Source organism: Massilia genomosp. 1, assembly GCF_011682185.1.
GTDB lineage: Bacteria > Pseudomonadota > Gammaproteobacteria > Burkholderiales > Burkholderiaceae_D > Telluria_A > Telluria_A rubra.
In genome coordinates this window covers 1-56,262 of the sequence record NZ_WHJF01000006.1, presented here as the reverse complement: position 1 = coordinate 56,262, position 56,262 = coordinate 1, and the positions used below count along the sequence as shown (strand labels likewise).

The following is a 56,262-nucleotide window of genomic DNA, read 5'->3' as shown; positions in this document are numbered from 1 at the left end:
AAATCTCTTTAATGCTGTAAGTCACGTGATTATCCTAATCCTTAACCCTCCATTATAGCAAGGTCGGGTCGAGCAACTGGAAATCACCAAAAATGATGCCGTTACGACAGATACGTTCCCAATTGTAATAGAGTTGATCGGAGACAATATCGATGGTGATGACGGAGAGTAACTTGATCAGAGTCAGCTTGGACTTGCCAGCTTGTCTTATCAGATTTCTCGGAAGGTAATTATGCACATCACGCCCACCGCCCTCCTCGCCCTGTTCTGGATCTTGCTCATCGGCTGGGGCTTTTACGCCTTGCTGCAACGCCACCTGCGCCTGGACGACCAATTGACCGACATCGAAGCGCAACTGATCATCGAACGTCACGCGCGCGCCGTGGCCGAACTGGCGCTCGCCAACACCCATTTGTCGCTGTGCCAGGCGACCAAGCAGCAGGAAAGCGTGCGCGAAAGCGAACGCCAGCGCATCGCGCGCGACATCCATGACGACCTTGGCCAGAATCTGCTGGCGCTCAAGATCGACCTGCAACTGATGCATGTCAGTACCACCGGCGCTCATCCGCTGATGACGCAAAAGATCGATGGCATGATCGGCAACCTCGACAACACGATCAAGTCGCTGCGCGCCATCATTTACGACCTGCGCCCGATCGTGCTGGAAGCGGGTTTCCAGAGCGCGATGGAGTGGCAACTGAGCGAATTCACGCGCATGCACGGCATCCGCCATGCCTTCACGGCCGACGCCGACGCGCTCCATGCGCCCGAGGACGCCGAGCGCGACGCCATGCTGTACCGCATTGCACAGGAGGCGTTGTCGAACGTGGCGCGCCACGCGCATGCCACCGAGGTCGACATCAAGCTGCAGCGCTTCGGCGACATGCTCACCTTGCGCGTACAGGACAACGGGGTCGGCATGGTGCAGCATGGCAACGGGCGCGGCTGCGGCCTGCCGGGCATGCGGGAACGGGTGCGCGCCATCGGCGGCTGCTTTGCCATCGACAGCCTGCCCGGCAGCGGCGTGGTGCTGTCGGTGTCGATTCCCTTGACGGTTGCGTTTGCCGCACACTGACGCACGATCCTCCTCACCCTTGTGCTTTATCAATAGAAACGCCGTGCGCGACAGGCAAAATCAAGTCTTGTCGGCAGTCAACACTTTGCCGTCAAGAGTTTGTCACGAACAATTTCACGGGGGCGGCACATGATGAGCACGACGACAGTCCAGAGCGCGACGGCGCAGGCCGCACCGGAACAGGGCCGCGCGTTTGCCTACAAGCTCATGGAGATGCTGGCCGTTCCCGCATTTGTACTGGACAACGAGCGGCGGGTGATCATCTGGAACCGAGCCTGCGAGCGCCTGACCGGGGTGGCGGCGCAGGAAGTGCTGGGCACCCGCGATCACTGGCGCAGTTTTTATCAGGAAGCGCGCCCGACCCTGGCCGACCTGGTGGCGCAAGGCCGAGGCGAGGAACTCGACTCGCTGTATCCGCAGGCGGCCAAAAGCGGCCACGCGGACGGCCAGTTGGCGGCGCAAAGCTGGTGCGACATGCCGCGCTTCGGCGAGCGGCGCTACCTGGCCGTCGACGCCATCCCGATCTTTGGCGAGCACGGCAAGCTCGAAGCGGTGGTGCAGACCCTGCGCGACATCACCGACGAAAAAGCGGCCCAGGTTGCGCTCGAACAATTGGCCACGCTCGACGGACTGACCGGCCTGGCCAACCGGCGTTGCTTCGACAATACCCTCAGCGCCGAGTGGTCGCGCGCCCTGCGCCAGCAGCAGCCGCTATCGTTGTTGATGGTCGATGTCGACAATTTCAAGGCTTACAACGATGCCAACGGGCATCTGGGCGGCGATGAATGCCTCAAGCGCATCGCCGCAGCCGTGTCGCGGGAAATGCGGGCCAACGATCTGGTGGCGCGCTACGGCGGCGAGGAGTTTGCGGTGATCTTGCCGAACCAGTCGCTCAAGGGTGCGGCCATCGTTGCCGAGCGCATCCGCTGCCGGGTCGAGCAGCTCAAGGTGCCGAACGGACGCGGCGCCGATGAACACGTCACGGTGAGCATTGGCGCGGCCACCGCGATTGCCTCGCTGGACAGCACCGCCTGCCAGCTGGTGGCGACGGCCGACGCGGCGCTGTACCGCGCCAAGCACATGGGCCGCAACCGGATCAGCCTGCCAGCGAGCGAGCCCGACATCATCGCTGGGGCGCGGCCGGACGGCCAGGCCGCGCTAAGCGTGCGCTGAGTTGGCGTCCACGGCGGTGCCTGCCGCCGTGCCTACCGCGGTGCCTGCCGCCGTGCCTACCGCCGTGCCTACCGCCGTGGACATGGCCGCACTGGTGTATGCACAAATTTCCGCTGTTCTTTCCGTCCTGATTCTTTTATCCTGCGGCTACTATTTTTAGCCTCAGGAGACAATGTGTCCAAACTCATCCCGATCAGCCTGCTTGCACTGCCCGCGTTCGCCATGAACGCGCTGGCGGCCGCACCAGCCACGCCAGCCGGCAAAGCCGATGTTCTACCCTTCAAAGCCACCGAAAAAACCCTGGCCAACGGCCTGAAAATCATCGTCGTCCCGACCGGCTTCCCCAACCTGGTGTCGGTACAGATCCCTGTACAGACCGGTTCGCGCAACGAGATCGAGCCGGGCAAGTCGGGCTTCGCGCACTTTTTTGAACACATGATGTTTCGCGGCACCAAAGCCTATCCGCCTGAAAAATACCAGGACGTGATCACCAAGTCGGGCGCCCGCCAGAACGCCTACACCAGCGACGACCTGACCAATTATCACACCACCTTCGCCAAGGAAGACCTCGAAACCATCCTCAAGGTCGAGGCCGACCGCTTCCAGAGCCTGTCGTACGGCGAAGATGCATTCAAGACCGAATCGCGCGCCGTGCTGGGCGAATACAACAAGAACAGCGCCAATCCGATGTCCAAGCTGTTCGAAGTGCAGCGCGACGCCGCCTACACCACGCATACCTACAAGCACACCACGATGGGCTTCATCAAGGACATCGAGGACATGCCGAACCAGTATGCCTACTCGAAAGTGTTTTTCGACCGCTGGTATCGCCCGGAGCGCACCACCGTGATCATCGCCGGCGACGTCGAGCCGCAAAAGGCCATCGCCCTGGTCGAAAAATACTGGAGCAAATGGCAAAAAGGCAGCTACAAGAGCGAGGTACCGGCCGAGCCGGCGCCGACCGGGGCACTCTACAAGCATGTCGCATGGCCGACCCAGACCTTGCCTTTCGTCACGGTGGGTTTCCGCGCACCGGCGTTTTCCGCCACCGCCAAGGACCACGCCGCGCTGTCGATGCTGCTCTCGCTCTCGTTCGGCCGCACCTCCCCGCTCTACAAGCGGCTGGTACAGGATGAACAGAAGGTCGACCAGTTCAGCGATTACACGCCTGGCCGGATCGACCCGGGCCTGGCGACCATCATCGCCCGCGTGAAAAAGCTGGACGACACCGTCTATGTGCGCGACCAGATCATGCAGGTCATCGCGCAATTGCGCAACGTGCCGGTCACAGCGCAGGCGCTGGCCGATGCCAAGTCGGCCCAGAAATACGGCCTGATCCGCTCGCTCGACAATACCGAGCAGATCGCCGGCACCCTGGCCTCCTACGTGCATTACAACCGTTCCTACGGCACGCTGAACCAGTTCTACCGCGTCACCGACAGCCTGACCCCGGCCGACCTGCTGGCGGCAGCGCGTAAATACCTGGTCGATGACGGCATGATCGTCACCACCCTGTCGAACCAGGCCCTGCCCGAAGCGATGGCGAGCCTGCCCAAGCTGACGGCGCTGGCCGCGAACGGCGCGAGCAATCCGGCGCTTGACGCCACGTCAGCCCAGGCCTTGCCGGCGGCCGCGCTTGCCTCCGGCCCGCAAGCCAAGGTAGACGTCCTGGTGCAAAAATCGACGCTGCCCCAGATCCGCTTCAAGCTGCTGTTCGCCGCCGGTTCGGCCCACGATCCAAAAGGCAAGGAAGGCTTGGCGGCGCTGACCGCGATGATGGTGGCCTCGGCCGGATCGAGCGAGCGCAAGATCGACGAAGTGAGCAAGGCCCTGTTCCCGCTGGCCGGCTCGTTCACCGAACAGACCGACAAGGAAATGACCACCTTCACCGGATCGGTTCACAAGGATAACTGGAACAAGTACATGACCGTGGCCATGCCGCAACTGGTCGCGCCGGGGTTTCGCGAGGAAGATTTCCGCCGCCTCAAGGATTCGCTCAAAAACGCCCTGCTGGTCGACCTGAAGGACAATAACGAGGAAGAACTGGGCAAGGAACGCCTGCAAACGAATGTGTTTGCCGGCACGCCGTACGACCATCCGGTCCTCGGCACGGCCAAAGGGATCGATGCGATCACCCTGGACGACGTCAAGGATTTCTACAAGAAGGCCTACACCCAGGGATCGGTGCGGGTGGGCATCTCGGGCGATGTGTCGGACGCGATGACGGTCGCGCTCAAGCAGGCACTGGCCAGGCTGCCGGCCGGCCCGGGCTTGCCGGTCACCACGGCGCCGTTGGCAAAGATGCCGAACGGCCTGGAAGTGGAGATCGTCGAGAAAAACACGCGCGCGACCGCCCTGTCGTTCGGTTTGCCGATCGAGGTGCGCCGTGGCCATCCGGATTTCCCGGCGCTGTGGTTGGCTAAAACCTTCCTTGGTGAACACCGCGCCTCGAATGCCTATCTGTACCAGCGCATCCGCGAACTGCGCGGCATGAATTATGGCGACTACACCTACATCGAAGCCTTCCCGCGTGGCATGTTCCAGTTCTTCCCGAACCCGAACGTCGGCCGCAAGGGCCAGTTGTTCGAAGTGTGGATCCGCCCGGTCGCGCCGGAGAATGCCCACCTCGCGCTGCGCATCGCCTTGACCGAGCTCGAGAAGGTGATCCAGCAGGGCCTGACCGAGGAACAGTTCCAGATTACACGCGGCTACCTGATGAAAAACGTGTTCGTGATGACCGCCACCCAGGATCAGTATCTCGGTTACGCACTCGACTCGCAATGGTACGGCACGCCCGAGTTCACCAACATGATGCGCGATGGCCTGGCCAAGCTGACCCTGGCCGACCTGAACGCGGCCATCAAGAAGCACCTGTCGACCAAGAACCTGTCGCTCGTGTTCATCACCAAGGATGCCGCTGGACTGAAAGAGAAACTGGTGAGCGATGCGGTGTCGACGATCAAGTACGACGGCAACAAGCCGCAGAGCTTGCTCGATGAAGACAAGGTCATCGGCAGCATGAAGCTCAACATCAAGCCGGAAGCAGTCAGGATCACGCCGGCCAGTGCCGTGTTTGCCGAGTAGCCGCAGTAAGAAAGCGTGCGCTGACAAGGCGTGCGCTGACGCGGATCGCTAGCCGGGATCGCTGGCGCGTCGTTCCCGCGTAGGCGGGAACCCAAGTTCGTTCCGTAGCCATGAGGGACTCAAATGACTTGGGTTCCCACCTGCGCGGGAACGACGACGTAGATGCGGCGCTTGTTCCTACGACGTAGCTGCGGCTATTGCTCCTACGACGTCATGCGCTCCCAGCCATGCCTGATCGCGGCCTTCATCTTCTCCCAGGTCGAGCCAGGATGACGCGCCTCCCAATCGCTGCGCAACCCGGGTTCGATTTCTTCCCACGGACGCCCCCGATACAGCGCGCTGCCGGCCATGCTGGTGCCATAGCGGTACGCCGGCGCATAATCGTCGTAACTGCCGCCCTCGCGCGCGAAATTGCTGGTCCAGTGACCGCGGAAGTAAGCGTCGTCGTCCGGTGCCAGCCGCTCGATGTCCACTTCGGTATGGCGCAGCGTGTCCTTGATCTGCTCCTGGCGCTGCGTCACTTCCTTGCCGACGATAACTTCCTCCACCATGCGGGCGGATTTTTCGACGACCGCTTCTTCCGCCGTTTCGCGCAGTTCGATGGTGTTTTCCTGGAAGGCGGCAATGTCGGCCGGATCGACCAGTTTGTCCACCGCGCGCCGCTGCACATTGAGGTGCTCTTCGCGCAGGCCGATGCTCTCGCTGACCGGGGTGTCGACGATGCGCTGGTAAATCCGCACCCCGCCGCGCTGCACTTCGCGCTTGCCAACCTTCAGTTCTTCCTGGATCACGGGAATGGCCGTGGTGTCGGCCGCACGTTGCTGCGATGCGCCCATGACCGAGCCTTGCGCGCTGCCGCCGCCGCCCGCACTGCCGCCCTGCGACGCGCCGGGCGTCGACTGCCGCGACAGCGCCTCCCCGCGCATGGCGTCGCCGCCCTGCATCGCGCCCCGCCACTGGCCGGCATGCTCGTCGATATCGACCGGACCATGGCGTTCGACGATGTCGGCGGCGCGTTCGACCTCGTGCTCGGTTGCGGTGGTCACGGTCAGCACGTAGTGGCCGCGCTCGATCGCCTCGGAATACATCTGCGCATGCTCACTCCGCTCCCCGCCGAACAGATCGGTGAAAAAATGCTTGATGCTCGACCCGAGCGATTCGTCGCCGGCGCCTTCCGGCCGGGCGCCGGGCGTATCCACGCCGGACGTATCCACGCGGGACGTATCCACGCGGGCCGCATCCGGATCGCCATCGCTCAAACGCACGTCCTGGCGTGAATACCCCGACCCGACCAGGTCGTCGAGCGCCTGCACGGCATCGCCGCGATTGTCAAATACCGCTACCAGTGTGTGTTCCATGATGACTACCTCCATGTTGTTGAACTCGCTTGAACCCGCTTACTTGTGGGGGCCTTCGTCGAACCGTTCGACGACGATGTCTTCTTCGCGCAGCATGACGGTCGCGGCGTGGGTACGGGTGCGCGCGATGCGCGTGATGTGGACTTCTTCCTTGATGCGCAGGCGCCGTTCGGTCACCAGCACTTCTTCGAGCACCGGCACGATCAGCGTGTCGCCCTCCTGGCGCGCCAGCGGCGCCTCGGACAGGAGTACGATCTTGTCGACGATCACATGCCTGACGTCGAGCTCGTCGTACAGCAGCGTTTCGTCGACCTGATGGGGATGTTCGCTGACCGTTTTGTGAATCCGCACGCCGCGCCCGGTGTCGACGACGCGCTTTCCCACCCGCAGTTCCTCGCGGTGCAGCGGCACGTCGAGCGTGTCGCCGCCTGGCTCGACATACGATTCGGCACTGTCTGTTGCCATGAAGTTCGCTCCCCAAAAAAACCTGCAGCAGGAGCCGTTGAGAGTACCGCAAAGTGCGCCGACCCTGCACACCATTGACCTTCCTCAAGTTTTGATCGCCTGCGGCGTCGATGCTGGAGTCTCGCCCCTCGTCTCGCCCTTCACCGGGCCCGGAGGACCCGCACAAGCCGCCGCTGTGCGCCACGCGGTAAGGAAACATGATCAGGCCAACGTTCCGCATGCCGCCAGGTCCGGCATCACACCACGGCCCGGGTCGACTAAGATGGCCCGGCGCGTACTCTTCCCGGCGCGGTCCGGCGATCAGACCGCGTTTAGTTGAAGGGATTGTCCACGTCGCCCACCGCCGGCGGCGGCAATGTGGCCGGCAGCGTCATCCCTTCCAGCTTGGCGACGATGTCACCGAGCAGCGCATGCAGCTTGCGCGCGTGCTCCAGGCCGACCTCGTCGGCGGTCAGGTCGACATCGCCACTAATGGTGATCCGGTCGAGCCGGTTTTCGATCATCAGCTTGCCAACCGCGAGCACGTCGGCCTCGTTCGCGTACGGTACAAAACCCTGTTTCTTGCCACTCATTGCATCTCCTTGAAATATCAAAACGGCCAACGGCGCGATTTCTTCTGCTTCGGCTGCGGCAGGTCCAGCATGGCCGATTTTTGCCGCGCGCTCAGCGACGGCATCAGGTTGATGCCAATCTTCTCTTCGAGCTCGGCGATTGTCATCACGTCCAGTTCGTCGGTGGCACGGTTTTCCACGATCCACGCCGCGCCCGCCTTCTGGCCCGGACTATACACCGCCTTGTATAAATGACTCGGCACGAGCACATTGCCCACTTTCTGCAAGCGGTTGCCGATGAACGCCGGCCCGGTGATCACATACAAGGTGCCTTCTTTCCTGACCAGGTCGCGCACGCGCCCTTCCAGCCCGGCCCACAGATGACGGTTGTTGTCGGCATCCTGCGGCACCATGTTCGCCAGCGTAAAACTTTCGTGCTGGGTCTGGCGATCCGGCATGTTGCCGTTGGGCGCCATGTGGCCACGGTCGAAGCCGCTGCGGGCGTAGTCGGACAGTTCGGCGCGCTGCGACGGCGACAGGCGTTCCTCGGCGTGGAAGGAATCGTCGCGCGAGAGTTTCTTGGCCAGCTTCAGGTTTGCCGGAAGCAGGCGCTCGGCCGACCACAGCGGCGTGCGCGTGATCCCGGAGTGCATCACGCCGAATACGCCGTAACATAATTCGGTCGTCGCCTTGGCCAGCTTGGCATTGCGGATCTCGGGCAGGCGCCCATCCATGTAGTGTGCGGGACAGCCACCGGCAAACGCGCTGCCGGCTGCCAGCAAGGTCCATCCGAGGACGATGCCGGCCAGTGTTTTCTGAATCATGTTTTCCAAAATCAAAATAGTCGAGCGACGCATTCTAGCGGAGCGTACCCGCCATGCGAAGCAGTCGTTCAGCTAATTTTGCAAGACTGGTGCGCAGTTGCTCGGGCGCGCGCACCGCGAAGTCGAACGGCAGGCCCGCGAGGTGGCCGGCGAACCAGTCGAGGTCGTCGGTGGTGCAGCGCAGCAGCACCCCATCGGGGGCCTGATCGAACACCCCGAGCGCGCCATGGAAATGCGCGCTGGCTGTTTTCAGGTCGGTGTGCAGCAGCACGTCCACCGCATGTTCGCGTTGCATCACAGCCAGCGACTGATTGAGGTAGCCGAGCGCGTCGAAGCCGGCCGGGCGCGCGAACGAGACCGGGCGCGGCTCGACTTTGACGACGCGGTCGATCCTGAACGAGCGCATCCCGGCGCGCAGGTGGCACAGGCCGGTCACGTACCAGCAGCCGCCGCGAAACGCCAGGCCGTAGGCGTCGAAGTCACGCTCGGTTTCGCCGCCATCGGGCGCGCGGTAGCGCAGGCACACGCGCTGCTGCGCCAGCGCCGCCGAACTGAGCGTGACGAGGGCGTCGTTGTCCCTCGGCGCCACCGCGCGGATCATGTCGAGCCGCACGGTCTCGTCGATGGCGCGCACGCGCCGCTTGAGGTTGGCCGGCATGATGCGTTCGAGCTTGGCCTGGGCGCTGGCCACGGCCGGCGCGGCTTCGGCAAAGCCCAGGCTGCGCGCGGCGAGCAGGCCGATCGCCAGGGCCAGCGCTTCGTCGTTGGTAAACATCATCGGCGGCAACTTGAAGCCGGCCATCAGCGCATAGCCGCCGTGGCGCCCGCGCTCGGTCGTGATGGGAATACCCATCTCTTCGAGCGTGACGATGTAGCGGCGCAAGGTGCGCGGATCGACCGCCAGCCGCGCCGACATCTCGACGCCGCTCAGGCGGCCATGGGTTTGCAGCAGTTCCAGCACTGCCAGCACGCGGGTGGTTGGATGGTACATGACGCCACGATAGCAGTTTAACAGGGCGCAATCTGCCCTGATGCAGCGCTAAGCTGCGTCCTGTCGATATTGCACCGCCCACCGAAAGCGAGCCCGCCATGCCCTTCCCCACCCTGAACGATGCAATTGCGCTGCCGGCGCCCCCGCCATGAGCGTACACGCCAAGCTGTGGCTGTACTTTGTGGTCGTGTTCGGCATCGTCGCCCTGCCCGGCCTCGATATGGCGTTTGTCATGGGCAGCGCCATGCTGGGCGGACGGCGCGCCGGCCTGGCGGCGGTGGCCGGCATCGTCAGTGGCGGCGTTTGCCACCTGGCGATGAGTGCGCTGGGCGTGGCCGCTCTGCTGCGGCTGTGGCCGGCCCTGTTCAATGCGATGCTGGGCGCCGGCGCGCTGTACACGGCGTGGATCGGCTGGCGCATCCTGCGCGCCGGCGCCGGCTTTGCGCAACACCTGCCGGGCAAGGCCTGCGGCATGGGCGCCACCTTCCGGCGCGCGCTCGTCACCAGCCTGCTCAACCCCAAAGCCTACCTGTTCATGCTGGCCATTTTTCCGCAATTTCTCAGGCCCGGACCCGAGCCGCTGTGGACCCAGGCCGCGCTGCTGGGCGCCATCACCGCCTTGACCCAGGCCGGCATCTATGGCGCGCTGGCCTGGCTGGGCGGCCGCGCCGGGCGCTCGCTGGAAGGGCGGCCGGGCGCGGCCACCCTGCTCGCGCGCGCCATGGGCGTGCTGCTGATCGTGCTGGGGTCGCTGAGCGCGGCGCAACTGGTACGCAAGCTGTTGTGAGCTGGCGCGGCGCATGGGATGTTGCTGTGTTGATACGTAAGTACAACACAATGATGCATGCTTGATAAGCAAAGTCGACTAGAATACGGGTTTTGGACCGCGTTGGCTTAGCTTGGCGCAATGGATTCTTGTACATCATGTTGCCCCAACCGATACCCGAAGAATTGCGTCGCTTCCTGCTAACCAGTATTGCCTCGGTTCCCCACCTGGAGGCGCTGCTGCTGTTGCGCAACAGCGCGCCTCAGGACTGGTCCGTACACACAGTGGCCGAGCGGCTCTACATCGGCGACAAGCTGGCCGCCAGCGTGCTGGCGGACCTGTCGCGCGCGGGCATGACGGTGACCTTGCGCCACGAAGGCAGCGCGCCGGTGTTCCGCTACCAGCCGGCCACGGCGGCGCTGGGCCAGGTGATCGATGCGCTGGCCGACCTGTACGCGCGGCGCCTGGTCGAGGTGACCCATCTGATCCATTCGAAGCTTGAGCGCAAGGCCCAGCAGTTTGCCGATGCGTTCACCTGGCGAAAGGAGTCGTAATGGCGGCGGCGATGTATGGCCTTTGCATGCTCACCGCGCTGGCCTGCGCCTGGCTGTTGCTGGCCAGCTATGCACGTACCGGGCATCGCCTGCTGTTCTGGAGCGGCCTGTGCTTTTGCGGCATGACCCTGAACAATCTGATCCTGATCCTCGACAAGCTCGTGTTCCCCGCCATGGACTTGCTGACCCTGCGCCTGGTGACGGCGCTGATCTCGGTATCCCTGCTGCTGTACGGGCTGATTGACGAGAAGGAGTGACAGATGGGTAAAACACGGAGCGCGCCATGGATCTGATGCTGGCCGGCGCCGGCGCCATGGGTTCGGTGCTGATCGGCCTGTTTTTCCTGCGCTTCTGGCGCACCTCGGGCGACCGCTTTTTTGTGTATTTCGCGCTCTCGTTCCTGATCGAAGGCGCGCACCGCGTGTATGCCAGCCTGACGCCCGGCATGAGCGAAGATTCGCCCTTCCACTTCCTGCTGCGCCTGCTGTCGTATTGCCTGATCCTGTGGGCGATCGCTTGCAAGAACTGGCCCCGCAAAAAGGCGGTTGAAGAAGGCGGGAGAGACTGAACTTCCGGCCGGACCAGGTCTCTAACTGACGTTAGCGCGAGCCAAAGCAGCCATCAGGCGAGCCCGCCCGTTGCTGTCATGCCTCCACACAGGGAGGTGTTCGATTGACTTTCGGAGAATGACCGGCCAATACTGACAACTGTCTTCCACCACCGAAAAGCACGCAATGCCGATATCCTCCGTTCCCGACACAACCATCGCCACGGAGCGGATTGCACGATGAGGGCAGGCAATTGTGCGAGCATTTTGCTGGTCGACCAGCAAAAGCTGCGCCAGCGACGCACTGGCGCAGCTTTTTGCGCGAGCTGGGCCATGTGCCAGTACGGCTCGACGCGCACGCGGCGACCTCCCATGCCGCCAGCGCCGAGCTGGCCCTGATCATCGTGGACGCCGGCGCTGCCGCCAGCGCACACGCCACCGCAGTGATCGACCTGGTGCAGCGCTTGCGCGCCGCGCCCGGCCTGGCCGGCATTGCCCTGATCGTCATTGCGCCGGAAGGCGATCCATCCTTCCCCTTTGCGCAAGCGTACGCGGCTGGCGCGATCGATGTGCTGCCCAGCCCGGTGCTGGCGGCGGCGCTCAAGGCCAAGCTCGCCTTCCTGATCGGCGTACACCACACCGCCACGCGCCAGCGCCGTAGCGACAGCGACCTGCGCGACGCCCGCGCCCGCCTCGAAATCACCCTGGCCGCCGCCGAACTGGCCACCTGGACCTGGGACATCGCGGCCGACCGCGTGACCGCCGACGCCGCCATGGCGCGCCTGTTCAATATCTCGCCCGAGGTCGCCGCCGGCGGGCCGGTGCAGAACTACCTGGACGCGCTCCATCCTGACGACCTGGCGCACGCCACGGCGCGCATCGAAGCGGCCCTCGCCAGCGGCGAACCGTACGATCTCGCGTACCGGGTGCGCGCCAGCGACGGCCTGTACCACCACGTGATCGCGCGCGGCCAGGTGGTCGCCGACCCGTCCGGCGCCGGCCGGCTGCTGCGCGGCGTGGTGCTCGACATGACGCGCCAGAAGCAGGCCGAAGCGCAACTCGGCGCCAGCGAAGAGCGCTACCGCACCCTGTTCGATTCGATCGACACCGGCGTGTGCATCATCGACGTCCTGTTCGAGGGCGACACGGCGCTCGACTACCGCTTCATCGAAATCAACCCGGCCTTCGTCAAGCACGCCGGCCTGACGGACGCCGTCGGCAAGACCGTGCGCGAGCTGGTGCCCGGGCACGAGCGCCACTGGTTCACCATGTACGGCCAGGTCGCCACCACCGGCGTGCCGGTGCGCTTCGTCGACGAAGCGCACGCCATGCATCGCTGGTTCGATGTGTACGCCACGCGCGTGGGCGGGCCGGCCAGCCGCCCGGTGGCGGTGTTGTTTACCGATATCAGCGAACGGGGCGCGGCCGACACCGAACTGCGCCGCCAGGCGGCCGACCTGTCCGAAGCCGACCGCCGCAAGACCGAATTCCTGGCGACGCTGGCGCACGAACTGCGCAATCCGCTGGCGCCGATCCGCAGCGGCCTGCAGGTGCTGCGCCGGAACGCCGGCAACGCCAAGGTGGGCGCGCGCGTGCAGGACATACCGGGTGCGCCAGATCCTCAACAAGCTGCTCAACAACGCCGCCAGGTACACGCCGCATGGCGGGCCGCATCACCTTGTCCGCGCGCCAGGAAGGCGACGACGTGCTCCTGGCGGTGAGCGACAACGGGATCGGCATCGCGCCGGATCAGCTTGTCGCCGTGTTCGACATGTTCACCCAGATTGGGCGCACGGCCCATCATGCGGGCGGACTGGGAATCGGCTTGTCGCTGGTGCGCAGCCTGACCGAGCAGCATGGCGGCCAGGCCGCCCGCCCGCGCCGATGTGGCCCTGCGTGTCATGGTGGTCGACGACAATGTCGCCGCCGCCACCCTGGCCGAGCTGTTGACGCTGATCGGGCATGTGGTCGACGTCGCCAACGACGGCCCGACCGCGCTGCACATGGCGGCCCGGCGCCATCCGCAGCTGATGTTCCTGGACATCGGCATGCCTTGCATGGATGGCTGCCAGCTGGCGCAGGCGCGGCGCCAGGATGCGCGCCACGCCGGCGTGCTGCTGGTGGCGCTGACCGGCTGGGGCAGCGCCGACGATCGCGCGCGTACCCGCGCCGCGGGCTTCGATGTGCATCCGACCAAGCCGGTCGAGCCCGGCTACCAGTCCAGGGTCACCAGCAATTTCCCCATGCGCGGCCAGCACAGCCGGGTCAGCTCGCTGCGCGCGGCCCAGCGGAAGCCATCCGTTTCCGGGGTCGGCGCGCCGCTCACCGGATGCGGAAAGAAACTCGTGCATACCAGGTGCGCCAGGCTGCCCAGGTCGGCGCCGGCTTGTACCCGGTACAGGTGCAGCCGCTTGTCGCTGCGATAAGCAAACCCGCCCAGGTCCTCGAAGCGTTCCGCCGCAAAGGCGATGCCCGCTTCCTCGCGCAGTTCGCGCATGGCCGACGCCAGGGTGGTCTCGCCCGGGTCCTGCATGCCTTTGGGAATGTCCCAACTCGGCGTATTCGTCACGTGGCACAGCAGCAACTGACCGGCCGGATTGAGCACCAGGGTGCCGCACGACACCGTCTGGATTCTTTTTGGCGCGCTCATGCGGCCAGCCCGCGCCAGCCGGCAATGCCGCTATTCATGGCTGCTCCTCGGCAGGCGCTGAAGCGGGGCGCGCGGCCGCCGCCAGCACGCTGCTCAGGGCGGTGATGTCGACCGGCTTGGTCAGGTGGCGGTCGAACCCGGCCTGCTGCGACATGACGACGTCGGCGCGCGCGCCCCAGCCGGTCAGGGCCACCAGCAGCATGCCTTCGAGCCCGCTGGTGGCGCGGATCGCGCGCGCCAGCTGGTGCCCGCTCATGCCGGGCAGACCGATATCGAGAAAGGCCAGGTGCGGGCGGAACGCGGCCGCCAGCACCAGGCCCTGTTCGCCATCGAGCGCCACCCGGGTGCTGTGGCCGAGCGCTTCGAGCAAGGTCGACAGGCTGGCGCCGGCGTCGACGTTATCGTCCACCACCAGCACCCGCAGCGCGCCGGGGACGACGGCGCACGGCGCCAGCGACGCCACCGCTGCCGCATTGCCCAGGTGCAGCGGCAGGCGCACGGTGAAGGTGCTGCCCTGGTCGCGCCCGGCGCTGGTGGCGCTGACGCTGCCGCCGTGCAGCTCGACCAGGCGGCGCACCAGCGACAGCCCGATCCCCAGCCCTCCCTGCGAACGGTCGAGGTTGCGCCCGACCTGGGTGAACATGTCGAACAGGGTGCCGAGGTCTTCCTGCGCGATGCCGACCCCGTTGTCATGCACCGACAGCAGCGCGTCGTCGCCGTCGCGCAGCGCGCGCAGCACGATGCGCCCGCCGGCCGGGGTGTACTTGGCGGCGTTGTTGAGCAGGTTGCTGAGCACCTGGACGATGCGGGTCACATCGACCTCGAGCGGCAGCGCGTCGGGCGTCACCTCGATACTGAGCGTGTGTCCCCCGGCGTTGAGCGCCGCCATGCTCGTTTCGACCGCCATCGCGGCCAGGGTGGCGACGTCGCTCGTTTCGCGCTTGAGCTCGATCTTGCCGCGCGTGATGCGCGCCACGTCCAGCAAGTCGTTGACCAGGTGAATCAAATGACCGAGCTGGCGGTCCATCATGTCGTGTACCTTGGCCATGTTGGCGGCGCCGGGAGCGGCCATGCGGATCAGGTCGAGCCCGGTGCGGATGGGCGCCAGCGGGTTGCGCAACTCGTGCGCCAGGGTCGCCAGGAACTCGGACTTGCGGCGGTCGGCCTCGGCCAGGTCGGCCGCCACCCGGCGCAATTCATCTTCGGCCTGCTTTTGCGCCGTAATGTCGCGCATGATCGAAGCCAGGCCGATATTCTGGCCTTCGTCGTCGAACACGGCAAAGCCCTTGTAATAGATGGGCAGGATCGCGCCGCTTTGAAAGTTGCGCATGCGCAGCTCACCTTCCCAGCGCGCCTGCCTGCCGCGCACGGCCGGCAACACCACCGCCTCGACAAAGGCCTGGCAGTCGGGCGCGAAAAAGTCGCCGATGCGGTACGCGTCCAGGGCGGCATCGGGGGCCAGCCCCGCCAGCCGGCGCCCGGCCGGGTTGACGTAGCTGGTGCGCGCCTCCGAACTGGCGATGCCGATGAAGTCGGACGACTGCGCCGCCACCGCCGCCAGGCGCCGCATGCCTTCCTCGGCGCGCTGGGAGCGCTGGCGCGACTCGCCCAGTTGCAGTTCGGACATTTCCAGCTGCTCGGCGGCAAGGCGCTCGGCGGTGGCGTCGCGGAAAATCTTGGCGTAGCCGCGCAGCCTGTCGGCCTCGTCGCGCAGCGGCACCATCACGCCATCGGCGAAAAAGCGGGTGCCGTCGCGCCGCACGTGCCAGCGCTTGTCGTCGGCGCGCCCGGTCTCGCGCGCCGTGCGCATTTCGTGCCCGGGTACGCCGGCGGCGCGGTCTTCCGGGGTAAAGATGATGGCGCTCGGCTCGCCGCAGGCCTTGGCCGCGAACCAGCCCGTGATGGTTTCGGCGCCGCCCTCCCATTCGGTGACGATGCCGTCGGTATCGGTGCCGATGAAGGCATAATCGCGGGTGTTGTCGAGAATGAGGCGGATCCGTTCGTCGCGCGTGCGGAGCGCTTCGAGGTGGGTCGCCTGCGCATGCAGGGCGATCTCGGCGGTTTTGCGGTAGAGGTCGATGAAAACCGCCACCTTGGCGCGCAGGATCACCGGGCTGATCGGCTTGGTCAGGTAATCGACCGCGCCCAGCGCGTAGGCTTGCTCCATGTGCGCGTAGTCGTCGCCGACGGCGGTCAGGAAAATGATCGGCAGCGTGCGCGAACGCGGATGGCTGCGGATCAGCCCGGCGGCTTCGAAGCCGCTCATGGTCGGCATCTGCACGTCCATCAGCACCACGGCGAATTCGCGCACCAGCAGTTCGCGCAGCGCCTGTTCGCCGGAGGAAACACTGACCAGCACCTCGTCGAGTTCGGCCAGCACGGCTTCGAGCACGTGCAGGTTGGCGCGCTGGTCGTCCACCAGCAGGATATTGATTCTGCCTTTGTTCGCGGCCTTGGGCGTGCTGTTCTCGTTGAGCATTGGGTGTCCGATGTGCCTCGTGGCGATCGCCCAGGTCAAGAGCGCAATGTAGGCCGAGGATGAAAAAAAGTCAATTGTGCAAGAACCAAAAAATATTTTTGAAATTCTGGAACTTACGGTGATTGCCCCATCTCCAACGGTATTTACATCTTTATAAGGTGGGGGTATTGCATGCCTGAACGATTCCTGGCGTCCGCCTTGCCGCAGCACGAAGCCTGGCGCAAGCGCAAGGATGGCGGCCTGCGCGCACCGGGACGGCGCCGATCGGTATATAGTTGGTAGACTGATGCTCCGTCCTTCCCGCCTGCGCGGGAAGGACGGAGCATCAGTCAATGGAATGAAGGCACACGGCGCAGCGCCAGTGTCGGTACCGTCCAGCAAAGGCCCCACCATGCCAGATACGCCCACCTCCGAGCATGGCGCCGGCGGCGAACTCCCCTTCCTCACGCTGTGGTATCGCTTCCTGTTCTTCGACTGGCTGTTCGCCGACCTGGGCGCGGCGCGCAATGTGTACGAGCGGCACGCAGCGCTGCGGCACAACCGCGCCATGTGCCGCCACTTCCCGACTTACCTGCGGCGCTGGTCGGCGCTGACCCTGTTCGGCTTCGGCATGGGCTGCCTGTTCGAGCGCGCGCCGCAGGCCAGCCTGTGGCCGGCCTGGTTTTTCACCTGCGCCTGCCTGAGCATGAGCGGCATGGTGGTGATGCTGGTCGCCTGGGCTTGCCTGGCCAATGCCAGGATGCAGTAAACTCAGGCTTGCCAGGCGCGCGCTTCGATCGGCTGGCCATCTTCACCGAAGCGCAGCGCCACCGATGTCGAGGTGATCCCCAGCGAGGCCAGCGCATCGCACAGGTCGTCCACCTCGCCGCGCAGGTCGGCGGCCACGTCGAGCGGCTTTTCGAGCGAGGCCAGCAACACCCCGGCCGCATCGCTCAGGTTGACCCGCATCACCATCTCATCTTCCACCGCGGCCGGCCCGACCATGGCGCGCACCTCGGCCCCGGCCACCCCGCCCTCTTCCAGCGCCGCGTTGACGTCGCTGATCATCTGCAGCATGGCCAGTTCGGCCACGCCCTGCTCCTTGGCGCCGTAGAACAGGTCCTGGTACAGGAAGTGCAGCTCGACCGAGGCCGGGTCAAGCGCCAGGCAGCGCTTGACCAGCGGCCCGGCCGCCACGGTCCAGGCGCGGTAACGCGCCATGCGCGCCTCGAACCAGGCCTCGGCCGCTTCTTCGCCTTCCGGCGCGGCGTAAAACGGGTCGTCGGCGCGCTTCATCGCAAAACCGAGCAGGAAGCGCAGTTCGACCGCCGTGTCGGCGGGGCCGAAGTGGGTATCGGCCCAGCCGGTCATGCTGCGTTCGAGCGCCGGGCGCGCCACCAGTTTTTTCTCGGTCATCGAGCCGGCCGCGTCGCGCACCATGTCGTTCAGGTGGCTGTAGGTGATGGCATCGACTTCGTCCAGGTCGTAGGCGTGGCTGATCATCACCACCGTGGCCTGGGGACTTTCCAGGCCGCCCTGCTTGATGCTCTCGACCAACTGGTCGAAGGCATCGCCATCGTTGAAGCCTTCCGCTTCCTTCAGCCCGCCCGTGCTGTGTACGAATACCGGCAGGGCAAAGGCGTTGATTTCCATCTCCGGGCCATTCTCGCGCCGCAGGGTGACGGTGCCGGCCGCTTCTTCGACCCGCTCGCGCAGCAACTGGTAAGCCACCGCGTCGGTGTAGCGCGCGCGCTCGATGGCGCCGTACAGGACGTCGTCATTCTTCTTGCGCAAGGCGTTGCGCACCAGCCGCGCGAGCTCGACGTCGCGCAGGGCGATCGCGGCGGCATCGCCTTCTTCACTGGCGACGGCCAGCGCAAGGTCGGCCAGTTGCTGGGCCAGCACATCGTCATCCTCCTGCGGCGGGATAGCGGACTTGCGGGGGACGGGGCGCTTGTTTTTGGGCATGGGAAGACGGATCGGTGGCTAATGAGGCGTCATGGTAACAAATTGGCGGCGCCAGTGCTAAGCGCTTTTGCCGACGGCGCGCCGCTTGCCGCTCTTGCGCGGCGTGCGCAGCAGTTCCAGCACGTACTGCGGATCGGCCGGCTTGGCCAGATGATGGTCGAAACCGGCGTCGCGCGCCAGTTGCTGGTCCTGCGGCTGGCCATACCCGGTCAGGGCGATGAACAGGCAATCGCGAAAGCGCGCCATGGCCCGCAGGCGGCGCGCCAGTTCGTAGCCGGTGATGTCGGGCAGGCCGATGTCGAGGATGAAGGCGTCCGGCGCTTCCGACTCGGCCCAGGCCAGCGCGGCGCTGGCGTCGTAATAGGTACACACATTGTGCCCGCCGGCGGCCTCCAGGAACAGCGACAGGCTGATCGCGCCGTCGACATTGTCGTCCACGATCATCACGCGCAGCGCCGGGCCGCGGGCGTCGCTGCGGCGGCGCTTGGGGCTCGCTGTTGCCAGCGCTGTCGCCTGGCACGGCAGGGTCACGGTGAAGCTGCTGCCCTGCCCCGGCCCCGGACTGGCCGCCGTCACCGTGCCGCCGTGCAGCTCGACCAGGCTGCGCACCAGGGCCAGCCCCAGGCCGAGCCCGCCCTGGGCGCGGTCCGGCTTGCGCTCGCCCTGCGAAAACAGGTCGAACACGCGCGGCGCCAGTTCGGGCGCGAGCCCTTCGCCGGTATCGCTGACCACCACCACCACGTGCTCGCCTTCGACGCGCGCCTCGATGCCGATGCGGCCGTTGGGCGGGGTGTACTTGGCGGCATTGCCCAGCAGGTTGGCGAAGATCTGCACCAGGCGCGTCTGGTCGCCGCGCATCCGGATCGGGGTCGGCGGAAACGTGAGCTCGACCCGGTGGTGCGCGGACTCCACCAGGCTGTGGGTCTGCTCCAGGGCGCGGTCGATGACGGCGTCGAGCTCGATCTCCTCAAGGCTCAGGGTGACCAGGCCACGCGTCAGGCGCGAGACGTCGAGCATGTCGCCCAGCAAGCTGTTCATGTGCTCGACCTGACGCGAGATCACATCGCTGGCGTAGCGCACCCGGCGTGCGTCGCCCGGTTGCAGGCGCAGCAACTGGGCGGCGGTGCTGATCGGCGCCAGCGGGTTGCGCAGCTCGTGGCCGAGCATGGCCAGGAACTGGTCCTTGGCGCTGTTTTGCTGCTCGGCCATCTGGCGCGCCTTCTTTTCGCCGTCGAGCAAGGCCTGGCGGTCGGCCTCGGCATGGCGCCGGTAGGCCTGCGCCTGCAGCATCTGCTCGCCGGCCGCGTGCAGGGCCGCGTGCAATTCGTTCATTTCCACCACCCGCGAACGGACCGGCTTGGGCGAGACGCCGGCGCCGAGGTCGGTGGCGGCCCTGACCGCACGCGCGATCGAGCGCACGTGCTGGCGCCCGAAATACACGGCCAGCGCCGCCGCGCACAGCATGGCCGCCAGCATCCCCATGGCGGCGACGAACGAGGCGTGCCGCGCCGAGCGCTCGATCAGGTCGACCGGCGCGGCCACGGCCAGGGTCCAGCCGGACAGGGTGGAATGGGTGAAGATGTCGTAGGCCGCGGTGCCTTCCAAGGTGTTGTGGCGGATTTGCCCGCTGTGTACCCTGGCCGCCGCCGCCACCAGTTCCGGGCGCGCCTGCTTGCCGATCAGCGCACCGGGATTCTGGCTGCGCGCGATGAAGCGCCCCTGGCTGTCGATAATGCCCACCACCCAGCCCGGCGGCACATCGACGCTGGCGATCAGGCGCGTGAAATGGTCGGTCGAAAACGCCACCGTCAGCACATAGCGCTTGCCATCGTCGATCGGCACCGGCACGGTCACCGTGGTGACCAGGCCCTTGACCAGCGGGCCGGAAATCACGTCGGACACATAGGTTTTCTGGGTGGCGATCACTTGCCGCACCAGGCTGCCGGCGTGCGGCTTGGGCAGCTCGCTGCCATAGGGAAGGAAGGTATTGATCAGTTGCTGGCCCTGCGCATCGAGCAGGACGGTCCAGCCGGTGCTGCCGCGGTTGGCGCGCCGCGCCTGGGCATAAAACGCTTTCAGGTCGCCCTCGGCCAGCGAGGGCGAGCCGCCCAGCACGCGCAAGCCCGCTTCGGCGCTGTAGAGCTCGCGGTCGACCAGCAAGGCGATGCTGTTCGCGGTTTCCCGCAGTCCGCGCAGGGCCGCGTCTCGCTCGGCGTTTTGCAGCATGACCAGGGCCAGGCTGGCGAACACGATCACCGGCACCAGAATGCCGGCGGCCATCAGGAACAGGTAAGCGCGAATATGCATGCGAATTGCCGCCTGTAATGAGTGCGGTAGCCGAGTCCGCCTATATAAAACATTGTACTTTCCTTATCAGGCTCCTTGTCTCCACACTCAACCGTGCGCAACGGTTTACGTCAGAATAATAATTTCATCGGTGAAAGTTCAATGTAAAAACAACAGCGTGTGGTAACGAACAGATAGGGATCGACGAACTGCGCAAAATGGACTCATTCGCAAACAGGAGCACTACCATGATTCACCGAGCCCTCACCCGCAGCATGTTCTTCGCCGGCCTGATGTTGTCGTCAGCTGTTTTCGCCGACGCCGAGATCGTCAAATGCATCGACGGCGACGGCAAGGTGACCCTGACCGACGCGCGCTGCCCGGCGGCGGAGCAGACCGTGGCGGTGGTGGCGGGCAGCGCCGAGCTGGCCGCGCCCGACGCGGAGGATGACAACGAGATGGCGCTCATCAGCGCAGAAGCGGCGGCCGCGCCCGCAGCGGCCGCCGCGCCCACGATCGAGCGCCACAACAGCGCGGCGGCGTGGAACAAGCGCGAACTGCCGGGCCTGCGCAAGTTTGCCGAGGGCGCGCTGGCGCGCGACGTGGCCACGCTCAAGGCGGCCCGCCATAGCCTGATGCTGCAAGACAGCGCCGCCCAGAGCGCGCGTTCGCAACGCATCGCCGCCTTGCAGTAAGCGGCCCGGTCGCGCAACAGGCCAGGCGCGGCCGCAGTTCGGGGCGTACGGGCGGACAAAGCCGAGCTCGGTTACAATGCGGGCAATCTTTCACCCGCACCAAGCTCATGAAACTCCTACCGCTCATCGCACTGGCCGTGGCCTGCGGCCCTGCCCTTGCCAGCGACCGCATCGACGACAGCTGGCATACCTCCGCCGAACTGGGCGCCATCAGCACCTCCGGCAACACCGCCGGCACCTCCGTCTCCGGCAAGATCGATGCGCGCCAGGAACTCGATGACTGGAGCAACCAGTACATCGTGGCCGGCCACTTCAAGGAAGACGAAGTCAACGACAGCGAGGGTAAGCGCAGCTCGACCCGCTCGGCCGAACGCTATTCGCTCTCGGCCAAGGCGGCCTACAAACTGGTCAAGGACAATGAAAAACTGTTCGTGCTGGCGGCCCACGTGGGCGACAAATTCGGCGCTTACAGCAGCTACACCACCATGGCGGTCGGGCGCAGCACGCGCTGGTACAGCTCGCCTGCGGCCAGCGTCGATGTCGAAATCGGCCCGGGCTACTTCAGCGGCGAGCGCGCCACCGGCGAGCCGGAAAGCGGCTTCACGGTGCGCGGCGCGGCCGCCATGCGCTGGCAGGTCAGCCAGAGCGCGCAGTTCTCGCAAGTGCTCAGCGTCGAGCGCGGCACCTCGAATATCCACTCGATCGCCGAGGCGGCCCTGAGCACCAAGATCAACGGCACCATGCAGATGAAGGCGGCCTTTAGCGCCCGCAACGATACCAATGTGCCGGCAGACAAAAAGAACACCGATACCCAGACCTCGCTGACCCTGGTTTACTCGTTTTAAGCGAGTCCGTTTTAGGCGAGTCGTATCAGCTCATTCTTCGCGCAGGCGCGGGTACTGCGCCATGCCCTCGCCGATGTGGTCCCAGTCGAGCCGATACGCGGTGAAGGTATGGTCGCGCGGGGCCACCGGTTCCGGGTCGTCCAGGCTGCAGGTGGTCACGTCGATCTGGTCCGCACTGTCGCTGCGGGCATAGGTCAGCTGTGTGCCGCAGGCCGCGCAAAAGCTGCGCGTGACGCCCGGGCGCGATTGAAACTGCGCCGGCGTGCCGGCCGTGACCCGGTAAGCGGCGCGCGCCACGCTGAACCAGGCCACATGCGGCGCGCCGCTGAGGCGCCGGCAGCTGGGGCAGTGGCAAATGGTTTGATGGAACATCGGTTCCGACGTTTCGTAGCGCACCGCAATAACATCCTCCCTGCAAACCCATCTTCTCCTCCACCGGCACAGTCATCGTGTGTCGTAGTCTAGCGCCAGGCTGCGATGCAAGCGTGCCCGATTGCGCGGATAATTGCACGTTTGAAACAGACTTGTCACGCCGATGACCCAAGCCTCCCCCATTCCCGCCAGCGCCGTGCCGCTGCTGTCGCTGGCCGCCTTCGCCAGCGGCATCTCGATGCGCGCGGCCGACCCGCTGCTGCCGCTGTTGGCGCGCCAGTTCGGGGTGCCGCTGGGCGAGGCGTCGCTGGTGATCACCGTGTTCTCGATCGCCTACGGCCTGTCGCAGCTGGGTTTCGGCCCGCTCGGCGACCGCCATGGTAAATACCTGGCGATCGCGCTAGCCGCGCTGGCCAGTGCCGGCACCGCCCTGCTGTGCGCCGCCGCCAGCAGCCTGCCCGCATTGCTGGCGATGCGCGTGCTGGCCGGCGCCACGGCCGCCGCCATCATTCCCCTGTCGATGGCCTGGATCGGCGACGTGATCGACTACGAACACCGCCAGCCGGTGCTGGCGCGCTTTTTGATCGGGCAAATCCTGGGCGTCTCGGCCGGCGTGCTGGTGGGCGGCTTGGCGGCCGACGCCTGGCAGTGGCGCCTGCCCTTCCTGCTGGCGGCCGCGATCTTCCTGCTGGTCGGGCTGGGCTTGCTGGCGCTGAACCGGCGCCTGCCGCCGCACGCCAAGACCGTGTACCCGGTCGCCGGCAACGCCGTGCGCCACATGCTCGCCGGGTTCGGCCAGGTCGCCGCCCTGCCCTGGGCCAGGCTGGTGCTGCTGAGCGCCTTCCTGGAAGGCGGTTTGCTGTACGGGCCGTTTGCCTTCATCGCCAGCCACCTGCACCAGCGGCACGGCCTGTCGCTGGCCCTGGCCGGGGCGGTGATCATGTTGTTCGGCTTCGGCGGCTTTGCCTTTGCGATGGGCTCGAAAGCGCTGCTCGCGCGCCTCGGCGAAGCCGGCCTGCCGCGCTGGGGCGGCCTGGTGCTGGCCGTGTCGCTGGCCGCCATCGGCTTCGCGCCCGTGTGGTGGCTGGCCATGCCCGCCACGTTTTGCGCGGGGCTGGGCTTTTACATGCTGCACAATACCTTGCAGACGCATGCGACCCAGATGGCGCCCGAGCGGCGCGGGGCGGCCGTGTCGGCCTTCGCATCCTGCTTTTTCATGGGCCAGGCCAGCGGCGTGGGGGTGGCCGGGCTGCTGCTGGCGCACGTGGGGACGGCGGCGCTGCTGGTGGGCGGCGCGCTCGGCTTGCTGGCGGTGGCGCTCAATTTTTCGCGCCGCGTGCGGATCAAATGAGCGGCCCGGACGTGCATAGCCGGTTACGGCGACGTGCGCGACGGCTGCAAGCGGAGCCGGGGCCGGGGCCGGGAAGCCTGGCCCAGGGTGCGCACCGACGCCGGCTGGAAAATCAATTCGGTGATCTGGTCGATGGCATTTAACCCGCCGCAGCCGCCGCCACGGCCGCAATAGGCGCGCTTGCCAAAGCGACCGGCACGCACCCGCATAACTGCGCGTAGCGCTCGTCGGACACGCCGAGCCGGCGCAGCCAGTTGGCGAAATACAGCTGCAAGGTGGCGCTATTGTGATGGGTGCCGAGGTGAAAACGCTCGAAATCCTTGCGGTTCTGGACTTTATCGGCGATCAGCATCTGGTTCACCTCGTCCACGCAACTCAATCCGATCGCGTCGTCCGCGCTCTCGCAATGGTGCGACAGATAGTCGTTGGCCACGCGCCGGTATTCCATCGCCAGCAGCACCACCAGCGGGTCGGGCCGGGCCTGCGCGAACATCGAGTCCATCTCCAGCGCGCCAAGCAGCGCAGCGTCGTCCTGCAGCAGCGGATGCAGGCAAAACGCTTCCTTGGCCCGTTCCGGCGCGCCGATTTCATCGAGCAGCGCCAGGCCTTCGTCGATATGCGCGATCAGCGGCACGCCCGAGCGCTCGGCGCGTTTATCCCCATAAAACCGGCAAATCGCCACGTAGTGTTTATTGTCTTTCATTGCGTTGGCTTTCTACAAAAGTGATTAATTCGGGGAAGAACACGTCAAAGCCGTCGGCAATCGTCGCGGCATGCCGTTCCAGGTCGTCCAGCGCCGCGCGCATGACATCGCCGTTTTTCGACAGGCGCGTTGAAATGCGCCGCACCGCCCGGTCGACGCCGGCATAGCGTAGATATGAGCCGAGCCAGTCCTGTTCGATCATGTATGGCGCCAGTTCGGCCAGCTTGGGCGGCAGCACGGCGGCCTGCCGGGTCAATACCCCATAAAAACCGGCGATAAACTCGGCCAGCGGCACCCCGGAATAACGCGCCCAGCGCACGGCCAGCACATGGTCGTAAAACACGTCGAGCAAAATGCCGGAATAGCGCCGGCCCGGACCGTCGAACAGGCTTTTGGCGGCCAACACCACAGAGTGACTGTCGGTAAAGGTATCGACCTTGCGGTGAATCAGGATTTCGGCTTGCGTAACGGCGCTGAACTGCCCGTCCGCGCTCGGTTTGACAAAGTCGCCCAGCAAGGCGCCGAGCATGGCCTCGTCGCTGTAGCGGGCCAGGTAAATATGGGCGAGGTAATTCATGTGGAGCCTGGAAACCGGTGATCAGGATTCCAGCATGCCTGAATATCCAATTTCTTGCAGAAAACATCAGAAATCATTCCGGTTGGATAATCGCGATGGCGTACGGGCGGCATTTACTTGACCGACGTCATGGCGTAGCGCTTGCGCCCGGAATCCTTGGCGCGGTACAGGGCGTCGTCGGCATGCTTGAGCAAGGTGTCGACCCCGGCCAGGCCGTTTTCGGCGGTGGCCACGCCGATGCTGGTGCTGACGATGCGCGCCACGCCGTCGATATCGAAGGGTTTTTCCATGACCTTGATGATCTTGCGCGCCACCACCGCGCATTCGGCCACGGTTTGCAAGCCTTCGAGCAAGATCACGAATTCGTCGCCGGCCAGGCGGCCCACCGTGTCGCTCTGGCGCACGCAGGCGCTGAGGCGGCGCCCGAATTCGATCAGCACGATGTCGCCGCCGCTATGGCCGAAGCTGTCGTTGATCGACTTGAATTTGTCGAGGTCGAGGTACATCACGGCCATCACGTTGCCGTTGCGGGCGCTGCGGGTCTGGGCGCGGCCGATGCGCTCGGTCAGCTGGGTGCGGTTCGGCAAACCGGTGAGCGCGTCGAAGCGGGCCAGTGCGCTCAATTGCTCTTCGAGCCGCTTGGCGTCGGTAACGTCGTTGACCAGGCCGGTGACGCCGACCGCGTGGCCGGCGCAATCGACCTGCGGGATGTAGGTGGCGTGGTAGTGGCGCTTGTCGCCGCCCTGCATGCGGGCAAAGTCGAACTTGACGGTGCGTCCGGTGATCGCTTCGTCGAAGGCGCGCTGGTGGATCTCGGCTTCCGCTTCGCTGAACAGGCTGCTCACCAGGCTGCCGTGAATGCGCGCCAGGGGCAACCCGAACCAGCTTTCGTGATGGCGGTTGACGAAGCCGAAGCGCCCGTCCCGGTCCATGAAGTTGACCAGCGCCGGCAGGTTGTCGGTCACCGTGTGCAGCAGGCGCTGCTGCGCGGCCAGGGCCAGCTCGGCCGCCTTGCGCTCGGTGATGTCCATCACCATCGTGTAGAAACCAGCCACCTTGCCATCTTGCCCAACGTCGGGAATGTACTCGGTTTGCAGGTAGCGGTTGCCCTTGAGCCCGGCGGCGGGCCGCTCGAACGAGACGCGCCGGCCGGCCAGCGCCGCCGCCATCTGCGCCGCCACCGCCGCGAACACCTTGGGGCCGAACACCTCGCTGACGGTGCGTCCGACGATCTGCTCCGGGGCGATCTCGGTGATGGTGCTGTAGGCGCGGTTGCAAAAGGCGTAGCGGTATTCGGTGTCGACATAGCCGATCAGCGCCGGCATGTTATCGGCAATGGTGCGGATGCGCTTTTCGCTGGCCGCCAGCACTTGCTGGGTTGCCTTGAGCTCGGTGATGTCGTCGACCAGCACGAAGTAGCCCTGCACCACGCCGTGCGCGTCGATGTCGGGATTGTAGGCGACCCGGTCCCACTCGATGGCGCCGTGGCGCCGCACCTGGCGCTCGAAGCGCACCGCGCGTCCGCTCAGGGCCGCGTCCAGGTAGGGTTTGCTGACCGTGTAGGTCGCCTCGCCGAGCACGTCGCGCACGTTCTTGCCGGGCAACTGGCGCGCCGAGATGCCGAAATAGGCGCTGTAGCGCTCGTTGCCGAAGACGAAACGCTCGTGCTTGTCGACATAGCCGACCAGCGCCGGCACGTTGTCGGCCACCATGCGCAGCTTGCGCTCGCTGTCGGCGACGGCGCGCTCGGCCTGGTCGCGCTCGGCCATCAGGGTATCGAAAGCGCGCCGCAGCTCGCCGATTTCATCGTCCGCGTAGGGCGCGCCGGGCGCCGGCCCAGCGCGCCCGGCCGCCATTTGCCGGCCCAGGTGCTTGAGCGGCTGCAACTGGCGCTCGATCAACAGCCAGGCCAGCGGCCCGATCACCAGCAGCAGCAAGGCAGCGATGATGGCCGCGTTCCAGCCGATCTTGCCGGCAAAGGCGAACGCTTCGGCGGTCGGGTACACGCCGCACAGCAGCCAGCCGGTGCTGGCCAGGCGCTTGTACGAGACCAGCGCGTCGGCGCCATTCTCGGCCGTCGCGCGCAGCGTGCCTTCGAAGCCGGCCAGGGCCTGCTCTACCGAGGCCGCGCGCTTGCCGCCATTGCCGCTGCGCTGCAGGATGCGGCGCTCGTCCGGGTGCGAGACGAACTCGCCTTCGCGGCTGAGGATATAGAAGTAACCGGTTTTGCCGACTTGCCCGATCGACAGTTCCTTGATGAAGCTGTTCTTGGCCAGGTCGATGGCGCCGATCAGGATGTGGCTGATCTGGCCATTCTTGTCATGGATGGGCGCGGTCATGATGACCACCGGGCGGCCGCTGATCTGGCTGCGCAGGGGGCGCGAGATGACCGGGCCGTCGCTTCGGAGGGTGTCGAGGAAATAGTCGCGCGTGGAAAAGTTGCCCTGGCCGCGCATATGCGGATAGTTCATGTTGGCCACATGCTCGCCCTGGGCGTCGAGCACCGATATATTGGTGAAAAAGCCATCCATGCTGTGGTATTGCTCGAGCTTGTCCTGGAAAGCGGCTGTCGCGCGCGGGAGCCGTTCCAGGTCGTGCGCCAGGCGCACCAGGGCTTGCTGGCGGATCATGAATTTGTTGTCGAGGTCGCGCGCTACCTGGCTGATCAGCGACGTTTCGCGCTCGCCGGCCACCGTTTCGACGCCGCGCTGCACGAGCAGCACCGTCGCGACCGTCAACACCGTCGCCGTCAGGACGATCAGCATGCCGACGGCCAGCGAAAAACGCGCTTTCAGCGAGACGGGACCAGGAAGCCAGCGGGGATTGTTGAACATGAGCTTGGCGATTGTCGGACGAGTTGGGGTGGACGACGAATCGGCGGGGCTGGGCCGGGGAAATCGGGTCGCCGCCACGATTGCGCGCGCCACCCCGTGTACTGCCGGCGCGGGTGTGGCGCTGGGGTAGCGATGCTTTTGAGTGTACATTATTTCCCCATGAAAATATCAGCATGGGGCGCAACAACAACAGTTTCGGCGAAGGATGTTGCGCTGGTGCAATTGGCCAGCATCAGCGCCTGGCGGCGCTGGCCTCGACGAAGTCGCGCACGCGCATGGGAATGCTCAGCACGTCCTGATAATCGTGCGCAATGAACAAGCTTGACGCGGGAAGCAGGCGGTGCAGTTCCTGGGCCGAGGCCAGCGGATGGGTCGCGTCGCCCGACCATCCGATGATCAGCGCCGGCGTGGCCGACAGGGCGGCCAGGGCCGCGCGCGGCGGCAGGTCGGACCAGGCCGCCCCTTGGTACAGCGCCAGCATGGCCGCCGGGTCGGGCGCGGGCGCGCGCGGCGCGGCCAGGTGCGGCGCGGCCGCGCGCAGCCAGGGCGGCAGCCCGGCGCCCTGGCTGGCGACCAGGCTGGCGAAGCGCGCCATGCCCGCCGTGTGCGCCAGGGCGATGGCGCGCCGGTACAGGGCGGCCTGGGCGACGCGCGCCTCCCACAAGGTGGGCGGCAGGAGCAGCACCAGGCCATGGATGCGCGCCGGCTGTTGCAGGGCCGCGTGCAGCGCGCCAGCACCGCCCATCGACCAGCCGCCGGCGATGAAGCGCTCTTCGCCGAGGGCGTCGGCCAGGGCCAGCATGTCTTGCCCGAGATCGCGCCATGTCGGCGGCGCGCCTGCCGGACTGCCGCCGTGGCCACGCGCGTCGTAGCGCACCAGCCGCAGGGAGGCGGGAAAATGGCGCCACTGGAGCAGGTCGAGCGCGTCTTCCGCTTCCATGGAAGACAGCATGCCGTGCCCCCAGAGGAAAGGGGCGCCGCTGCCCGCCGGACGGACATTCAGGTCAAGGTCGCCTACACGCATGCCAACACGTCACAAAAAAGGTGGGGAGGCAATGTAGCACACGGCGCGGCCTGCGCCTGTCTTCAAGCGCGGGTCAAGCGAAGCGCGTGTCCGGCACGGCCGCGTGTAGTATTTGGCATGCTGCCGACAGCAGTTATGCATATTTCCACTACGACCGAGTCAACGATGAAAAGAGACGAACCCAGCGCCGCGAGCCCGGCGCCATCCGGCGAGGTGCTCGCCGCCGCCAAGTCCGCCGGACTGCGTTATGTCAGCGACAACTCGCCCGGCATCACGCGCAAGGCGCACGGCAAGCACTTTATCTACCTCGACGCCGGCAGCGAGAAGGTGAGCGATGACGCTACGCTGGCGCGGATCCGCGCGCTCGCCATTGGATCTGCAAGCTGGCCAGCGGCCACCTGCAAGCGACCGGGCGCGACGCCAGGAAGCGCAAGCAATACCGCTACCACGCGAAGTGGCGCAAGCTGCGCGACGAAGTCAAGTATGAGCGCATGATCAGCTTCGGCAAGGCCCTGCCCGCCATCCGCCGCACCGTTGACGCCGACCTCAAGCGCCCTGGCCTGCCGCGCGAAAAGGTGCTCGCCACCATCGTGTATCTGCTGGAAGCGACCATGATGCGGATCGGTAACGAAGAATATGCGCGCACGAACAAGTCGTTCGGGCTCACTACCCTGCGCGACCGTCATGTGCGCATCGACGGCAAGGCGGTCGAATTCCGTTTCCGGGGCAAGAGCGGCGTGTTCCATAACGTCAAGGTGGAGGACAAGCGCCTGGCGCGCATCATCGCCCGCATCCGCGACCTGCCGGGGCAGGAACTGTTTCATTACGAGGACGATGACGGCAATGCGCACACGGTCGATTCGTCGGATGTGAACGATTACCTGCGCGAGATAAGCGGCGAGGAATACACCGCCAAGGATTTCCGCACCTGGTCGGGTACGGTGCTGGCCGCGCTGGCGCTGCAGGAATTCGAAAAGTTCGATTCGGAGGCGCAGGCCAAGAAGAACATCGTGCGGGCGATCGAGTCGGTGGCGGAAAAGCTGGGCAACACGCCGTCGATCTGCCGCAAGTGCTATGTGCATCCGGCGATCCTGGAAGCGTATCTGGACGGTACCGTGCTCGAAGCGATGCGCGAGAGCACCCGGCGCGAACTGGTGGAGGAGTTGCACGAGTTGCAGCCGGAAGAAGCGGCCGTGGTGGCGTTTTTGCAGCAGCGTTTGCAGGAACCGCCGGCCAGGAGCCAGGCGGCCGGGTAAGCGCCGCATGGCCTCGGTCGCCCGGCGGTCGGTTTCTCAGTGGAAGAACTGCGCCGGTCACCCCGCCGGCGCTTGAAGCGCGTTTCCCGGCGGGGTGGCGAACATCATCGCGTCGTCGACCTGGCCCCTCACGACGGCCCTGAGCAGACGCTTACTCTCCCGCAGCCACCCCCTGCATTTCTGTGACCGGAATCATCCGGATCACCTGAGTGGAAGGAACCTGGCGAGGCGCTTGGTCGGGCGGCCGCGCGAATGCCACCGATACATTATCGCCCAGCGCTTTTCTGAAGTGATGCTCGGCGAAGCGCTCAAACCAGACCACGCGGGCGCCACAGAAGAGATCCCGGTGGTTCATATCGCCGTCATATTCAGCGAAGGTGTGCCCCGGGGAGCCACCTTCACAGAGCGATTTCCACGTACACTGTTCGCATTCCGGCAATTCCCGCCGTCGCATCTGGTTTAGTTGCTCCAGCAATTTTGGCGATTCCATGCACGTGTCGATCGACGTCTCTTTCACATTCCCAAGCACCCACTCCGGATCGACCCACATTTGATCGGCCCACACATCGCCAGTTGCGGAAATCCGGGGGAAGGCATTATAGAAGTAAGTATGTTTAGGAAATAGCGGCGCCTCAAAGTTATAGCGCGTCACCGGATCGTTGCTGATATCTCCAAAAAAATTGCCGTACACTTTCAGTTTCGGGTTGCGGTAGCCGAGGATAAAATCGCCGGCTTGTACCCATTGATCCCTGGACGGGGCAATCGAAGCCCAAGGCAGGTTCGCGGCATTACCTTGCTTTTGCCATTGTGAAAAGACGAGCATCCCCGCCTCGACCTGTTCGGCGAGTTCGACAATTTCCCGTAGTTGATGGATATTCTTCGACGTCAGGCAAACAAAAATGACCACGTGCGGGCCCAGGCCCATCTCCTTGAACATGGTCAAGCTCTCGATTGCATAATCGAAGGACTTGTGGCCGCGCACCTCGTCATTCAACTCGCGCGTGGCCCCTTCAAGACTCACCTGGATGCGTACCGACCTGCTTCCACCGTTCAGTGCGCGAATTTGTTCAGCGAGTCGTCGTGGGAACTTTTTACCGTTGGTGTACACGTCCACGTCATGCCCACAGCCTACACAGTAGTCGATGATCTGATCGAGATCTTTCCGCGCCGCCGGCTCCCCGCCAGACAAGGCAATCCGCTTCCCGGTGAAAGGCGGAAGCATGTCGATGGCCTCCTTGATGTTTTCCAGACTGAGCTCGTTTGGCAGTTTCTTCCCGGAAGAAACATAACAATGCTGACACGTCATATTGCACGCGTTAGTCACTTCCAGATGCAAGCCCGTCACTTGCGACAAGTTATAGACTGGCCGTCCGCTTTCCCGATGGGAGTCCCGACAGTTGAACAGCATGCCGTTCTTGACCAGCTCGTCCACGAGTGCCAGGTAGCCGCCAGCCGGTGGCGTGATGTCCTTGTTTGCGTACAGCTCCCGCAAGATTTGCGCGAGGCGCGTTTTGCCATCTGCCAGCTTGATGAATGCGACCGCGGCAGGCGTGGTGATAATCCAACGCTGGTTCCAGGGATCGATTACCATTGTCGCGTCACCGGCACCACCCTTGCCCTCGATATAGATGACTTTCGAGTTCACGTATGGGCGCCACGCATAGGCATATTCGGGAATAAATTCTTCGATTTCCGACAGGTTGCCCATTTCCAGTTCCTTTCGTTTTGACGATGAAGTTAGCGCGTCCACGACCCGACAATGATGGGTCCTTGCTGCCCGGCGCCGGCCTGTTGCGCAACTTGAGGCTGCGCCGTCATCTGCGGCGCGACCGAAAATGTGCTTGCCTGCATGAAGCTGGGTGCGGCCCGGACAAACGCACCCGGGGCGGCACGCACGAAAGCCCCCGGCGCGGCGCGGACAAAGGCGCCAGGTGCGGCTCGCACAAACGCGCCTGGAGAAACACGTGCAAATGACGTTGAAAAATGCGGAACCATTTGTACTGGCGCCGCGCGCACGAAGGCACCGGGCGATGCCCTGACAAAAGCACCGGGCGATGCCCTGACAAAAGCGCCGGGCGACGCCCTGACAAAGGCGCCGGGTGCCGGCTGCTGAAATCCGCTGTGGAAAGGCGCCGCCCGGACGAATGCCGATTGGGGCGTCGCTGCGGGCTGACTCGATGCCGCTGCCGCCACAAACTTCTCGACCAACTCATCGCTCATACGAAATTCACCGAATCGTTCTTCTGGAATGTCGTAGTAGTTGCCATTCGCATCCCTGATAACGATGTAAACGCCTGGCTTTTCCTCATTTTGCTCTGGCATGTCTGTTCTCCTTGTCACGATTGCGCCGATTTCGCGGTCGGATTTCGAAGTCGAGTGTGACGGCGACCATTCGACCATTGCGGATGTGGTCTGGTAGAGGCGCCCGATTTCCCATCCTGGAACCGGGTATTGCTGCCACGGGAAACCCGCTTTGCGACCTGCGATCCTCAACTAGTCTACGCGCGAAAAATCGAGAGAATCCGCCGCAAGCTTTATTTGTCAAGAAATCATGTCAAAAGCAACACTTACGACGAATATCGCTTCGGCATGGCACGTCAAGCTAACGGTCAGCGTTATCTGGGAGAGTGGGAGCGGATGGTCGGCGGTGGACAAGCTGTTTGCGTGAATGCCCTGCTGTTGAGCCAGCTAAGAGATCGTTGGCTGATGCACGCCGCCAGGCGGAGCGACCCGTGGGTGCGGCGCGACCCGGCCTGCATCTTTTGTTGTCTGGGGAACCGCTGCTAGCGCAGCATGCCGCGTGCGCGCTCGAGCAGAGCGCCAAAGCCGATACCGACAGTGTAAGCAAGCAAGTCGCGCCAGTCGAAGCCGCTGCCAAGCACCAGGTAGCCGGCCCTGGTCGCGCGCAGGTGCCTGATCCACGCGCCCTGGTACAGCTGCGAAAATTCAACCGCGAAAGCGGTCCCCAGCGCCAGCATGACCAGGGTGCCGGTCTTCGCGCGCGGCAGGCAGAAAGCCCACAGCAACAACACCAGCAAGGCCCACAGCGCATCGCCTGGATAGTTGCCGAAGTAATGCGACAAGACGGACGGATAGCGGCGCGTCGCCATGCCGCATCCGATCACGATCACGCATCCCGCGCCAATCGAACGTCTGTCACGCACCATCGGAGCGCTACTCCTTGTATCAACTTGTCCGAAAGACCGGCGAGGTGGTCAGCAGCAGCGCGCCTTCTTGGCCATCACGCAACTGGCGCAGAACGCGCGGTTCTTGAGGTGGGCGGCAAAGATCAACAAGCCGCCGATGCTGGTCACGACGGCTTCTGCGCCGTGCCCGTAACGCGGGCCGGCCACCAGCACCGCCGCGCAGCAACAGGCGAAGCCGCAGGCCCCGAGGGCCAGGACCAGCGCACGCCGGTGCTGGCGAAAGCCGGCCACCAGGGCCACCAGCGCCGGCAGCGCTACGAGAATGAGCAGCCACGCGTGCAGCCCGTCGTCATGCGGGAACCAGTTGGCCAGGGGAAAAGCGGCCAGCAACAGCGGCGGCCCGAGGCAGTGCAGCAGGCACAATGCGGCCGCCGTCATCCCGGCGTAGTCCGCCACTCCAATTACGCGTTTTATCATCGAACTGACCAGCCTTGCGCTGCTTGGTGCAACTGTGTTGCAAAACAAGATCATAGCCCAAGCCAGCCCCAAACGCAACCGGATTGCATATGCGGCGCCACCACCCGGCCTCGTGACGGCCTTAGCTGCGGCCCTTGCCGTGTGTGTTGAACAAGGACTTGCCGAGCGGCTCATCACTGTGGCACGGATAGCCGGCGTTCCCGGCCGCTTCCTGCAGGCGCTTGGCGAGGGCGACGTTGCGCGTGACGCCATCCCCATGACGCAGCGCCTGCGCGTAGCGGCAACGCCCGGCCGGGTGACCGGTATCGGCGGCGATCTGGTACAGGCGCACCGCCGCCGCCTTGTCGGCGCGCGTGCCCCAGCCCATGAAGGTCACGTCGCCCAGGTTGACCGTCGCTTCCAGCATGCCCGCCTCATGTGCCTGCCGGAACATCTTGACAGCACGCGCCTGATCCTTCGTTACGCCATCGCCGTAGCGGTACAGGATCGCCAGATTGTTCAACGACGGCGCATAGCCCTGCGCGGCGGCGCGCTGGTACATCGACAGCGCGCGCCCTTGGTCGGCCTTGACGAGCACGCCTTCGATGTAAAAACGTGCAAGCTGATGCTGTGATTGCGCATGGTTGTTGGCGGCCGCCGCTTCGAACCACTCGATTGCCTTGACGTGGTCGCTGTGCTTGCCATCGGCCATGTACATCCTGGCCAGTTCCGACTGCGCAGCGACCTTCGCCTCGGGCCCCCTGCCCGCCTGGGCAAACAAGGTCATGGCGCTCGCGCGGTCCGCCGGCATGCCCTTGCCCGTGGCGAGCACGGCTGCGGCATTGAATGCGCAGTCATTGTCACCCTGGGCGGCGCACTTGCGCCAGTAGGCCACACCCTTCGGCACATCCCTCGCGACGCCGACGCCCTTGTAATGGTACACGCCCAGTTGAAACAGGGCGCCCGGATAGCCGGCGCCCTCGGCTTTTTGCAGCCACGCAATTGCCTTCGGAATGTCGGGTGCGCCGTCAGCGACGCCGTCGCCGTCCATCACGCCGAGATTGTATTGCGATTCGCCATGCCCCTGCTCGGCCAACACCAGGAATTCGGCATAGGCCTGCGCTTCGTTTCCTTCAGAATAGGCCTTTGCCGCATGAGCGAGGCGTGCTTCGCCCATGGCGGTCAGCTTGCCATTCGCATACAGGCTGCCCGGCGCGGCGCCGCTTGCGCCAACGATGGCGGCCTCCCGCGTGGCGCACCCGCACAACAAGACCAGGCAAGTCAGGGCGCCCGCATAGCGGCGCGAGATCGTATTCATTGTCAGCTTTCCTCTATCGGTAATGACCGTGGGCGCGGCGCGCCCTGTTGGTGCAACAGATCGGCATAGTGCCATAGTTGCCCAATTGCATGTTTGATGCGAGACAAGCCTCGGATCGGTCCACCGGCGCCGTGAATGCCTGCCAGTCCGGCTCAATTGCGGCCCTTGACCCGCCGGTTGACCAGATACTCGCCGAGCGGCGCGTCGCTGTCGCAGGGCGCATTGGCATTGTTCGCCGCTTCCTGCAGGCGGTTGGCCTGGCCCGGATTGCGCGCGACGCCGTCGCCATGGCGCAGCGCCTGCGCGTAGCGGCAGCGCCCGACCGGATGCCCGGCATCGGCGGCCAGCTTGTACAGCTCGGCCGCCGCCGTCTTGTTGGCGCGGACGCCCCAGCCTTTGAAAGTCATGTCGGCCAAATTCACCGTGGCCTGCATGTTGCCGCCGTCATGCGCCTGCTTGAACATGGCAAGCGCCTTCTTCTGGTCCTTCGGCACGCCCTCGCCGAAACGATAGGCCGCCCCAAGGTTGTTCAAGGACATCGGCTCGCCCTGCCTGGCGGCGCGCTGGTACAGCGCCAGCGCCTTGCGCTTGTCGGCCTTGACGCCATACCCGTTGCTGTAGATCAGGGCCAGGTTGTACTGGGCCTCGGCATCGTTGCCGGCCGCCGCCTGCTCGAGCCACTGGCGCGCCTTGACGACGTCGCGCTCCTTGTTATCCTGCAGATACATCTTGCCCAGCTCGGACTGGGCCGCTACCAGCGCTCCCGTCCCGCTGCCCGCTTCGGCCAACAAGGTCCTGGCCGCCGCTTCATCCTGCGCCACGCCCAGGCCGCCCGCCAGCGCCACGCCGGCGTTGAAGGCACAGCGTTTCTCGCCCAGCAGCGCGCATTTGCGCCAGTACACCAGGGCCTTGGGCACATCCTTGCTCACACCATCGCCCTTGTTGTAGCGCTGCGCCAGCTGGAACTGGGCTTCGGGATAGTTGCCGTCGGCCGCCTTGTGCAGCCAGGCCAGCGCCTTGGGCATATTCGGCGCGCCCGTGTCGCCGTCGCTCTCCATCACACTGATGTTGAACTGCGACTCCGCATAGCCTTGCCCGGCGATCCCCAGCCATTCCGAATACGCCAACGCCTTGTTGCCCGCCTGATACGCCTTGAACGCGCGTTCGCGCCGCGCCTCGCCTTCCGTGGTCAGTTTGCCGTTGGCGACCAGGCTGCCGGGCGCCGCGCCGCTGCCGCCGGCCGCCGCATCGGCGGTGCCGGTTTCCTGCGTCGCGCAAGCCGCAAGCAATACCAGGGCGATCAGGCCGCTCGCGCAGCGGCTGGTGAGGGTGTTCATAGTCAATTTCCTGCTCTTTTTGCTGTGTAGTCGGAAACTCGCACGCCCGCTGCGCGCCAGTCGAAATAGTGTTTGTGCAACAGAGCGGTATTTTCACATCAGTACTCATGAAAATGTTGGCTAAATTCAATGTTTTACGCAAAATAGATGCGGCTGTATGCCTGGAAGCCTTGCCTGCGTGCCGAATCAACAACAAAATTTGCGCTTGACATGTGACAAATACCGCCCTAAGCTTGCGGCCATGAACTCAATGGACATCCTCTTTTTTACCTTCGCCCTTCCCGGCACGTTGCCACAACGTCCCGGGCCGCGATAGTGCGCCCTTGATTCGCTCGTAACGAGCACCCATCACAAAGGCCCACTCCGGGCCTTTTTTGTTTTTGCAGTCTCGCTTTTCCCCACCCAATAGTTGCTTAGGAGCATATATATCATGAAGTCAGCCGACGAAGAACGCGCGCGGGATCACTGAACAAGGGTGGTCGCATGGCTCCCGCGGCGCTTGTCTCACAGACAATCCACGACCGCCCGCCATGTTTAGAAAGCACCATCATGACTGCGACAGTCCTTCGCGCCAACACGCGCAACTTCGGTATCATTGCCCACATCGACGCTGGCAAAACCACCCTGTCCGAACGCATCCTCCTCAAAACCGGCGAGATCCACCGCGCCGGCGAAGTCCATGAGGGCACCGCCACCATGGACAGCATGGACCTGGAAAAAGAACGCGGCATCACCATCGGCGCCGCCGCCACCCGCGCCTTCTGGAACGATCACGCCTTCACCCTGATCGACACGCCGGGCCACATCGACTTCGCCATCGAAGTCGAACGTTCGCTGCGCGTGCTCGACGGCGCCGTGACGGTGCTGTGCGGCGTGGCCGGCATCCAGCCCCAGACCGAAACCGTCTGGCGCCAGGCGCAAAAGCACGGCGTGCCGACCATCGTGTTCATCAACAAGATGGACCGCGCCGGCGCCGATTTCGGCCGCGTGCTCGCCCAGATCGGCGCGCGCCTGAACGCCCTGGCCGTGCCCTTGAGCATTCCGGTCGGCGCCGGCGACGCCTTCGAAGGCGTCATCGACGTGCTCGGCCAGCGTTTCCTGGCGTGGGATGCGGCCGGCCTGATGAGCGCGACGCCCCTGCCCGTGCAGTTGCAAGCACAGGCGGCGGCGGCCTACGCCCACGCGGCAGCGGTGGCAGCCGACGCCAGCGACACGCTCACGCTCGCCTTCCTGGCCGACGACACGCTGTCGCCGGCCGATGTGCGGGCCGGCCTGCGCGCCATGACCCTGGCGCGGCGCGCGCTGCCGGTGCTGGCCGGTTCGGCCTACCGCAACGCCGGCATCGAGCCGCTGCTCGACGCTGTCGTCGACTGGCTGCCCTCGCCCGACGAGCGCGCCGCTCCCGTGGCGCGCCTGGACGATGCCAAGGTCAGCGTCGGCACCGGCGACGCCGATCCATTGGCGGCGCTGGTGTTCAAGGTGGTGCACGACGACCACGGTTCGCTGTCGTATGTGCGCTTGTACGGCGGCACCCTGCGCGAAGGCGACCTGGTGTGGAACGCCTCGCTCGGCGCGAGCGTGCGCATCGGTCGCCTGTATGTAATCCATGCGGACCGCCGCAGCGGCGTGGCCCAGGCCGAGGCTGGCGGCATCATCGCCATCGCCGGCCTGAAAGAGGCACTGACCGGACACACGCTCTCGACCAGGGCGGTACCGCTGGTGCTCGAAACCATCCACGCCGGCGAACCGGTGGTGGCGCTGGCGATCGAGCCCGGCAAGGGTGGCGACCGTGGCAAGATGCTGGCCGCGCTCGACCGCTTCCGGCGCGAGGATCCGTCCTTGCGCCTGGAAAGCGATCCGCTCAGCGGTGAAACGGTGCTGTGGGGCATGGGCGAGCTGCACCTGGACGTGGTGCTGGAACGCGTGCGCCGCGAAACCGGCGTGGAAGTAACGGTTGGTGCGCCCCAGGTTGCCTACCGCGAAACCATCGCCGGGCCGGCCGTGCAACTGGAAGGCAAAGTGTCGAAGCAAAACGGCGGCAGCGGGCAGTATGCGCGGGTCGTGTTGCGGGTGGAGCCGTTCGAGGGCGTGTTTGCCTTCGAGAATGCGATCAAGGGCGGTGTGGTGCCTGCGAACTTCATTCCCGCCATCGAAAAAGGTGTGCGGCATGCGCTGGCGCAAGGTCCTCTCGGCTACCCGGTGACGGGCGTCAAGGTGACCCTGCTCGATGGCGACTACCACACGGTCGACAGCAACGACATGGCGTTCATGGTCGCGGCCAAGGAAGGCACGCTGGCCGGGCTCAAGCGAGCACATCCGCTGATGCTGGAACCGGTCATGACGGTCAGCGTCGATGCGCCGGCCGTCAATGCCGGCGATGTCATCGGCGACCTGCAGCGCCGTGGCGGCAAGGTACACGGCATCGAAGAGCAGACCGGCCGGGTGGAAATCGTTGCCGAGGTGCCGCTGGCCAGGCTGTTCGGTCACACGACCAGTTTGCGCTCGCTCTCGCAAGGGCGTGCGTTTGCCAGCGCGGTGTATGCAAGGCACGCGCCGTGCATGCACGGTCGCACCGAGGCGATGGCTGCGTAATGATGTAGTAAAGTAAGTCCGGGGCCGGAAAGCGATTTCCGGCCCTTTTTCGCGCGCGGCGCGACAGTCTCATTCACAGGAAAACACGACCATGGAATGGCGTACACATCCAGCCTTGTCAGGCAAGTTTCACCCGGACTATCCGGACGATATCCAGGTCATCATTCACGATGGCGGTCCGCGCATCACGACCTTGAACCCGGAAGCGGCATGGGTCACCGTCACGGGTGTCGACGGCGACGTGTTCAGCGGCCGGCTGATCATTACACCGACGCAAGTGAGCTCGGTACGCCTGAACCAGTCGATCCGCTTCATCGCCACCAGCAACAATCATCCGCTCATGGTGAGTGACAAGTATCTTGAGGAACGCCCGTCGTGGCTGATCGGCGCATGCCACACATGCGGCTTCGACGAACTGCTCGACGCGCCGTCCGACCTGATCAAGGCGGTCTTTCCGAACATCCCCGCCGATGCCGAAATGGAAACGTTTACCGCGTTCTGCGGTGCCTGTGGCGGCGCCCAAATTGTCGAGGCACGCCCTGCGCCAAAAGCGGCTGCGCCCTTGGCCGACGCCGCCCAATCGGCTGCGAGCGAACGCCCATGGTGGAAACGATGGGGCTGATCTGATGGAACTGTCCTTGCGTCAAAACGGTGAGCGTGGCACACCGTTGCGCACACGCGGCAGCGGACGCGGTGAGTTCATTCGCCAGACCGGCTCTCCGGGCCGCTATGGCGTTGATGGCGAGCGCTGTGGCCATGCGCGAGGCGCTTCGCAGCATCGGACTGTATTCGCCTGCCGCGCCCGCGCTGCCTTGATCCATCAGCCAGCCGCCACGGCAATCGCCGGCATATCCGGCGCTCTTTTTCCCCTGTCCGACCAAAGGAAATCATGATGGAAATCGCATTGGTAACGAACGGTGGACGCGGCGTGCAGCTCCAGAGCACATGCACCGCCACGGGAGTGTACGTGCGCCAGAACGGACCGCCGGGCCGGTTTGGCGTGATCGAACTGATTCTCGAACCGGCCACATCGTGGTATTCGCCATGTACGCTCAGTTGGGAAGTGACGGATGCGCAAATTCCCATCCGCTTTATCGACGCCGTGATCAGCAGTATCAAGTATGTCATGGCGGAGGAGGCGTTCGACGGCGACTATCTGAGCGGCTGCCGCATTCGGGTGGTGAACGGCGCTTATCACGAAACCGATTCCAAAGTGAGTTGCTACCAGATGGCCAGCGTCATGGCCATGCGCGAGGCGCTGCGCGCGGCAGGACTGTATGCGCCGCTTGCCTTGGGCGATGCCTAAGGCGCTGTGTCAAATTGTATTGAACTATGTAACCGATAATGTTAAGGTTATCGCCTGAGCATTGATTCTACTCAATGCTGCTGGGCGCCGCGTCCATGCAAAAAACAATTCCGGAATAGCTCAATGGCAGAGCACTTGGCTTCGATCTGAGTAGGCGCTGGTTCGATTCCAGCTTCCGGACCCAACACTTCATTTCATCGGATACCACGTGGATAACGACGATTCCGGCGCCGGCCGGATCCGCATTGCGCCCGGCTATGCGACCTTGCAACTGGCTGCCGCCTTGCGCGCCGTCAGCAACCATCCCGACCCGCAAGTGCGCGCCAACGGCGCGATCAAGGCGCGGCAATGGGAACAGGTCATGGGCGGGATGTTCACGGGAGCGATCGCGGTCGGCTCGCGCACGCCGCTCGACGGCGCGCCGGCCTGGGTGACGCCCGACGTCGTCAAGGGCGGCTTTGCGACAGGCGACTTCAAGGCCGGCGGCCCCCTGCAGGGCCATGAACTGGCCACGCTTGCCGCGGCCGGCATGGCGCCCACGCCCGCCGCGCGACGCTGGCTCAACGCGCGCCTGCTGACCGACGAAGGACTGGCCAGCCTGTACGCCCTGCTCGACTCGGGCTGCTACGAGATCAACGTCCCGGAAGAAGGCGCGCTGCTGGTGGTCGCCTGGCTCACGCGGCACGGCAAGCTTGAGCAGGCGCGCGAGGTGCTTGACGCGATCGCGCCGTGGTTCGACCGGCTGCGCTTCTATCCGCTGCCGGCTGCGCAGCCGCGCCGCTTCGGCGAACGCGTTTTCCTGGCGCCTGTGAGCGCCGCGGTGAGCGCCCTGCAAAAACGCCAGGGCGACGGCAACCAGCGCATCCTGGCGCAGCGCGCCGCCGTGCGCGTGCGCCTGCCGCTGTACGACCGCGTGCTGCGCCTGTTCCTCGACAGCGTCGAAGGCGCGCCACCGTCCATCGATATCGGCGCCGATGGCGCATGGCGCGACCCGGCGAGCGGGAAATTCCGCATCGCCGGCGGCTGGCCGTGCCGCCTCTACCCTGCCGCTTGGCGCGAACGCGGCGAAGCGCTGCTGCGCGAATGGCAAGCACACGCCGCCGCCGCGCGCACGGACGACAGCTTGGCCGAGCTGTGCGGCTACCTGCACCTGTGCGTGAGCGAACCGGCCGCGCTGAGCGGGCGCGATGTCGGCCGCATCCGCCTGATCCTGGGCCGCTACATCAGCAAGCGTGGCTTGCCCGGATCGGCGCAACTGGCGGCGCTGCGCGGCGCACAGGCCAGGCAAGTTGCGGCGGTGCCGTATCACCTGCTCGCCGGCGTACTGGCCGATCGCCTGCGTGCCGTTCCTCAGGACGGCGGCCTGGACGACCCGGCGCCGCTGGGCGTACCGGTCAGCGCCGCCGAAGCGGCCAGCCTGGGCGAAGACGCCGGCGCGCCGATCCCCGCCTTCTTGCTGGCCAAGCTCGACCGGTGCAGCATCGAGAGCGTGTCCGTGCTGGTCGAACGCGGTGTTATCGGGTCCGCCGAAGTGCTGGCCGGCGTGCTGCCGCAACTGAGCGCCGCCATCAATGGCGCGGCGCTCGCGGAACCGTCGCTCAAGCAGTTGTACGGCGCCTTGTACCAGGCTTTCCGGCGCCGCCGTTCGCTGCTGCTGCTAAACCTGCAAAGCCAGGTGCGGATAGGTGAATTGCCGTGGATTGCCGCCGTCAACGCACAGCGCCAGCAAGGCGTGGCGCCGCGTGTGCTGGCGCGCTGCACGCTCGACGAACTCGCGCTGCTGGCACTGACCTCGTTCCCGCAGACCGCCATCCCCAATCCGCTGATCAAGGAACTCAACACCCTGGCCGACAATGCGGGGCTGGACCTGCCGCTGGTAGAGGAACTGGCCGCCGATATCTTCATGGGCACGTTCGGGCACAAGTTCGCCAACGTGGCGGCGCACGCGAGCGCCATGCTCGACGACAGCCTGTACTGCCACTATTACGGCATCGACGCCACCGTTCGGGCGCAGTTGCGCGAGCTGGCGCAGCGCCGCGACGGCAGCGCCGCAACGCAGGCCAACGCTGACGGCCTGACCAGCCTGTGCGAAGCGCGCGCCGGTGTCCGCAGCGGCTTTGGAACCGTCATCAACAATGCCATGATCATCGAGCAGCAGCAGATCCTTACCACGCACAACCTGGCCGCGCTGGTCGCCCGGCTCGATCTCGATGGTGAACTGCAAGCGCACTACGAGCGCATGGCGCAGCAATGCTTTGCGTGGATTTGCCGCAACCAGCACAATGCACTGAACGCCTGGCCGGGCGACCCGCGCGCCATCAGGAACGCCGCCTACGCATGGCGCCAGATGGTGTTTTTCCTGTCGATGACAGCGGCCGCCACGCACGCCGACTTCATCGCATGGGCGCATTCGCACCTGGCGCAGGAGTCGCCGCGCCTGTACCAGCGCCTCGCTCCCGTGCTGGCCGGACTGGAACTGGCGGCGGCCGGCCGGTCGCTGGACGATCCCGCCAGCCTGGCCAGCGGTGCGCGCAGATTGCTGGCGTACGCGAAAGGGCCGCACTGGATGGCGGCGGCGTAATCAAGCTTGCTTGATCCTGGCCTCGACCACATCGATGCGGGAAAAATCGGCCCGGGGCCAGTGCGGTTCCGTGTACGCGCATGCATGGAAATTGCGCACGAAGCGCCAGAACGGCAACAGCACATGCGCGCGGCTCCCCACCGTCTGTACAACCATGTACGCCCGCGCAGCGTCGCTGTCGGGGGCAAAATCGATCCTGAAATGGACCTGATCGCCGGCCGGGGTAAAGCACATGAAATAGCCGTCCGGCTCCAGGTGCCACCACACCCGCGACGGCAGTCCATGCGCGGCCAGGTCGAGCGCGTCGAGCAAGTCGGCGACCGGGTTGTTCGGCACGTCCGACGCGTCAATCTCCACCACCTGCGCGCCGATGGTCACGCTCACACCGATCCAGCCATGCTTGGGTGGGTGGTTCCTCATGTCGAGCGGCAGCGTCGATAGCTCCGTCATAAGTAGCTCACCGCATGCGCCTCGGTCGGCAGCGGCACCTCCCACTTGAACAGCATGCGCTCGATCGCCTTGTTCGGCAGGCTGGTGTCGCGCTGGTTATTGCGCTTGAAGATGACCTGCGGCGGCTGCTCCAGGTACACCAGTTCGACCGCGGCATCGTAGGCATACAGCAGGTCGAGCGTCTTCTTGCGCATCTGCGCGCTCAGGTGCGTGGTGTTCCAGACGAACGGCGCTTTTTCGCGCAGCATCTCCTTGGCGAAATCGACTGCGCGATGCGCGACCGCGCCTTCGTTGGCCCCGTGGCGCAACCCCAGTTCTTCGCGCGCGTCGTCGATCGACACCACCGGCAAACGGGCCCGGTTGGCCGCCACCCAATGGTTCTTGCCCGACGCCGGCAAGCCTGACATGACCGTCACGCGCGAGCCAGGGTTCTGGTGATGCACGAAATCGGGCGCAATGCCGGCCCCGCGCATGTACGACAGGCGCGTGTGGGCATCGGCGAACGCCTTCGGCGTGCCGTAGCAGCCTTCGTCGCGCGCCATCTCGCGAAACAGCGCGATATCGACCAGGCAGTCGTCCTTTTTCTCGTACCAGCGCCCTTCCATGTCGGCCTGCGCCATCGCCGACAGCAGGCGCAGGTCCAGTTCGTGCGACAGCTTGCGGATCAGGAATTCGGCCGACTGGCCGTTCTTGTTACCAGCCAGTGCAAAAAACGGCAGCTGATGCACGGTGATGATGCGGCAAATGTGTTCGCGCAGCGCAAACGGCACTCCCGCATGCCAGCACAGAATGCGCGCATCGATGGCGCCGCGTTTCGAGTGGCCCGGCTGGCCGATGCGCCCGCTCTCTGGATCGATCACCGTGGTGGCCGGCTTGGCGATATCGTGCAGCAGCGCCGCATAGAACAGGATGAAGCGTTCCTCGGCGCTGCCGTCGATGTAGTCGCCGCCGCGCATCAGGGCCTCGACCACCATGCGCGTGTGTATCCAGACGTCGCCTTCGGCATGGTAATACGGGTCCTGCGGCGTCGAGGCCAGCAAGGCCAGCCCGGGGATCGCGTGCAGGAACCAGGCCCAGTCGGGCGCCTGGCCGGGCGCCGGCACATGCGCGGCCATGGCTTTGTAAGTCAGTTTGTCCATCATGTGGCTCCTTCGGTGACCAGGCCCAGGTCTTCCCATGTCGTGCTCAGGCGCGGTGCGTAGATATCGACCCCGGGCGCCAGCTGGTTCGGCACATAGGGCTGCTGCGAGTGGTGCATCTTCGAGTCCAGGATGGCCTGCACGAAGTCGCTGCGCACCCATTTGTAGCGCGCCGCGACCACGCCGTCTTCTTCGACCTTGACGTACAGGCCCTCGGCCAGGTCGGACTTGTCGGCCTGGGTCCAGCATTTGGCCAGGTCCAGGCCTTCGCGCTCGACCGTCGCTTCGAAGTCATGGCGCCAGCGCCCGGTCTTGGCCAGCGAAAAGCGGATCAACGCTGTCAGGTCGGCCAGCCGTGCCGGCGCGATGCCCGCGTACAGCACCGGCACCGCCAGCACCGGCGCCTCGCCCAGCAGCGCTGCGCGCGCGGCGGTCGACAGGAATATCTGTTTGTCGCGGTCGTAGATGTCGAATTCGCAGAACAGATGCGGCAAGTGGTTGTAGAAGACGCTGTGCTTCTTGCCCATCCACTCGCCGTACATCACGTGGCGGTCGCCCAGGCGTTCGATCAAGGCGCTTTCGTGGGCGGCGGCCCAGCGCTTGAAAATGCTGAACTGGCGCTCGCGCCCGCCGCCGGCCAGGTAATGGCCACGGCTTTGCAGCAGCAGTTCGGCGCCTTCGGAAAAGCTCAGGCCCGCATTCGCGCCATCGAGTTTTTCTTCGACCACGATGTAGCGGCCGGCCAGTGAGGCGTAGGCCGCGCGCGGATCGTTGCGCTTGTTCGGCTTGCCGAAACCGTCGTCGCCCTGCTGCAGCTGCGAGCCTTCCAGGTGGCGCGTGGACGGGTATTTATGTAATTCGAGATTGTGAACGAAGTTCGTCATGATGTGCTCCATGGTGTAGATGGGAGCTGACGACAAAGGCGGAACTACGCCACGACGGCAAGGTCGTGGGAAGGAGGCATGCGGCATGCACAGCGTACCGGTGGCTGGTGAAAGCTCACTCCCGGCAGGTCAATCCGATATCGTCAGCAGATAGCTTGGCTGTGGTCAGGCACGGCAGGTTCTCGATTCAGTAGTGGCTTGTATTGCGAAGGCGCCGAGTCTAACCCGGTTTTTACGCCGATGTAAAGAAGAATATGAACGCGTGGCGCACTGGGCGCAGGCGCCGCGCGCTCATTATTCGGGCTCAGTGTTGGTACGCGCCGATGTCGTAGCCGGAGAACACATTGCGCGGACGGCCATTGAAGTCGGTGGCGGCGGCATGCTGCGGCGTGGCCCGCCCGATCGCCGGCGAGCTGGCGCTCAGGCTCAAGTCTGGCAGCGCCGCGCTGGTGTTGCCCGCGAACAGCGGCGCCGAACTGACCGTGCCGCTGTGCGTCAGGCCGTTTTTCAGGCGCCAGTCGTAGCTGCTGTTTTTGTAGACCAGGTTGTTCCGGTAGCTGTTGTTGCGGCCCGTGCTGCCCAGCTCCGAAATGCCGATCTTGTTATCGTAGACGATGTTGTTGTACACCGCCGTGCGGTCGTTCGGGCCGGACGTGCGATAAAAGTCGCCGCCGCCGACGACGATGCCGGTGTTCGAACCGGTCACGGTGTTGTTGGAGACGATCACCTCGCGCGCATCGTGCCACAGGTGGATGCCCGCCTCCGCCACCCGGTACACCACATTGTTCTTCACGCTGCCGGTGGTGCTCATGTAGATGCCCTGCACGAAGCGACACCCGGCGGGGCCGATGTCATGCACCAGGTTGGCGAGCGCGTGCGACTGCACGCCGCCGTAGTAGCCGTCCACGCCGATGGCGGCGCCGCCGGCGCTGTTGCAGCCGCCTTCGCGCGCGACGTGGTGTACATGGTTGCTGCGGATGGTGTCGTGGGAGCCGCCGTTGTAGATGCCGCTGGTCCAGCGCTCGCCGCCGCGATGCGCGCCGCCGTCGATGTCGAAGCCGACGATGTCGACGTAGTCGCCGCGGTTGTCCCAGGCGCTCGCGCTGCCCGAACGGGCCGGCGGCACGATCCGGGCGCCCCAGCGCCGGGTCGAGACGAAGGCGATGCGCGCGTCGGCGCGGCCGCTGGCGGTGGTCTTGACGCCACCGCTGTAGAGGCCCGGCGCCACGTACACGGTCGTGCCCGGGGCCACCGCGCGCGCGGCCCGCGCCAGTGTGCGGAAGGGCCGCGTGGCGCTGCCGGGATTGTCGTCGGCGCCTTGCGGCGAGACGTACAGCGCGCTGCCAGGCCTGGCGGCGACGCTTGCCTGCTCGTCACCGGCGCCGCCCGTCCCATAGCCGGCCACGGCGAACGATTCCGGCGCAACGTCGGGCAGTTGCGCCGCATCGGGGCCGCCGGCGTCATCGGCTTCATCAGCTGCAGCGGGGACGGCCTGGCCGGCGGGAGCGGGATCGGGCGGCCTGGCCTGCTGCGGGACCGTGGCCCCGGCCGCCGTTTGCGCCTGCGCAGGCGCGCCTGCGGCGTCCCCGCCGCCGCCGCAGGCACCCAGTAACAAGGCGAAACTACTGCAGGCAAGTGTCACGGCGCGTTGCTCCAGATTGATCAAGGTTATCTTACTCATGCGAAGTTCCTCTTCCAAAAGCGTGAATGGCCTGGTTTGAGGCTGCTCAATGCGCAAGGTTCGGATTTGTTACGAAGTTTTTTTCAGCAATAGTATTGAGCAATTTCGCATGCCGCGCCGCGTGTGGATTGCCGATCCGGCATCGTTTTGGATTATCGCAACACCTTGGGCGCTAAACGCGGGCGCAACATTGCCAAAGGAATACGGCAAGAGTGCGCTGAATAGACAGTATCCGGACAAGTGCGTATGCTTTCAGGAAAGGCGGCCCATCACGGGGGGGCGCTGCGGCATCCGATTTTCACCGACAGGAGCGCGTCCCGACTTGAACGTCCACGCCACATCAGTCCGTCGCCACGCGCGCGCCTTCGGGCGCCGCCTCCGTTCACCCGTGACGGACCGCCGATGACACCCGTGCCCCGTCCCGACCGGGCGCAACGACGCCGCTGGCTGGCGCCATTGATCGCCGCGCTGTACCTGTACGCCGGCGCGGCGCTGGCGGCGACCGGCGCGGCGAACCGTTGGGACAAGCTGGCCACCCCGCTGTTCGAGCACATTGGCCTGGACCAGGGCTTGCCGCACCCGGTGGCGATGGCGCTGGCGCAGGATGGCGACGGCTTTATCTGGATCGGCACCCAGCGCGGCCTGGCGCGCTGGGACGGCTACCGCATGCTCTCCTTCGTACACAACGCCGCCGACCCGTACTCGGTTCCCGCCGACTTTATCCAGGCGCTGCACGTGGACCGGCGCGGGCGCCTGTGGATCGGCACCGCCACCGGCGGGCTGGCCATGTACGACAAGGTGCGCGAGCGCTTCATCCGCTTTCCCGCCGGCGCGGCCGGCCTGGCCGACGCCGCCATCAATGCGATCGCCAGCGACGGCATGGGCGGCGTCTGGGTCGGCACGCCCTCGGGCCTGGACTACGTCGACCCGGCGCGCACCGCCGTGCGCCACTATCGTCCCGATCCCGGCGTCCCCGGCGCCCTGCCCGACGCCCGCATTCGCGCGCTGCACCTGGACCGCAAGGGCAATCTGTGGGTCGGCACCAGCAGCGGCCTGGCGCGGCGCGACGCCGTCAGCGGGCGCTTCGAAACGGTCGCGGTGGGCGACGGTGGCGCGGACGGCGCCGCGCACGACGCGGTCCTCTCGTTCGGCGAAAACAGCCGCGGCGAGATCGCTTTCGGCACCCTGAAAAGCGGCATCGGCGTGGTCGACGCCGGCGCCACGCGGGCGCGCATCATGCGCCTGGACGGTATCAGCGACGCCCACGCCAACATGGTGCTGGCCATTTCCGAAATCGTGCCGGGGCGCTGGTGGGCCAGCACCTACGGCGGCGGCATCATCGACATCGACGCCGCCAACGGGCGCGCGCGCCGCATCGTGCATCAGTCGGCGGTGCCGGCCAGCCTGGCCAACGACCGCGCCGCCGCCCTGCTGCGCGACCGCAGCGGCCTGATTTGGGTCAGCAACGAGCGCAGCGTCGATTTTCATGACCCCAACAACCGCGCCGTGGCCGCCGTCTTCGGCGCGCACGGCTTGCCGGAAGCGGCCGTCAGCGCCCTGATGACCGACTCCGGCGGGCGGGTCTGGCTCGGCCTTGCCGACCAGGGCCTGGACCTGGTCGGCGCCGACGGCGCCCGCAGCGCCGCGCTGCGCCCCGACCCGTCGCGCCTGGACAGCGCGTTGCCCAACCGCGTGCTGCTGGCGCTCGCCGAAGCCAGTCCGCAGGAAGCCTGGATCGGCACGCAACTGGGCTTGTACCGCACCTCGGACCGCGGCCGCAGCGTGGCGCGCATCGCGCTGCCGCAGGCGAACGCCTATCCACGCATCGGCACCATCGTGGCGCAGGCCGGCCAGCTGTGGCTCGGCACCTTCGACGGCTTGCTGCGCTATGACCCGGCCGCCAATACGCTGACCACCTATGCCAGCGGCCCGGGCGGCCTGACCGACAACCGCGTCCAGACGCTGATGGCGGCGCCCGGCGGCGCGCTCTGGATCGGCACCCGCAACGGCTTGAACCGGCTCGACCCAGGCAGCGGCAAGATCGAGCAGATCCTCGCCAACCCGAGCAACGAAAGCGCCCTGTCCGACCCGGTCATCAGCGACCTGGCCATGGATGGACGCGGGCGCCTGTGGGTCGCCACCCACGGCGGCGGCATCAACGTGCTCGAAATGCGCACTCCGCTCGGCGCGCCCGTGTTCCGGCGCCTGGGCCTGGCCGACGGCCTGCCCAGCAGCGCGGTGTCGGCCCTGCGCCTGGACCGCAGCGCGCGCATGTGGGCCGCCACCGGCAACGGCATCGCCGTCATCGACAGCGGCAGCCTGAAGGCGCGTGCGCTGGCGCGCGCCGAGGGCCTGGGCTTTCCCACCTACTTCATCGGCGCGGCCGCCGCCACCCCGGAAGGCGACCTGCTGTTCGGCGCCACCGGCGGGCTGACCGTGGTTCACCCCGAGCGCCTGGCCAACTGGGAATACCGCCCGCCGCTGGCGATCAGCTCCCTGCGCACCGACGGCCATCCGGTGGCGGGCGCGCAGGTGCTGGCCCAGCGCGACAGCCGCCTGATCCTGCCGCCCGGGATCAAGGGCTTCGAGATCGAAGTGGCGGCCCTCGATTTTTCGGATGCGAAGCGCAACCGCTACGCGTTCTTGCTGGAAGGCTACGACCAGGCCTGGGTCGAAAACGACGCCAACCGGCGCGTGGCGTCCTACAGCAACCTGGCGCCGGGGGCTTACCGCCTGCGCGTGCGCGGCGCCAACCGCGACGGCGTGTGGGCCGACGAGGAACTGGCGATCCAGGTGCGCGTGCTGCCGGCCTGGCACCAGACCTGGTGGGCAAAGCTGGCGTATGCGCTGGCCGCGCTGGCGGCCATGTATGGGCTGTACCGCTGGCGCATCACGCAGTTGGAGCGCAGCCGCGCGGCGCTGCAGGCGCTGGTGTACTCGCGCACCCAGCACCTGGAAAAACTCAACGCCATCGTCAAGTCGATCAACGAGCAGCTCGATTTCGACGCCCTGCTCCAGACCATCCTGCGCGAGTCGATGTTCATCAAGGGGATCGACGCCGCCTGGGCGCTGGTGCGCGAGACCGATACCGACAGCCTGGCGATGCGCGCGTCCTGGGACCGCGACGGCGGCGTGCCGGTCGAAGAACGCATGGCGCTCGACGAGGCCGAAGCGCGCTACGTCGCCGCGGCCGAGTTGATCACCACCGACATTTACCTGACCCGCGCCGGCCCAAGCGCGCCGCGCGCGGGCTACGCGCAACTGGCGGTACGCATCTGCATCGAGCACCGCATCGAAGGCTTTCTGGTATTCGAAAACCGCGCGCCGCAAGTGCCGCTGCAAGATGGCGACCTGGAACTGCTCAAGGCGCTCAAGGAACCGTTCGTGTCGGCCTTCCAGAAGGCCAATGCGCTGCGCCTGATCGAACAGGCGCGCGCCCGCGCCGAAGCGGCCACGCGCGCCAAGAGCGAATTCCTGGCCAATATCAGCCACGAAATCCGCACGCCGATGAACGCCATCCTCGGCTTCGCGGGCCTGGGCACCCACCTGGAACTGGCGGCCAAGCCGCGCGACTACTTCCGCAAGATCGCGCGCGCCGGCAACAACCTGCTCGACATCATCAACGACATCCTCGATTTTTCAAAGATCGAAGCGGGCAAGCTGGAACTTGAAGTGGTGCCCTTCGACCTGCCCGACACCTTGACCAATATCGTCGACTTGTTCGCCTGGCGCGCCGCCGAAAAAGAACTCGAACTGGTAATCTGGGCCGCACCGGACGTGCCGCAGATCCTGATGGGCGACCCGCTGCGGCTTGGCCAGGTGCTGATCAACCTGGTCGGCAACGCGCTCAAATTCACCGCGCACGGCCACATCCAGCTGCGCGTGGAACGCGATGCGGACTGGGACCGGGAGCGGCACGGCGACGCCACCAACCAGGTGCGCCTGTGCTTCGCGGTCGAAGACTCGGGAGTCGGCATCAGCCCGGAGCAGCAGGAGCGCCTGTTCCAGGCCTTTGCCCAGGCCGACGCCAGCACCACCCGCATCTACGGCGGCACCGGGCTGGGACTGGCGATTTCGCAGCAACTGGTACGCAAGATGGGTGGCGAAATCCGGGTCGACAGCGAACTTGGCGCCGGCAGCCGCTTCCACTTCACCCTGACCCTGAACGTGGCTCCGGCGCAGGGCGCGACGCGCCTGCAGGCCGGCGCCGGCGCGCGCGGCAAGAAGGTGCTGGTGGTGGACGACAGCGCGCCCACGCGCGAAATGCTCGAGCTGCAGTTGCGCAGCTTCGGGTTTGACGCCAGCGCGGTCGGCTCGGGCGCGGCCGCCCTGTTCGCGTTGCAGCTCGACGCCTACGACCTGGTGCTGATGGACTGGAACATGCCCGACATGGACGGCCTGGAAACGGCGCGCCGCATCAAGGACGACCCGACCCTGGCGGCGATCCCGTCGATCATCATGGTCACCGCCTTTGCGCGCGACCATATCAAGGCGGCGGCCGAAGAAGCGGGCATCGGCGCCTTCCTGGTCAAGCCGGTGTCGGCCTCGCAACTGCTCGACAGCGTGCTGGCGACCATGGGCTTCGACGCCGCCGTGCCCGCGCACGACGCCGCCCCGTTCCCGTCGCAGGCGGCCGAACGCATTCTTGGCGCGCGCGTGCTGGTGGTGGACGACAACCTGGTCAACCAGCAAGTGGCCAGCGAAATCCTGCGCCGCGCCGGCGTGCATGTGGACCTGGCGGGCAACGGGGTCGATGCGGTGCGCCTGGTCGACCAGGCCACGTACGACGCGGTGCTGATGGATATCCAGATGCCCGAGATGGATGGCTACCAGGCCAGCGCGCGCATCCGCGCCAACCCGCGTCACGCCGAGCTGCCGATCATCGCCATGACCGCACACGCGGTGGCCGGCTACCGCGACAGCTGCCTGGCGATGGGCATGAACGATTACCTGTCCAAGCCGATCGAGCCGGCCATCCTGTACACCGTGCTGGCCGGATGGATCCGCCCCGATCCGACCCGCGTGGCGGCGGCCGCCGCCCCCGAGCCGGCCGGCGGCGAGGCGCCGGCGCACCTGCCCGGCATCGACGTGGCGGCCGCCATGGCGCGCCTGGGCCACAACGGCCCGCTGCTCACGCGCCTGCTGGCCATGTTCGCCAAGGACTTCGCCGCCAGCGGCGCCGCTATCGAACAGGCGCTCGCCAAGGGCGAGCTGGAACAGGCCGGCCTGCTGGCCCACAAGATCAAGGGCGCGGCCGGCAACCTGTCGGCGCAGGACCTGTACCGCGCCGCCGGCGAGCTGGAAGAGCGCCTGATGGCGCGCGATGGCGCCATCGCCACCCAATTGTTACCGGGATTTCTGGCGCTGTTTAACGAAGTGATGGACGGCGCCCACAGCAACGAAAATAACATATAGCTATGCTTGCTAAAGCTTGATACTGATCAATAATTGTCCTACGATGACTGGGTGCTTCTCTTACGTGATTCGTCATACTCCTACACGAAAAGGTCCCCCATCATGACTACCCACCTGCATAGCGATCTGGACTCCCTGCTGCAAAAATTGTCCAGCGATGATGTATTCCGCGCGCGCCTGCTGGGGGACCCGGTGGCGGCCCTGGGCAGCCTTGGCATTGCGCTCTCGCCGGGGCAGATTCCGTCGCAACGTTGCCTCGCGGGCAAGGACGCCATCGCGATTGACCGCATGGCGTTCATGTCCAAGCTCGACAGCGCCGCCGGCGCGATTCCCTTCTTTTTGTCCGGTAACGCGTAAGCGGCCGTCGTCATTGCTCACCGTTCACGCTTCATAGCGTAACTCCAGCGTGGCCTGGCCGGCGGCTGCGACACCGCAGCCGCACACGGCGACCACCGCATCGGACAAGGGATCGAGCCCGAACGCGCGTTCGATCACCTTCTCGTTCACCGCCGCCGTCACAAAGGCCGGCATGCCCGCTTCGGCGGCCAGCAGATAAAACGTTTGCGACAGATGGCCGGCGTCGAGCATGAGCGCGCGGTGGGCCTTGGCGTGGTTGCGGTACTTCCAGAAGTTGCGCGCCACCCGCGCCGCCATCGCCACCATCACCGGGGCGTCGACGAACCAGTGCTGGTCCGCCACGAACTGGCGCGCCAGCTCGCTCGCGGCGGCCGGCTCGAGCGCCGCCATCGGTTCCAGTGCATGCTTGAGCGAATGGTAGTGGTACAGGCCGGGCGCGACGCCCGGCACGCGCCGCACCAGCACATAGGCTTCGGTCGGATGCAGGCCGCCGGCCGAGGGACTGGTTTTTTTGAATACCAGCGCCTCCTGCGCCACCATGCTCTGGAACTGGACGCCGAAGGTGCGCTGCAGCAGGCGCGCCAGCACCTCGGGCGGCAGCGGCGCGTCGGGATCGTAATTGCGGCCGGTGTAGCGCCGCAGCAGCTGGGCGTCCAGCGGGCCGGGCTGGGCGGGCGGCAGCGCGATGGCGTGCGCGCTGTCGCCGCGTTCGATGGCCGGCTCGGGCGGCGCCCCGTAGGACTGGACCAGTTCCTCGAAACTGGGGAAGTGCATGCCCTTGTCGACCTGCATGCCGTCCCAGCGGCTGAACATGTGGGCGGCGGCCGACAGCGGGCGCCAGTGCTGCGCGCGCAGCACGGCGTCGCGTTCGCGCGCGGCCATGTTGTTGCTGCCATCGTCGCCGCCGTCGTCGAGCAGGAGGCCGAGCCCGAGCAGGCCCTCGACCATGGCGGCGCCGAGCTGGCGCTCCGCATCGCTGCGCTCGGTCCAGGCGGTCTGGCCGATGGCGCCCAGGGCGGCCACCTGGGCCGCGTCAATGGTGGTTTCGCGGTCCAGGTGCGGCGCCAGCGCCACCCAGCGCAGCGAGGCGCTGAGCGCTCCCTCGCCGGAGAACAAGGCGGCCCAGTCGATGCCAAGGTCTTCGCGCGGTTCGATGAACAGTACTGCACAACGCCGTATCTTCATAAGGGTCCGCCCTGGTCGAGGCCGGGCGCCGCCCGGCTGGATGAGTGCTGGAATGCAGACCGATCATAGCCTGTGCCTTGCATCGACGCACGTGATTTGCGAATTGACGAGCTCGCTTACAACGGTCGGAGCGCGGTTTCACCTTGAACAGCGACAAGGAAGCGGCCGGCGCGCGCGCTCTACAATGGCTGAGCTTGTGTCCGAATGTCAGACCTGACACCGGGGGTGGGTTGGCGGATCGGCTACACTGCCGGATTGACATTTCAAGGGCAAGCTGTATGGACCGGGCGGAAGCGAAGCAGTGGATTGAACAAACATGCGGCGCAGGCTGGCTGCACCTGGTCGACGAGGTCTTCGACAAGGTGCCGCCGGGGATCGTGATCGACGAGGTGTTTCAAAAATGGGCACGTTTGCTTGTGCGCTGCACGCCCTACGACGAGGCGTTCGAATCGTACCTTCACGACATCGAGTGGCTCAGCGCCGAGATCTGCGAAATCTGCGGCAAACCGGGCGAGGAGACAATGCACGACGGCTGGATGATCACGCGCTGCCCGCGCCACGCCCTGCTCCCGCGCAACCGCTAGATGAGACGGGCCGCCGCCTTGTCAGTGCATCAGCGTTGCTTCGTCATCAGCTTGTCATGTACGCCACCTAGAATTCCGCGTTTATACTTGGAGGCTCTGCAATGGCAATCAAACGGAATCTGGCAGTGATCTGCGCGGCAACAGTCGCGCTCGGCGCATGCAACAGCAACGATCCGGTGCTCCTCAACACCCTCGACGGCAAGGCGCCGCTGGTGGTGGCGCACCGCGGCGCCGGCGGCTACCTGCCGGAAGAAACCGTGGAAGCCTATGCCATGGCCATCGAGCAAGGCGCCGACGCGATCGAGCCGGACGTGGTCTCGACCAAGGACGGCGTGCTGATCGCGCGCCACGATCCCAACCTGATTTACAGCACCGATGTCGCCTCGCATCCAGAGTTCGCCAGCCGCAAGCGCAAGATGAGCGTGGACGGCCTGGTCGAGGAAGGCTGGTTCGCGGGCGACTTCACCCTGGCCGAAATCAAGACCCTGGGCGGGACTTCCACCGATGCCGAGCGACCCCAGCAGTTCAACGGGCGCTACAAGATTGCGACGATCCAGGAAATCGTCGACATGATCAAGAAGAGTGGCCGCAACATGATCCTGTATCCCGAGACTAAAAACCCGACCTTCCACCGCGAAGCCGGCCTGCCGCTCGAAGACAAGCTGCTGGCCCTGCTCACCGCCGCCGGCTGGAACAGCCCGACGGCGCCGGTGTTCGTACAGTCCTTCGAGCCGGGCAGCCTGAAGTACATGCGCGGCAAGGGCGCGACCGTGCGCATGGTGCAACTGATCGACGCCGACGATGTCGACCTGAAAACCGGCGCCCTCACCTACGCCGCGCCGTTCGACCGTCCGTACGACTGGGCGGTGGCGGGCGACAAGCGCCTGTTCAGCGCCATGGTCACGCCGGCCGGGCTGGCCGAGATCAAGACCTACGCCGACGCCATCGGACCGTGGAAACGCTATATCGTCAGCTCCAAGGGCAGCCTTGGCACCGACGGCAAGCTGGTCGACGCCAACGGCGACGGCAAGGTCAACGAGGCCGACAGCACCACCACCGCGCCGACGAGCCTGGTGGCGGATGCGCACAAGGCCGGCCTGCTGGTCCATCCTTATACCTTCCGCAACGAAAAACGCCGCCTGGCGCTCGATTACAAGGGTGATCCGAAGCGCGAATACAAGCAGTTTTACGCGCTCGGCGTCGATGGCGTGTTTTCGGACTTCGCCGATACGGCGCTGGCCGCGCGCGCGGACTATCTGAAGGAAATCGGCTACTAGCCTGAATTTTGCACAAAAAGGGGCAAGAATGCCGTAAGTGATTGATAGAATGGGAGTTATCTAAAAACCTACCCTATCAGCACGAACACACCTTGCCCGACATGAATTCTACCCCAGAGCAGCTCCGTTTTGCATCCATTCCCGCTC

The 56,262-nt window shown here is 65.6% G+C and carries 50 protein-coding genes, 1 tRNA gene and 2 pseudogenes (1 of these 53 only partly in view); 27 read left to right on the top strand and 26 right to left on the bottom strand.

Annotation, left to right across the window (positions count from 1 at the left end):
- On the bottom strand, positions 1 to 25 hold the beginning of the coding sequence (queE, locus tag F1735_RS03685) for a 7-carboxy-7-deazaguanine synthase (protein WP_167235665.1). 611 nt of this gene lie to the left of the window's left edge; only the first 25 of its 636 coding nucleotides appear in the window; the start codon lies at positions 23 to 25; the stop codon falls past the left edge of the window.
- Between the two features lie 207 nt (positions 26 to 232).
- Here queE and F1735_RS03680 point away from each other — a divergent pair, with 207 nt between their 5' ends.
- The 3 genes from F1735_RS03680 (at position 233) to F1735_RS03670 (ending at position 5,332) form a co-directional block, all read left to right on the top strand.
- Positions 233 to 1,075 carry a sensor histidine kinase gene (locus F1735_RS03680; protein WP_167235664.1) on the top strand — a complete coding sequence of 281 codons (843 nt, stop codon included), beginning with the start codon at positions 233 to 235 and terminating at the stop codon, positions 1,073 to 1,075.
- 129 nt (positions 1,076 to 1,204) lie between these two features.
- Positions 1,205 to 2,248, top strand: a complete 1,044-nt coding sequence (locus F1735_RS03675) for a sensor domain-containing diguanylate cyclase (protein ID WP_373888464.1) — start codon at positions 1,205 to 1,207, stop codon at positions 2,246 to 2,248.
- Between the two features lie 174 nt (positions 2,249 to 2,422).
- Positions 2,423 to 5,332, top strand: coding sequence for a M16 family metallopeptidase (locus F1735_RS03670; protein ID WP_373888463.1), 2,910 nt, complete (start codon positions 2,423 to 2,425; stop codon positions 5,330 to 5,332).
- A 203-nt stretch (positions 5,333 to 5,535) separates the two neighbouring features.
- Here the strand turns inward: F1735_RS03670 and F1735_RS03665 are convergent, their stop codons facing one another.
- The 5 genes from F1735_RS03665 to F1735_RS03645 all read right to left on the bottom strand — a co-directional run bounded on the left by F1735_RS03665 (position 5,536) and on the right by F1735_RS03645 (position 9,521).
- Positions 5,536 to 6,690: a DUF2382 domain-containing protein gene (locus F1735_RS03665; protein WP_167235663.1), complete on the bottom strand. Its 1,155-nt coding sequence runs from the start codon at positions 6,688 to 6,690 to the stop codon at positions 5,536 to 5,538.
- Between the two features lie 39 nt (positions 6,691 to 6,729).
- Positions 6,730 to 7,155, bottom strand: coding sequence for a YsnF/AvaK domain-containing protein (locus F1735_RS03660; RefSeq protein ID WP_229505614.1), 426 nt, complete (start codon positions 7,153 to 7,155; stop codon positions 6,730 to 6,732).
- A gap of 311 nt (positions 7,156 to 7,466) precedes the next feature.
- The gene (locus F1735_RS03655; protein ID WP_167235662.1) at positions 7,467 to 7,727 is read right to left on the bottom strand and encodes a hypothetical protein; all 261 of its coding nucleotides are present in this window, start codon (positions 7,725 to 7,727) and stop codon (positions 7,467 to 7,469) included.
- Between the two features lie 17 nt (positions 7,728 to 7,744).
- Entirely contained in the window at positions 7,745 to 8,530 is a 786-nt protein-coding gene (locus F1735_RS03650; RefSeq protein WP_167235661.1) for a DNA/RNA non-specific endonuclease, read from the bottom strand.
- A 34-nt stretch (positions 8,531 to 8,564) separates the two neighbouring features.
- A complete protein-coding gene (locus F1735_RS03645; RefSeq protein WP_167235660.1) occupies positions 8,565 to 9,521 on the bottom strand; it encodes a helix-turn-helix transcriptional regulator in 957 nt (318 codons plus the stop codon).
- Positions 9,522 to 9,669: 148 nt separating this feature from the next.
- Between F1735_RS03645 and F1735_RS03640 the strand changes: the two genes are divergently transcribed.
- The 7 genes and pseudogenes from F1735_RS03640 to F1735_RS38195 form a co-directional block, all read left to right on the top strand.
- Positions 9,670 to 10,308, top strand: a complete 639-nt coding sequence (locus tag F1735_RS03640; RefSeq protein WP_167235659.1) for a LysE family translocator — start codon at positions 9,670 to 9,672, stop codon at positions 10,306 to 10,308.
- A 137-nt stretch (positions 10,309 to 10,445) separates the two neighbouring features.
- Complete coding sequence (locus tag F1735_RS03635) at positions 10,446 to 10,841, top strand: hypothetical protein (RefSeq protein WP_167235658.1); 396 nt, start codon at positions 10,446 to 10,448, stop codon at positions 10,839 to 10,841.
- Positions 10,841 to 11,098, top strand: a complete 258-nt coding sequence (locus tag F1735_RS03630) for a DUF5985 family protein (protein ID WP_167235657.1) — start codon at positions 10,841 to 10,843, stop codon at positions 11,096 to 11,098. The genes F1735_RS03635 and F1735_RS03630 overlap by 1 nt, the downstream gene beginning before the upstream one ends.
- Positions 11,099 to 11,124: 26 nt before the next feature.
- Positions 11,125 to 11,409 (top strand): DUF5985 family protein, encoded by a 285-nt coding sequence (locus tag F1735_RS03625; protein ID WP_167235656.1) that lies wholly within the window; start codon positions 11,125 to 11,127, stop codon positions 11,407 to 11,409.
- Between the two features lie 296 nt (positions 11,410 to 11,705).
- The gene (locus F1735_RS03620) at positions 11,706 to 13,109 is read left to right on the top strand and encodes a PAS domain-containing protein (protein ID WP_167235655.1); all 1,404 of its coding nucleotides are present in this window, start codon (positions 11,706 to 11,708) and stop codon (positions 13,107 to 13,109) included.
- Positions 13,049 to 13,204 (top strand): annotated as a pseudogene (locus F1735_RS38200) (ATP-binding protein); the annotation flags it as partial. The gene F1735_RS03620 and the pseudogene F1735_RS38200, both read left to right, overlap by 61 nt.
- Before the next feature lie 40 nt (positions 13,205 to 13,244).
- Positions 13,245 to 13,538 (top strand): annotated as a pseudogene (locus F1735_RS38195) (response regulator); the annotation flags it as partial.
- A 62-nt stretch (positions 13,539 to 13,600) separates the two neighbouring features.
- Here F1735_RS38195 and F1735_RS36325 read toward each other — a convergent pair.
- Complete coding sequence (locus F1735_RS36325) at positions 13,601 to 14,038, bottom strand: NUDIX hydrolase (RefSeq protein WP_229505612.1); 438 nt, start codon at positions 14,036 to 14,038, stop codon at positions 13,601 to 13,603.
- A gap of 34 nt (positions 14,039 to 14,072) precedes the next feature.
- A complete protein-coding gene (locus F1735_RS03605; RefSeq protein WP_167235653.1) occupies positions 14,073 to 16,517 on the bottom strand; it encodes a hybrid sensor histidine kinase/response regulator in 2,445 nt (814 codons plus the stop codon).
- A 391-nt stretch (positions 16,518 to 16,908) separates the two neighbouring features.
- On the opposite strand from F1735_RS03605, the gene F1735_RS03600 reads away from it, so the two are divergent.
- Positions 16,909 to 17,265, top strand: coding sequence for a hypothetical protein (locus tag F1735_RS03600; RefSeq protein WP_167235652.1), 357 nt, complete (start codon positions 16,909 to 16,911; stop codon positions 17,263 to 17,265).
- A gap of 2 nt (positions 17,266 to 17,267) precedes the next feature.
- Here F1735_RS03600 and F1735_RS03595 read toward each other — a convergent pair whose 3' ends face one another.
- Both F1735_RS03595 and F1735_RS03590 read right to left on the bottom strand, forming a co-directional pair.
- A complete protein-coding gene (locus F1735_RS03595; protein ID WP_167235651.1) occupies positions 17,268 to 18,464 on the bottom strand; it encodes a DUF2863 family protein in 1,197 nt (398 codons plus the stop codon).
- 57 nt (positions 18,465 to 18,521) lie between these two features.
- Positions 18,522 to 20,771 (bottom strand): hybrid sensor histidine kinase/response regulator, encoded by a 2,250-nt coding sequence (locus F1735_RS03590; protein ID WP_167235650.1) that lies wholly within the window; start codon positions 20,769 to 20,771, stop codon positions 18,522 to 18,524.
- Between the two features lie 227 nt (positions 20,772 to 20,998).
- Here F1735_RS03590 and F1735_RS03585 point away from each other — a divergent pair, with 227 nt between their 5' ends.
- Entirely contained in the window at positions 20,999 to 21,445 is a 447-nt protein-coding gene (locus tag F1735_RS03585; protein ID WP_167235649.1) for a DUF4124 domain-containing protein, read from the top strand.
- Positions 21,446 to 21,552: 107 nt separating this feature from the next.
- Complete coding sequence (locus tag F1735_RS03580) at positions 21,553 to 22,290, top strand: DUF481 domain-containing protein (protein WP_167235648.1); 738 nt, start codon at positions 21,553 to 21,555, stop codon at positions 22,288 to 22,290.
- 30 nt (positions 22,291 to 22,320) lie between these two features.
- Here F1735_RS03580 and F1735_RS03575 read toward each other — a convergent pair whose 3' ends face one another.
- Positions 22,321 to 22,686, bottom strand: coding sequence for a GFA family protein (locus F1735_RS03575; RefSeq protein WP_445081572.1), 366 nt, complete (start codon positions 22,684 to 22,686; stop codon positions 22,321 to 22,323).
- A gap of 139 nt (positions 22,687 to 22,825) precedes the next feature.
- Here F1735_RS03575 and F1735_RS03570 point away from each other — a divergent pair, with 139 nt between their 5' ends.
- Complete coding sequence (locus F1735_RS03570) at positions 22,826 to 24,013, top strand: MFS transporter (protein ID WP_167235647.1); 1,188 nt, start codon at positions 22,826 to 22,828, stop codon at positions 24,011 to 24,013.
- A gap of 139 nt (positions 24,014 to 24,152) precedes the next feature.
- On the opposite strand, the gene F1735_RS03565 is transcribed toward F1735_RS03570, so the two are convergent.
- The 3 genes from F1735_RS03565 to F1735_RS03555 all read right to left on the bottom strand — a co-directional run bounded on the left by F1735_RS03565 (position 24,153) and on the right by F1735_RS03555 (position 28,127).
- Positions 24,153 to 24,716, bottom strand: coding sequence for a hypothetical protein (locus F1735_RS03565; RefSeq protein ID WP_167235646.1), 564 nt, complete (start codon positions 24,714 to 24,716; stop codon positions 24,153 to 24,155).
- Entirely contained in the window at positions 24,703 to 25,293 is a 591-nt protein-coding gene (locus F1735_RS03560; protein ID WP_167235645.1) for an acyl carrier protein phosphodiesterase, read from the bottom strand. Before F1735_RS03560 ends, F1735_RS03565 begins: the two co-directional genes overlap by 14 nt.
- Before the next feature lie 113 nt (positions 25,294 to 25,406).
- Positions 25,407 to 28,127: a sensor domain-containing diguanylate cyclase gene (locus tag F1735_RS03555; protein ID WP_167235644.1), complete on the bottom strand. Its 2,721-nt coding sequence runs from the start codon at positions 28,125 to 28,127 to the stop codon at positions 25,407 to 25,409.
- On the opposite strand from F1735_RS03555, the gene F1735_RS37390 reads away from it, so the two are divergent.
- On the top strand, positions 28,126 to 28,257 hold the full coding sequence (locus F1735_RS37390) for a hypothetical protein (RefSeq protein ID WP_267876643.1): 132 nt from the start codon (positions 28,126 to 28,128) through the stop codon (positions 28,255 to 28,257). The genes F1735_RS03555 and F1735_RS37390 overlap by 2 nt on opposite strands.
- Positions 28,258 to 28,359: 102 nt before the next feature.
- Here F1735_RS37390 and F1735_RS03550 read toward each other — a convergent pair whose 3' ends face one another.
- Positions 28,360 to 29,079: an alpha/beta fold hydrolase gene (locus F1735_RS03550; protein WP_167235643.1), complete on the bottom strand. Its 720-nt coding sequence runs from the start codon at positions 29,077 to 29,079 to the stop codon at positions 28,360 to 28,362.
- Between the two features lie 237 nt (positions 29,080 to 29,316).
- Between F1735_RS03550 and F1735_RS37850 the strand changes: the two genes are divergently transcribed.
- Both F1735_RS37850 and F1735_RS03545 read left to right on the top strand, forming a co-directional pair.
- Positions 29,317 to 29,646 (top strand): hypothetical protein, encoded by a 330-nt coding sequence (locus F1735_RS37850; protein WP_308626544.1) that lies wholly within the window; start codon positions 29,317 to 29,319, stop codon positions 29,644 to 29,646.
- Positions 29,643 to 30,407 carry a DNA topoisomerase IB gene (locus tag F1735_RS03545; RefSeq protein ID WP_308626542.1) on the top strand — a complete coding sequence of 255 codons (765 nt, stop codon included), beginning with the start codon at positions 29,643 to 29,645 and terminating at the stop codon, positions 30,405 to 30,407. The genes F1735_RS37850 and F1735_RS03545 overlap by 4 nt, the downstream gene beginning before the upstream one ends.
- 151 nt (positions 30,408 to 30,558) lie before the next feature.
- Here the strand turns inward: F1735_RS03545 and F1735_RS03540 are convergent, their stop codons facing one another.
- Both F1735_RS03540 and F1735_RS36320 read right to left on the bottom strand, forming a co-directional pair.
- The gene (locus tag F1735_RS03540) at positions 30,559 to 32,115 is read right to left on the bottom strand and encodes a radical SAM/SPASM domain-containing protein (RefSeq protein ID WP_167235642.1); all 1,557 of its coding nucleotides are present in this window, start codon (positions 32,113 to 32,115) and stop codon (positions 30,559 to 30,561) included.
- Positions 32,116 to 32,144: 29 nt separating this feature from the next.
- Complete coding sequence (locus F1735_RS36320; RefSeq protein ID WP_229505611.1) at positions 32,145 to 32,729, bottom strand: hypothetical protein; 585 nt, start codon at positions 32,727 to 32,729, stop codon at positions 32,145 to 32,147.
- A gap of 129 nt (positions 32,730 to 32,858) precedes the next feature.
- On the opposite strand from F1735_RS36320, the gene F1735_RS03530 reads away from it, so the two are divergent.
- Complete coding sequence (locus F1735_RS03530; RefSeq protein ID WP_167235640.1) at positions 32,859 to 33,194, top strand: hypothetical protein; 336 nt, start codon at positions 32,859 to 32,861, stop codon at positions 33,192 to 33,194.
- Here the strand turns inward: F1735_RS03530 and F1735_RS03525 are convergent.
- The 4 genes from F1735_RS03525 to F1735_RS03510 form a co-directional block, all read right to left on the bottom strand.
- A complete protein-coding gene (locus tag F1735_RS03525) occupies positions 33,191 to 33,574 on the bottom strand; it encodes a ribosomal maturation YjgA family protein (RefSeq protein WP_167235639.1) in 384 nt (127 codons plus the stop codon). The two genes, F1735_RS03530 and F1735_RS03525, sit on opposite strands and share 4 nt — an antisense overlap.
- A gap of 48 nt (positions 33,575 to 33,622) precedes the next feature.
- Positions 33,623 to 34,030, bottom strand: a complete 408-nt coding sequence (locus F1735_RS03520; RefSeq protein ID WP_167235638.1) for a MerC domain-containing protein — start codon at positions 34,028 to 34,030, stop codon at positions 33,623 to 33,625.
- A gap of 121 nt (positions 34,031 to 34,151) precedes the next feature.
- The gene (locus tag F1735_RS03515) at positions 34,152 to 35,327 is read right to left on the bottom strand and encodes a tetratricopeptide repeat protein (RefSeq protein WP_167235637.1); all 1,176 of its coding nucleotides are present in this window, start codon (positions 35,325 to 35,327) and stop codon (positions 34,152 to 34,154) included.
- A gap of 152 nt (positions 35,328 to 35,479) precedes the next feature.
- Entirely contained in the window at positions 35,480 to 36,664 is a 1,185-nt protein-coding gene (locus F1735_RS03510) for an SEL1-like repeat protein (RefSeq protein WP_167235636.1), read from the bottom strand.
- A gap of 549 nt (positions 36,665 to 37,213) precedes the next feature.
- Here F1735_RS03510 and fusA point away from each other — a divergent pair.
- The 5 genes from fusA to F1735_RS03485 all read left to right on the top strand — a co-directional run bounded on the left by fusA (position 37,214) and on the right by F1735_RS03485 (position 43,143).
- Positions 37,214 to 39,256: an elongation factor G gene (gene fusA / locus F1735_RS03505; protein WP_167235635.1), complete on the top strand. Its 2,043-nt coding sequence runs from the start codon at positions 37,214 to 37,216 to the stop codon at positions 39,254 to 39,256.
- A gap of 91 nt (positions 39,257 to 39,347) precedes the next feature.
- Complete coding sequence (locus tag F1735_RS03500) at positions 39,348 to 39,878, top strand: hypothetical protein (protein ID WP_167235634.1); 531 nt, start codon at positions 39,348 to 39,350, stop codon at positions 39,876 to 39,878.
- A 270-nt stretch (positions 39,879 to 40,148) separates the two neighbouring features.
- Positions 40,149 to 40,562, top strand: coding sequence for a hypothetical protein (locus F1735_RS03495; protein ID WP_167235633.1), 414 nt, complete (start codon positions 40,149 to 40,151; stop codon positions 40,560 to 40,562).
- Positions 40,563 to 40,671: 109 nt separating this feature from the next.
- A tRNA-Arg gene (locus F1735_RS03490) sits at positions 40,672 to 40,746 on the top strand.
- A 24-nt stretch (positions 40,747 to 40,770) separates the two neighbouring features.
- The gene (locus tag F1735_RS03485) at positions 40,771 to 43,143 is read left to right on the top strand and encodes a hypothetical protein (RefSeq protein ID WP_167235632.1); all 2,373 of its coding nucleotides are present in this window, start codon (positions 40,771 to 40,773) and stop codon (positions 43,141 to 43,143) included.
- On the opposite strand, the gene F1735_RS03480 is transcribed toward F1735_RS03485, so the two are convergent.
- The 4 genes from F1735_RS03480 to F1735_RS03465 all read right to left on the bottom strand — a co-directional run bounded on the left by F1735_RS03480 (position 43,144) and on the right by F1735_RS03465 (position 47,297).
- On the bottom strand, positions 43,144 to 43,593 hold the full coding sequence (locus tag F1735_RS03480; protein ID WP_167235631.1) for a hypothetical protein: 450 nt from the start codon (positions 43,591 to 43,593) through the stop codon (positions 43,144 to 43,146).
- Positions 43,590 to 44,723: an AAA family ATPase gene (locus F1735_RS03475; RefSeq protein ID WP_222852938.1), complete on the bottom strand. Its 1,134-nt coding sequence runs from the start codon at positions 44,721 to 44,723 to the stop codon at positions 43,590 to 43,592. Before F1735_RS03475 ends, F1735_RS03480 begins: the two co-directional genes overlap by 4 nt.
- Positions 44,724 to 44,731: 8 nt before the next feature.
- Positions 44,732 to 45,616, bottom strand: coding sequence for an RNA ligase family protein (locus tag F1735_RS03470; RefSeq protein ID WP_167235629.1), 885 nt, complete (start codon positions 45,614 to 45,616; stop codon positions 44,732 to 44,734).
- A gap of 304 nt (positions 45,617 to 45,920) precedes the next feature.
- Positions 45,921 to 47,297 carry a right-handed parallel beta-helix repeat-containing protein gene (locus tag F1735_RS03465; RefSeq protein WP_187364146.1) on the bottom strand — a complete coding sequence of 459 codons (1,377 nt, stop codon included), beginning with the start codon at positions 47,295 to 47,297 and terminating at the stop codon, positions 45,921 to 45,923.
- Between the two features lie 402 nt (positions 47,298 to 47,699).
- On the opposite strand from F1735_RS03465, the gene F1735_RS03460 reads away from it, so the two are divergent.
- Together F1735_RS03460 and F1735_RS03455 are read left to right on the top strand one after the other, a co-directional pair.
- Entirely contained in the window at positions 47,700 to 52,712 is a 5,013-nt protein-coding gene (locus F1735_RS03460; RefSeq protein WP_167235628.1) for a hybrid sensor histidine kinase/response regulator, read from the top strand.
- Positions 52,713 to 52,814: 102 nt separating this feature from the next.
- The gene (locus tag F1735_RS03455) at positions 52,815 to 53,069 is read left to right on the top strand and encodes an NHLP-related RiPP peptide (protein WP_167235627.1); all 255 of its coding nucleotides are present in this window, start codon (positions 52,815 to 52,817) and stop codon (positions 53,067 to 53,069) included.
- A 24-nt stretch (positions 53,070 to 53,093) separates the two neighbouring features.
- Here F1735_RS03455 and F1735_RS03450 read toward each other — a convergent pair whose 3' ends face one another.
- A complete protein-coding gene (locus F1735_RS03450) occupies positions 53,094 to 54,254 on the bottom strand; it encodes a putative peptide maturation dehydrogenase (protein ID WP_167235626.1) in 1,161 nt (386 codons plus the stop codon).
- A 278-nt stretch (positions 54,255 to 54,532) separates the two neighbouring features.
- On the opposite strand from F1735_RS03450, the gene F1735_RS03445 reads away from it, so the two are divergent.
- Both F1735_RS03445 and F1735_RS03440 read left to right on the top strand, forming a co-directional pair.
- Entirely contained in the window at positions 54,533 to 54,838 is a 306-nt protein-coding gene (locus F1735_RS03445; protein ID WP_167235625.1) for a hypothetical protein, read from the top strand.
- Between the two features lie 101 nt (positions 54,839 to 54,939).
- Positions 54,940 to 56,115, top strand: a complete 1,176-nt coding sequence (locus F1735_RS03440) for a glycerophosphodiester phosphodiesterase (RefSeq protein WP_167235624.1) — start codon at positions 54,940 to 54,942, stop codon at positions 56,113 to 56,115.
- The last annotated feature ends 147 nt before the right edge of the window (positions 56,116 to 56,262 follow it).

Coding starts and splice junctions, on each gene's coding strand:
- F1735_RS03680 (WP_167235664.1), top strand. CDS start 233: ATGCACATCACGCCCACCGCCCTCCTCGCCCTGTTCTGGATCTTGCTC.
- F1735_RS03675 (WP_373888464.1), top strand. CDS start 1,205: ATGATGAGCACGACGACAGTCCAGAGCGCGACGGCGCAGGCCGCACCG.
- F1735_RS03665 (WP_167235663.1), bottom strand. CDS start 6,690: ATGGAACACACACTGGTAGCGGTATTTGACAATCGCGGCGATGCCGTG.
- F1735_RS03660 (WP_229505614.1), bottom strand. CDS start 7,155: ATGGCAACAGACAGTGCCGAATCGTATGTCGAGCCAGGCGGCGACACG.
- F1735_RS03655 (WP_167235662.1), bottom strand. CDS start 7,727: ATGAGTGGCAAGAAACAGGGTTTTGTACCGTACGCGAACGAGGCCGAC.
- F1735_RS03650 (WP_167235661.1), bottom strand. CDS start 8,530: ATGATTCAGAAAACACTGGCCGGCATCGTCCTCGGATGGACCTTGCTG.
- F1735_RS03645 (WP_167235660.1), bottom strand. CDS start 9,521: ATGTACCATCCAACCACCCGCGTGCTGGCAGTGCTGGAACTGCTGCAA.
- F1735_RS03640 (WP_167235659.1), top strand. CDS start 9,670: ATGAGCGTACACGCCAAGCTGTGGCTGTACTTTGTGGTCGTGTTCGGC.
- F1735_RS03635 (WP_167235658.1), top strand. CDS start 10,446: ATGTTGCCCCAACCGATACCCGAAGAATTGCGTCGCTTCCTGCTAACC.
- F1735_RS03630 (WP_167235657.1), top strand. CDS start 10,841: ATGGCGGCGGCGATGTATGGCCTTTGCATGCTCACCGCGCTGGCCTGC.
- F1735_RS03625 (WP_167235656.1), top strand. CDS start 11,125: ATGGATCTGATGCTGGCCGGCGCCGGCGCCATGGGTTCGGTGCTGATC.
- F1735_RS36325 (WP_229505612.1), bottom strand. CDS start 14,038: ATGAGCGCGCCAAAAAGAATCCAGACGGTGTCGTGCGGCACCCTGGTG.
- F1735_RS03605 (WP_167235653.1), bottom strand. CDS start 16,517: ATGCTCAACGAGAACAGCACGCCCAAGGCCGCGAACAAAGGCAGAATC.
- F1735_RS03600 (WP_167235652.1), top strand. CDS start 16,909: ATGCCAGATACGCCCACCTCCGAGCATGGCGCCGGCGGCGAACTCCCC.
- F1735_RS03595 (WP_167235651.1), bottom strand. CDS start 18,464: ATGCCCAAAAACAAGCGCCCCGTCCCCCGCAAGTCCGCTATCCCGCCG.
- F1735_RS03590 (WP_167235650.1), bottom strand. CDS start 20,771: ATGCATATTCGCGCTTACCTGTTCCTGATGGCCGCCGGCATTCTGGTG.
- F1735_RS03585 (WP_167235649.1), top strand. CDS start 20,999: ATGATTCACCGAGCCCTCACCCGCAGCATGTTCTTCGCCGGCCTGATG.
- F1735_RS03580 (WP_167235648.1), top strand. CDS start 21,553: ATGAAACTCCTACCGCTCATCGCACTGGCCGTGGCCTGCGGCCCTGCC.
- F1735_RS03570 (WP_167235647.1), top strand. CDS start 22,826: ATGACCCAAGCCTCCCCCATTCCCGCCAGCGCCGTGCCGCTGCTGTCG.
- F1735_RS03565 (WP_167235646.1), bottom strand. CDS start 24,716: ATGAAAGACAATAAACACTACGTGGCGATTTGCCGGTTTTATGGGGAT.
- F1735_RS03560 (WP_167235645.1), bottom strand. CDS start 25,293: ATGAATTACCTCGCCCATATTTACCTGGCCCGCTACAGCGACGAGGCC.
- F1735_RS37390 (WP_267876643.1), top strand. CDS start 28,126: ATGAGCTTGGCGATTGTCGGACGAGTTGGGGTGGACGACGAATCGGCG.
- F1735_RS03555 (WP_167235644.1), bottom strand. CDS start 28,127: ATGTTCAACAATCCCCGCTGGCTTCCTGGTCCCGTCTCGCTGAAAGCG.
- F1735_RS03550 (WP_167235643.1), bottom strand. CDS start 29,079: ATGCTGTCTTCCATGGAAGCGGAAGACGCGCTCGACCTGCTCCAGTGG.
- F1735_RS37850 (WP_308626544.1), top strand. CDS start 29,317: ATGAAAAGAGACGAACCCAGCGCCGCGAGCCCGGCGCCATCCGGCGAG.
- F1735_RS03545 (WP_308626542.1), top strand. CDS start 29,643: ATGATCAGCTTCGGCAAGGCCCTGCCCGCCATCCGCCGCACCGTTGAC.
- F1735_RS03540 (WP_167235642.1), bottom strand. CDS start 32,115: ATGGGCAACCTGTCGGAAATCGAAGAATTTATTCCCGAATATGCCTAT.
- F1735_RS36320 (WP_229505611.1), bottom strand. CDS start 32,729: ATGCCAGAGCAAAATGAGGAAAAGCCAGGCGTTTACATCGTTATCAGG.
- F1735_RS03525 (WP_167235639.1), bottom strand. CDS start 33,574: ATGGTGCGTGACAGACGTTCGATTGGCGCGGGATGCGTGATCGTGATC.
- F1735_RS03520 (WP_167235638.1), bottom strand. CDS start 34,030: ATGATAAAACGCGTAATTGGAGTGGCGGACTACGCCGGGATGACGGCG.
- F1735_RS03515 (WP_167235637.1), bottom strand. CDS start 35,327: ATGAATACGATCTCGCGCCGCTATGCGGGCGCCCTGACTTGCCTGGTC.
- F1735_RS03510 (WP_167235636.1), bottom strand. CDS start 36,664: ATGAACACCCTCACCAGCCGCTGCGCGAGCGGCCTGATCGCCCTGGTA.
- fusA (WP_167235635.1), top strand. CDS start 37,214: ATGACTGCGACAGTCCTTCGCGCCAACACGCGCAACTTCGGTATCATT.
- F1735_RS03500 (WP_167235634.1), top strand. CDS start 39,348: ATGGAATGGCGTACACATCCAGCCTTGTCAGGCAAGTTTCACCCGGAC.
- F1735_RS03495 (WP_167235633.1), top strand. CDS start 40,149: ATGGAAATCGCATTGGTAACGAACGGTGGACGCGGCGTGCAGCTCCAG.
- F1735_RS03480 (WP_167235631.1), bottom strand. CDS start 43,593: ATGACGGAGCTATCGACGCTGCCGCTCGACATGAGGAACCACCCACCC.
- F1735_RS03470 (WP_167235629.1), bottom strand. CDS start 45,616: ATGACGAACTTCGTTCACAATCTCGAATTACATAAATACCCGTCCACG.
- F1735_RS03465 (WP_187364146.1), bottom strand. CDS start 47,297: ATGAGTAAGATAACCTTGATCAATCTGGAGCAACGCGCCGTGACACTT.
- F1735_RS03460 (WP_167235628.1), top strand. CDS start 47,700: ATGACACCCGTGCCCCGTCCCGACCGGGCGCAACGACGCCGCTGGCTG.
- F1735_RS03455 (WP_167235627.1), top strand. CDS start 52,815: ATGACTACCCACCTGCATAGCGATCTGGACTCCCTGCTGCAAAAATTG.
- F1735_RS03450 (WP_167235626.1), bottom strand. CDS start 54,254: ATGAAGATACGGCGTTGTGCAGTACTGTTCATCGAACCGCGCGAAGAC.
- F1735_RS03445 (WP_167235625.1), top strand. CDS start 54,533: ATGGACCGGGCGGAAGCGAAGCAGTGGATTGAACAAACATGCGGCGCA.
- F1735_RS03440 (WP_167235624.1), top strand. CDS start 54,940: ATGGCAATCAAACGGAATCTGGCAGTGATCTGCGCGGCAACAGTCGCG.